This window comes from Sphingopyxis sp. SCN 67-31, assembly GCF_001725095.1.
Genome location: NZ_MEFH01000059.1, coordinates 1 through 54,866 on the forward strand (window position 1 = coordinate 1; position 54,866 = coordinate 54,866).

Annotated in this window: 58 protein-coding genes, 1 tRNA gene and 1 pseudogene (1 of these 60 running past the window's edge); 20 read left to right on the forward strand and 40 right to left on the reverse strand. The window is 67.3% G+C overall.

All coding sequences use genetic code 11. From position 1 onward, the window contains the following. Window positions 1-208: 208 nt before the first annotated feature. Window positions 209-1,282 (forward strand): serine hydrolase domain-containing protein, encoded by a 1,074-nt coding sequence (locus ABS88_RS11080; protein ID WP_286749768.1) that lies wholly within the window; start codon window positions 209-211, stop codon window positions 1,280-1,282. Between the two features lie 191 nt (window positions 1,283-1,473). Continuing rightward, window positions 1,474-1,647, forward strand: coding sequence for a DUF1328 domain-containing protein (locus tag ABS88_RS11085; RefSeq protein WP_076075692.1), 174 nt, complete (start codon window positions 1,474-1,476; stop codon window positions 1,645-1,647). 152 nt (window positions 1,648-1,799) lie between these two features. Here ABS88_RS11085 and ABS88_RS11090 read toward each other — a convergent pair whose 3' ends face one another. Then, window positions 1,800-3,776 (reverse strand): DUF885 domain-containing protein, encoded by a 1,977-nt coding sequence (locus ABS88_RS11090; RefSeq protein WP_353745069.1) that lies wholly within the window; start codon window positions 3,774-3,776, stop codon window positions 1,800-1,802. A gap of 70 nt (window positions 3,777-3,846) precedes the next feature. Here ABS88_RS11090 and ABS88_RS11095 point away from each other — a divergent pair, with 70 nt between their 5' ends. The 3 genes from ABS88_RS11095 (at window position 3,847) to ABS88_RS11105 (ending at window position 6,669) form a co-directional block, all read left to right on the forward strand. Continuing rightward, window positions 3,847-4,476: an EF-hand domain-containing protein gene (locus ABS88_RS11095; RefSeq protein WP_286749770.1), complete on the forward strand. Its 630-nt coding sequence runs from the start codon at window positions 3,847-3,849 to the stop codon at window positions 4,474-4,476. Between the two features lie 121 nt (window positions 4,477-4,597). After that, a complete protein-coding gene (locus ABS88_RS11100; RefSeq protein ID WP_212597284.1) occupies window positions 4,598-5,332 on the forward strand; it encodes a response regulator in 735 nt (244 codons plus the stop codon). Beyond that, window positions 5,329-6,669 carry an ATP-binding protein gene (locus ABS88_RS11105; protein ID WP_286749771.1) on the forward strand — a complete coding sequence of 447 codons (1,341 nt, stop codon included), beginning with the start codon at window positions 5,329-5,331 and terminating at the stop codon, window positions 6,667-6,669. The genes ABS88_RS11100 and ABS88_RS11105 overlap by 4 nt, the downstream gene beginning before the upstream one ends. A gap of 36 nt (window positions 6,670-6,705) precedes the next feature. On the opposite strand, the gene ABS88_RS11110 is transcribed toward ABS88_RS11105, so the two are convergent. The 7 genes from ABS88_RS11110 to ABS88_RS11140 all read right to left on the reverse strand — a co-directional run bounded on the left by ABS88_RS11110 (window position 6,706) and on the right by ABS88_RS11140 (window position 11,744). Beyond that, window positions 6,706-7,518, reverse strand: coding sequence for an acyl-CoA thioesterase (locus tag ABS88_RS11110; protein WP_234002625.1), 813 nt, complete (start codon window positions 7,516-7,518; stop codon window positions 6,706-6,708). 114 nt (window positions 7,519-7,632) lie between these two features. Then, on the reverse strand, window positions 7,633-8,802 hold the full coding sequence (locus tag ABS88_RS11115) for a saccharopine dehydrogenase family protein (protein WP_286749772.1): 1,170 nt from the start codon (window positions 8,800-8,802) through the stop codon (window positions 7,633-7,635). Between the two features lie 70 nt (window positions 8,803-8,872). Then, complete coding sequence (locus tag ABS88_RS11120; RefSeq protein ID WP_082737232.1) at window positions 8,873-9,361, reverse strand: DoxX family protein; 489 nt, start codon at window positions 9,359-9,361, stop codon at window positions 8,873-8,875. A gap of 72 nt (window positions 9,362-9,433) precedes the next feature. Next, entirely contained in the window at window positions 9,434-9,988 is a 555-nt protein-coding gene (gene dcd, locus ABS88_RS11125; protein ID WP_067109979.1) for a dCTP deaminase, read from the reverse strand. Window positions 9,989-10,027: 39 nt separating this feature from the next. After that, complete coding sequence (locus tag ABS88_RS11130; RefSeq protein ID WP_286749773.1) at window positions 10,028-10,495, reverse strand: cytidine deaminase; 468 nt, start codon at window positions 10,493-10,495, stop codon at window positions 10,028-10,030. Next, a complete protein-coding gene (locus ABS88_RS11135) occupies window positions 10,492-11,244 on the reverse strand; it encodes a glycoside hydrolase family 25 protein (protein WP_286749774.1) in 753 nt (250 codons plus the stop codon). The genes ABS88_RS11130 and ABS88_RS11135 overlap by 4 nt, the downstream gene beginning before the upstream one ends. A 2-nt stretch (window positions 11,245-11,246) precedes the next feature. Continuing rightward, window positions 11,247-11,744: a UPF0262 family protein gene (locus ABS88_RS11140; RefSeq protein ID WP_286749775.1), complete on the reverse strand. Its 498-nt coding sequence runs from the start codon at window positions 11,742-11,744 to the stop codon at window positions 11,247-11,249. Window positions 11,745-11,942: 198 nt separating this feature from the next. Between ABS88_RS11140 and ABS88_RS11145 the strand changes: the two genes are divergently transcribed. Continuing rightward, entirely contained in the window at window positions 11,943-13,454 is a 1,512-nt protein-coding gene (locus tag ABS88_RS11145) for a replicative DNA helicase (protein WP_286749776.1), read from the forward strand. Between the two features lie 120 nt (window positions 13,455-13,574). Here ABS88_RS11145 and ABS88_RS11150 read toward each other — a convergent pair whose 3' ends face one another. From ABS88_RS11150 to astD, 8 genes are all read right to left on the reverse strand, one after another. After that, complete coding sequence (locus tag ABS88_RS11150; RefSeq protein ID WP_286749835.1) at window positions 13,575-14,384, reverse strand: phosphoadenylyl-sulfate reductase; 810 nt, start codon at window positions 14,382-14,384, stop codon at window positions 13,575-13,577. A 61-nt stretch (window positions 14,385-14,445) separates the two neighbouring features. Beyond that, a complete protein-coding gene (locus tag ABS88_RS11155) occupies window positions 14,446-14,871 on the reverse strand; it encodes a DUF934 domain-containing protein (protein ID WP_067109996.1) in 426 nt (141 codons plus the stop codon). Then, window positions 14,864-16,498, reverse strand: a complete 1,635-nt coding sequence (locus tag ABS88_RS11160; RefSeq protein WP_286749779.1) for a nitrite/sulfite reductase — start codon at window positions 16,496-16,498, stop codon at window positions 14,864-14,866. The genes ABS88_RS11155 and ABS88_RS11160 overlap by 8 nt, the downstream gene beginning before the upstream one ends. A gap of 1 nt (window position 16,499) precedes the next feature. Further along, window positions 16,500-16,796, reverse strand: coding sequence for a DUF2849 domain-containing protein (locus tag ABS88_RS11165; RefSeq protein ID WP_067110003.1), 297 nt, complete (start codon window positions 16,794-16,796; stop codon window positions 16,500-16,502). After that, on the reverse strand, window positions 16,784-17,581 hold the full coding sequence (cobA, locus tag ABS88_RS11170) for a uroporphyrinogen-III C-methyltransferase (protein WP_286749782.1): 798 nt from the start codon (window positions 17,579-17,581) through the stop codon (window positions 16,784-16,786). The genes ABS88_RS11165 and cobA overlap by 13 nt, the downstream gene beginning before the upstream one ends. Window positions 17,582-17,662: 81 nt before the next feature. Further along, on the reverse strand, window positions 17,663-18,001 hold the full coding sequence (locus tag ABS88_RS11175; RefSeq protein WP_156483067.1) for a helix-turn-helix transcriptional regulator: 339 nt from the start codon (window positions 17,999-18,001) through the stop codon (window positions 17,663-17,665). A gap of 20 nt (window positions 18,002-18,021) precedes the next feature. Continuing rightward, the gene (locus ABS88_RS11180) at window positions 18,022-18,276 is read right to left on the reverse strand and encodes a type II toxin-antitoxin system RelE family toxin (RefSeq protein WP_234002626.1); all 255 of its coding nucleotides are present in this window, start codon (window positions 18,274-18,276) and stop codon (window positions 18,022-18,024) included. A gap of 48 nt (window positions 18,277-18,324) precedes the next feature. Further along, window positions 18,325-19,770 (reverse strand): succinylglutamate-semialdehyde dehydrogenase, encoded by a 1,446-nt coding sequence (astD, locus tag ABS88_RS11185; RefSeq protein ID WP_286749784.1) that lies wholly within the window; start codon window positions 19,768-19,770, stop codon window positions 18,325-18,327. 130 nt (window positions 19,771-19,900) lie between these two features. Here astD and ABS88_RS11190 point away from each other — a divergent pair, with 130 nt between their 5' ends. The 4 genes and pseudogenes from ABS88_RS11190 to ABS88_RS11205 all read left to right on the forward strand — a co-directional run bounded on the left by ABS88_RS11190 (window position 19,901) and on the right by ABS88_RS11205 (window position 23,834). Then, complete coding sequence (locus ABS88_RS11190; protein WP_286749786.1) at window positions 19,901-20,788, forward strand: alpha/beta fold hydrolase; 888 nt, start codon at window positions 19,901-19,903, stop codon at window positions 20,786-20,788. 44 nt (window positions 20,789-20,832) lie between these two features. Then, window positions 20,833-21,984: a glycosyltransferase gene (locus ABS88_RS11195; protein WP_286749836.1), complete on the forward strand. Its 1,152-nt coding sequence runs from the start codon at window positions 20,833-20,835 to the stop codon at window positions 21,982-21,984. A gap of 84 nt (window positions 21,985-22,068) precedes the next feature. Then, window positions 22,069-23,472: an NAD(P)H-dependent flavin oxidoreductase gene (locus ABS88_RS11200; RefSeq protein WP_286749788.1), complete on the forward strand. Its 1,404-nt coding sequence runs from the start codon at window positions 22,069-22,071 to the stop codon at window positions 23,470-23,472. A 60-nt stretch (window positions 23,473-23,532) separates the two neighbouring features. Then, window positions 23,533-23,834, forward strand: a pseudogene (locus tag ABS88_RS11205) (GIY-YIG nuclease family protein). A 112-nt stretch (window positions 23,835-23,946) separates the two neighbouring features. Here ABS88_RS11205 and ABS88_RS11210 read toward each other — a convergent pair. Then, complete coding sequence (locus ABS88_RS11210) at window positions 23,947-24,945, reverse strand: 2-hydroxyacid dehydrogenase (RefSeq protein ID WP_212597271.1); 999 nt, start codon at window positions 24,943-24,945, stop codon at window positions 23,947-23,949. A gap of 128 nt (window positions 24,946-25,073) precedes the next feature. Between ABS88_RS11210 and ABS88_RS11215 the strand changes: the two genes are divergently transcribed. Both ABS88_RS11215 and ABS88_RS11220 read left to right on the forward strand, forming a co-directional pair. Next, window positions 25,074-25,532 (forward strand): SH3 domain-containing protein, encoded by a 459-nt coding sequence (locus ABS88_RS11215; protein WP_067110053.1) that lies wholly within the window; start codon window positions 25,074-25,076, stop codon window positions 25,530-25,532. A gap of 72 nt (window positions 25,533-25,604) precedes the next feature. Further along, window positions 25,605-26,588, forward strand: coding sequence for a phosphatase PAP2 family protein (locus ABS88_RS11220; protein WP_286749792.1), 984 nt, complete (start codon window positions 25,605-25,607; stop codon window positions 26,586-26,588). A gap of 68 nt (window positions 26,589-26,656) precedes the next feature. Here ABS88_RS11220 and ABS88_RS11225 read toward each other — a convergent pair whose 3' ends face one another. Beyond that, window positions 26,657-27,079, reverse strand: coding sequence for an RcnB family protein (locus tag ABS88_RS11225; protein WP_067110026.1), 423 nt, complete (start codon window positions 27,077-27,079; stop codon window positions 26,657-26,659). Between the two features lie 385 nt (window positions 27,080-27,464). Further along, window positions 27,465-28,652, reverse strand: a complete 1,188-nt coding sequence (locus tag ABS88_RS11230) for an acetyl-CoA C-acyltransferase (protein WP_286749796.1) — start codon at window positions 28,650-28,652, stop codon at window positions 27,465-27,467. A 303-nt stretch (window positions 28,653-28,955) separates the two neighbouring features. On the opposite strand from ABS88_RS11230, the gene ABS88_RS11235 reads away from it, so the two are divergent. Together ABS88_RS11235 and ABS88_RS11240 are read left to right on the forward strand one after the other, a co-directional pair. Next, a complete protein-coding gene (locus ABS88_RS11235; protein ID WP_067110038.1) occupies window positions 28,956-30,410 on the forward strand; it encodes a coniferyl aldehyde dehydrogenase in 1,455 nt (484 codons plus the stop codon). 114 nt (window positions 30,411-30,524) lie between these two features. Next, a tRNA-Leu gene (locus ABS88_RS11240) sits at window positions 30,525-30,611 on the forward strand. Window positions 30,612-31,123: 512 nt separating this feature from the next. Here the strand turns inward: ABS88_RS11240 and hemN are convergent. From hemN to ccoN, 10 genes are read right to left on the reverse strand one after another with little or no spacing between them, the layout of a single operon-like run. Continuing rightward, the gene (gene hemN / locus ABS88_RS11245; RefSeq protein ID WP_286749799.1) at window positions 31,124-32,437 is read right to left on the reverse strand and encodes an oxygen-independent coproporphyrinogen III oxidase; all 1,314 of its coding nucleotides are present in this window, start codon (window positions 32,435-32,437) and stop codon (window positions 31,124-31,126) included. Between the two features lie 32 nt (window positions 32,438-32,469). Further along, window positions 32,470-32,694 carry a hypothetical protein gene (locus ABS88_RS11250; protein ID WP_067107790.1) on the reverse strand — a complete coding sequence of 75 codons (225 nt, stop codon included), beginning with the start codon at window positions 32,692-32,694 and terminating at the stop codon, window positions 32,470-32,472. After that, window positions 32,691-32,837, reverse strand: a complete 147-nt coding sequence (ccoS, locus tag ABS88_RS11255; protein WP_067107787.1) for a cbb3-type cytochrome oxidase assembly protein CcoS — start codon at window positions 32,835-32,837, stop codon at window positions 32,691-32,693. Before ccoS ends, ABS88_RS11250 begins: the two co-directional genes overlap by 4 nt. Continuing rightward, on the reverse strand, window positions 32,834-34,951 hold the full coding sequence (locus tag ABS88_RS11260) for a heavy metal translocating P-type ATPase (RefSeq protein WP_286749803.1): 2,118 nt from the start codon (window positions 34,949-34,951) through the stop codon (window positions 32,834-32,836). Before ABS88_RS11260 ends, ccoS begins: the two co-directional genes overlap by 4 nt. Beyond that, a complete protein-coding gene (locus ABS88_RS11265) occupies window positions 34,948-35,394 on the reverse strand; it encodes a FixH family protein (protein WP_212597264.1) in 447 nt (148 codons plus the stop codon). Before ABS88_RS11265 ends, ABS88_RS11260 begins: the two co-directional genes overlap by 4 nt. Then, entirely contained in the window at window positions 35,391-36,914 is a 1,524-nt protein-coding gene (gene ccoG, locus ABS88_RS11270) for a cytochrome c oxidase accessory protein CcoG (RefSeq protein ID WP_286749806.1), read from the reverse strand. The genes ABS88_RS11265 and ccoG overlap by 4 nt, the downstream gene beginning before the upstream one ends. Then, window positions 36,901-37,866, reverse strand: coding sequence for a cytochrome-c oxidase, cbb3-type subunit III (gene ccoP / locus ABS88_RS11275; protein ID WP_067107778.1), 966 nt, complete (start codon window positions 37,864-37,866; stop codon window positions 36,901-36,903). Before ccoP ends, ccoG begins: the two co-directional genes overlap by 14 nt. After that, on the reverse strand, window positions 37,856-38,029 hold the full coding sequence (locus ABS88_RS11280; protein ID WP_067107775.1) for a cbb3-type cytochrome c oxidase subunit 3: 174 nt from the start codon (window positions 38,027-38,029) through the stop codon (window positions 37,856-37,858). Before ABS88_RS11280 ends, ccoP begins: the two co-directional genes overlap by 11 nt. Next, window positions 38,026-38,775, reverse strand: coding sequence for a cytochrome-c oxidase, cbb3-type subunit II (ccoO, locus tag ABS88_RS11285; RefSeq protein ID WP_067107773.1), 750 nt, complete (start codon window positions 38,773-38,775; stop codon window positions 38,026-38,028). The genes ABS88_RS11280 and ccoO overlap by 4 nt, the downstream gene beginning before the upstream one ends. A gap of 11 nt (window positions 38,776-38,786) precedes the next feature. Further along, window positions 38,787-40,445, reverse strand: a complete 1,659-nt coding sequence (ccoN, locus tag ABS88_RS11290) for a cytochrome-c oxidase, cbb3-type subunit I (protein ID WP_067107770.1) — start codon at window positions 40,443-40,445, stop codon at window positions 38,787-38,789. 229 nt (window positions 40,446-40,674) lie between these two features. Here ccoN and ABS88_RS11295 point away from each other — a divergent pair, with 229 nt between their 5' ends. Continuing rightward, window positions 40,675-41,346 (forward strand): OmpW/AlkL family protein, encoded by a 672-nt coding sequence (locus ABS88_RS11295; protein WP_067107767.1) that lies wholly within the window; start codon window positions 40,675-40,677, stop codon window positions 41,344-41,346. Here the strand turns inward: ABS88_RS11295 and ABS88_RS11300 are convergent, their stop codons facing one another. From ABS88_RS11300 to ABS88_RS11315, 4 genes are all read right to left on the reverse strand, one after another. After that, window positions 41,347-42,042, reverse strand: a complete 696-nt coding sequence (locus ABS88_RS11300; RefSeq protein ID WP_067107764.1) for a Crp/Fnr family transcriptional regulator — start codon at window positions 42,040-42,042, stop codon at window positions 41,347-41,349. A 46-nt stretch (window positions 42,043-42,088) separates the two neighbouring features. Next, window positions 42,089-42,940: an N-carbamoylputrescine amidase gene (aguB, locus tag ABS88_RS11305; RefSeq protein ID WP_286749811.1), complete on the reverse strand. Its 852-nt coding sequence runs from the start codon at window positions 42,938-42,940 to the stop codon at window positions 42,089-42,091. Window positions 42,941-42,997: 57 nt separating this feature from the next. Next, window positions 42,998-43,981, reverse strand: a complete 984-nt coding sequence (locus ABS88_RS11310) for an agmatine deiminase family protein (RefSeq protein WP_286749812.1) — start codon at window positions 43,979-43,981, stop codon at window positions 42,998-43,000. A 139-nt stretch (window positions 43,982-44,120) separates the two neighbouring features. Then, complete coding sequence (locus ABS88_RS11315) at window positions 44,121-45,797, reverse strand: M28 family metallopeptidase (protein WP_286749813.1); 1,677 nt, start codon at window positions 45,795-45,797, stop codon at window positions 44,121-44,123. A gap of 220 nt (window positions 45,798-46,017) precedes the next feature. On the opposite strand from ABS88_RS11315, the gene ABS88_RS11320 reads away from it, so the two are divergent. Further along, complete coding sequence (locus ABS88_RS11320) at window positions 46,018-48,003, forward strand: S9 family peptidase (protein WP_286749814.1); 1,986 nt, start codon at window positions 46,018-46,020, stop codon at window positions 48,001-48,003. 57 nt (window positions 48,004-48,060) lie between these two features. On the opposite strand, the gene rpsD is transcribed toward ABS88_RS11320, so the two are convergent. Next, window positions 48,061-48,672, reverse strand: a complete 612-nt coding sequence (rpsD, locus tag ABS88_RS11325; RefSeq protein ID WP_067107752.1) for a 30S ribosomal protein S4 — start codon at window positions 48,670-48,672, stop codon at window positions 48,061-48,063. Window positions 48,673-48,872: 200 nt separating this feature from the next. Here rpsD and ABS88_RS11330 point away from each other — a divergent pair, with 200 nt between their 5' ends. After that, window positions 48,873-49,178 (forward strand): chorismate mutase, encoded by a 306-nt coding sequence (locus ABS88_RS11330; RefSeq protein WP_067107749.1) that lies wholly within the window; start codon window positions 48,873-48,875, stop codon window positions 49,176-49,178. Here the strand turns inward: ABS88_RS11330 and ABS88_RS11335 are convergent. Genes ABS88_RS11335 through rpiB form a run of 5 tightly spaced genes read right to left on the reverse strand, consistent with a single transcriptional unit; the run spans window position 49,175 to window position 52,362 of the window. Then, window positions 49,175-49,915 (reverse strand): RNA methyltransferase, encoded by a 741-nt coding sequence (locus ABS88_RS11335; protein WP_286749815.1) that lies wholly within the window; start codon window positions 49,913-49,915, stop codon window positions 49,175-49,177. The genes ABS88_RS11330 and ABS88_RS11335 overlap by 4 nt on opposite strands. Next, window positions 49,912-50,382, reverse strand: coding sequence for a transcriptional regulator NrdR (gene nrdR, locus ABS88_RS11340; RefSeq protein ID WP_067107743.1), 471 nt, complete (start codon window positions 50,380-50,382; stop codon window positions 49,912-49,914). The genes ABS88_RS11335 and nrdR overlap by 4 nt, the downstream gene beginning before the upstream one ends. A 3-nt stretch (window positions 50,383-50,385) precedes the next feature. After that, window positions 50,386-50,604 (reverse strand): hypothetical protein, encoded by a 219-nt coding sequence (locus ABS88_RS11345; RefSeq protein WP_076077890.1) that lies wholly within the window; start codon window positions 50,602-50,604, stop codon window positions 50,386-50,388. Between the two features lie 4 nt (window positions 50,605-50,608). Beyond that, on the reverse strand, window positions 50,609-51,916 hold the full coding sequence (gene glyA, locus ABS88_RS11350) for a serine hydroxymethyltransferase (RefSeq protein ID WP_286749816.1): 1,308 nt from the start codon (window positions 51,914-51,916) through the stop codon (window positions 50,609-50,611). Then, entirely contained in the window at window positions 51,913-52,362 is a 450-nt protein-coding gene (gene rpiB, locus ABS88_RS11355; RefSeq protein WP_067107737.1) for a ribose 5-phosphate isomerase B, read from the reverse strand. The genes glyA and rpiB overlap by 4 nt, the downstream gene beginning before the upstream one ends. 114 nt (window positions 52,363-52,476) lie before the next feature. On the opposite strand from rpiB, the gene ABS88_RS11360 reads away from it, so the two are divergent. Beyond that, entirely contained in the window at window positions 52,477-52,641 is a 165-nt protein-coding gene (locus tag ABS88_RS11360; RefSeq protein ID WP_169799658.1) for a hypothetical protein, read from the forward strand. A 23-nt stretch (window positions 52,642-52,664) separates the two neighbouring features. On the opposite strand, the gene ABS88_RS11365 is transcribed toward ABS88_RS11360, so the two are convergent. After that, window positions 52,665-53,321 carry an alpha/beta hydrolase gene (locus tag ABS88_RS11365; protein ID WP_067107735.1) on the reverse strand — a complete coding sequence of 219 codons (657 nt, stop codon included), beginning with the start codon at window positions 53,319-53,321 and terminating at the stop codon, window positions 52,665-52,667. Window positions 53,322-53,573: 252 nt separating this feature from the next. Between ABS88_RS11365 and ABS88_RS11370 the strand changes: the two genes are divergently transcribed. Further along, complete coding sequence (locus tag ABS88_RS11370) at window positions 53,574-54,659, forward strand: cysteine desulfurase family protein (protein ID WP_286749819.1); 1,086 nt, start codon at window positions 53,574-53,576, stop codon at window positions 54,657-54,659. Then, a protein-coding gene (locus ABS88_RS11375) for a 2Fe-2S iron-sulfur cluster-binding protein (RefSeq protein WP_286749820.1) crosses the window boundary here: on the forward strand, window positions 54,656-54,866 show its 5' portion. Its footprint extends 128 nt past the window's final position; the window shows 211 of its 339 coding nt (coding positions 1-211); it begins with the start codon at window positions 54,656-54,658; the stop codon falls past the right edge of the window. The genes ABS88_RS11370 and ABS88_RS11375 overlap by 4 nt, the downstream gene beginning before the upstream one ends.

Below are 54,866 nucleotides of genomic sequence, written 5' to 3' on the forward strand. Positions count from 1 at the left end.
CGAGATGGAACCGGCCGAAGATGGACCCCCGCCTTCGCGGGGGAACACGGCTTTATACAATATCGCGGCGATAGACTCTGAATCCCCACAGACCTTAGGCACGGCTTCGGCGGCCTCGCGATCGGGGCTGCCGCAAGCGATGCTCCGCGTTCCGCGCCGCAACCGCGCGGGGCGTTTTGCCCGTCCATCCATCGATCGAGGATAAGCCATGTTGTTAGCCAGCCAGGACCATCGCGATGCGGCCTTTCGCGCGGTCGAGGAACTTCCGGGCATCAAGGTCGCCACGATTCGCGCCGGAAACCGGATGCACCCGGTCCCGCAGGGGCGGATCATCGACCTGGGGTTCGATATCGGCGCGCATATGGCGAAACAGCGCAACGCCGGGTTGATCATCGTTCAGGATGGCGCGATCCGGTTCGAACGCTATGCGCTCGGCTATACCGCGACCGGCCGCTGGACGAGTTTTTCGGTCGCCAAGAGCATCACGTCCACGCTGGTCGGGGCGGCGCTGCAGGACGGATATATCGGAAGCCTCGACGACAGGGTGTCGACCTATCTTCCGGCGCTGCTGGGCTCGGCCCTCGAAGAGGTGACGGTGCGCCAGTTGCTCACCATGTCCTCCGGCGTGAAATGGAACGAGGATTATGAGGACCCCGCGTCCGACGTATCGCGGTTCAACAGCCAGAAACCGGTGCCGGGCGAGGATGTCTCCGTCAGCTACATGAAGGCGCTGCCACGCGAGGCGGCGCCCGGCACGACATGGGTGTACAAGACGGGCGAAACGAACCTGATCGGCGTCCTCGTTTCGGCGGCGACCGGCAAGCGGCTGTCCGATTATCTGTCCGAGAAGATCTGGAAGCCGTTCGGCATGGAGGACGATGCGGTGTGGATGCTCGGCGCGACCGGGCACGAGATCGCGGGCTGTTGCATTTCCGCGAGGTTACGGGATTTTGCGCGCTTCGGTCTGTTCATGATGGGCGGCGGCGTGGCGGGCGGACAGCAGGTCCTGCCCGATGACTGGATCGCGCAGGCGACGACGAAGGCGTATGATGTCGACATTCCCGGCCGCGGCTACGGCTATCAATGGTGGACGAACGACGACGGCAGCTATTCGGCGCAGGGCATATACGGGCAGGGCATATTCGTCGACGCCGCGCGGCGGCTGGTCATCGCGTCGAACGGCAACTGGCCGGTCGCCACCGATCCCGACGGCCTCGTCGCGGAGCGCGAGGCCTTCTACAAGCGCGTTCAGGCGGCGGTAGACCGGGAACAGGCGGCGTAACGCCGGACAAGGGGTCGCGCCTCCATCCCGTGCCGGCCACGCCCCGGAACTTTCGGCCGGTGCGGTCGTTTGATCAGGGCCCTTGCTATTCAGCAGATTGCGGCGCGGCCAAGGGCCGTCCGTCCTTGGAAAACTGCGTTGACGCGCGTTTCCCAAGGCCGATTTGCGCGCCGGCTTGGAGGAGGTATCGGATGTTCAAATGGGCCCTTATTTTCGCCGTGATCGCCCTGGTTGCCGCGGTGCTCGGCTTCGGCGGCATCGCTGGCGCGGCGGCCGGCATCGCGAAAATATTGTTCTTCATCGGGCTGGCGCTGGTGGTCCTGTTCCTGATCCTGGGCGCCGCAGCGGCCCGGAAGGTCACCTAACGAACATTTTTTCGCATCCATGGAACCTTCCCGCTTCGCCGGACGTTTCCATGGCCTACTTGATCGAAAGAAAGAGTAGAATTTGGTTCGCGTCTTCGGACGCAACCTAGGGAAGCCCCGCCGCAGAGATGCGACGGGGCTTACTTTTTGGTTCAGGCCGGAAAGGCGGCGCGCACCCGGTTCTCGAGCACCGCGAGCGGGATGCGGCCCGCACCGAGCACGACGTCGTGGAAGCGCTTGATGTCATAGCCCGGCCGCCCCGACACCTCGTCGCGCAGCCGGCTGATCGCGGTCTGGCCGATCTTGTACGAACAGGCCTGGCCCGGATAGACGATATAGCGGTCGATCTCGGTCCGCGCCGCGCTGGGGGCCTCCGACGAATTCTGCACCATGAAGTCGATCGCCTGTTCGCGGCTCCATCCCATCGCATGCAGCCCGGTGTCGACGACGAGGCGCGACGCGCGGAAGGCATAGGAGGCGAGATAGCCGATCTTGCCCAGCGGATCGTCGTCGTACATGCCGAGTTCGTCGGCGACCTGTTCGGCATACAGGCCCCAGCCTTCGCCGAACGCCGTCACCGACGCCGTCTGGCGATAGAGCGGCAGCGCCGCATCCTCATATTTGAGCGCGCCCTCGAACAGATGCCCCGGCGCGCCTTCGTGATAGGCGAGGGTGGGCAGGGTGTAGCGCGGCCATTCGCCGGTATCGCGCAGGTTGATGAAGAAGATGCCGGGGCGCGATCCGTCGGGCGTGCCAGCCTGCGCCGACCCGCCGGGGGCGCCGATCTCGATCTCCGGCGGCACGCGCCGGATCTCGTAGGGCGCCTTGGGCATGCGGCTGAACACCTGCGGCAGGCGCGCGCGCACCGCGGTCAGGCGTCCGTTCAGATAGGCGAGCATCTCGGCGCGGCCGGCGTCGTCGTTCGCGAACAACTGTCCCTCCGCCTTGCCCAGCGCGTCGAGCCGTTCGCGAAGGCTGCCGTTGGCGTAACCCTGCGCCTTGAGCAGTTCGTCCATGCGCGCGGTCAGGTCGGCAAGCTGCTCGCGGCCGATGCGATGGATTTCGGCGGCGCCCAGGCTGGTCGTCGTATGCTGCGCAAGCGTCGCGGCATAATAGGCCTCGCCATCGGGCAGGCGGCCGACGCCCGCCGCATCGCCCGCGCGCGGCAGCAGCGCGGTGAGCGCGTCGATCTGGCGGGAGAGGGCGGCGCGGATCGGCCCTTCGAAAACCGCCGCGGCGCGCTCGCCATAGCCGTCGAGACCGATCGCGGCGCTGCGCCGCGCGATCGAGGCGACGAGCGTCTTGCTCGCGACGTCGCCGTCGCGCAGCCGCGCGAGCTGCCGGAGCGCCTGTTCGAGGATGAAGCGCGGCGCCACGACGTTCATCGCCGCGTTGGCGGCGACGATGCCGGTATCGTCGTCGAGCAGCGCCGGGACCGCTTCGAGCCGCGCCATATAGGCATCGGCGTCGGCCTTGGTCGCGACCGGGTGCTGGCTGTCGAGAAAGGTGCTGACGCCGGTGTAGAAGCCGCCGAGCTGGGTCACGGCATAGGGACCGGCCCGGTGGCCGAAGCCGCCGCTGTGATAGGGGAAGCGCGCGAGCCGCTGGCGCGCGGTGAGGTCGAACTCGGCGCTGTCGTGCGCGGCGCGGGCGGTGTCGCCCAGCGTGTCGGGATCGATCGCGCGCACCGCGGCGAGGTCGCTGTCGATGCGGCGGTCGCGCGCGGCGCGCCCGGCGGGCGACCAGTCGGGAAAGCGCGCGCGCAGGTCGGCGAGCGCGCCGGTGTCGAGCCCGAGCGAGGTGGCGCGGTCGGGTCGTCGCGCAGCCCCGCCTCGAACTGCGCCGCGAGCAGCGCGTCGAGCCGCGCGTCGGCGCTGTCCGCCGCGAACGCCGGCCGGGCGATCGCGGTGGCCGCGACGCTCCCCATTCCGGCGAGCCCCAATCCCGCGAGCAACGTCCGTCGGTCGAGTGCGAAACCCCTCATGTCTTTTCTCCTTATCGATCGCGCGTGCTAAACTCCGCGCGGGCGGGCCGCAACCGGGCCGCCGGCTTGCGCCGTCATGAACGGACCGCCGGTTTTGCGACAATTTGCGACAATTTTTCGTCGAGCGGGCAATGGCTTGGGACAAATGACCCCTAGAAGGCCGTCATCGGGACCGGCTTCTCTCCCCTCGGTCCCAGAACAAGGAGTTAGGTGACGTGAAAAAGAAGATCGCTTTTCTGACACTGGGCGCCGCGCTGATCGCGGGTCCGGTGCTTGCCGCCCCCGCGGGCGGCCCCCGCGCCATGGGCGACGCCGATGGCAATGGCGTGCTGACCCGCGCCGAGGCGCAGGCGCACGCCGCGCAGATGTTCGCCAAGCTTGACGCCAATGGCGACGGCAAGCTCGATGCCGCCGACCGCGCCGCGGCGCGCGCCGCGATGCAGGCGAAGATGTTCGAACGGCTCGACGCGAACAAGGACGGCAGCATCAGCAAGGCCGAATGGGACCAGCGCGCCGCCGAGCGTCAGGCGAAGCGCGGCGAACGGAAGGAAAAGCGCGCCGCCGCTGCCGGCGAGGCCCGCGAAGGCCCGCGCGCGATGCGCGGCCATCACGGCAAGCGTGGCGGCCATGGCATGCGCGGCGGGATGATGATGAGGGCCGACACCAACGGCGACAAGGCGATCAGCCGCGCCGAGTTCGAAACGGCCGCCCTGGCGCGCTTCGATCGCCTCGATGCCAACAAAGACGGGCAGGTGACGGCCGAGGAACGCAAGGCGCAGCGCGAGGCGAAGCGCGCCGAGTGGCAGGCCAAGCGCAACGCCGCTCCGGCCCCCGCCACCAACTGATCGGCGCGCGGACGGCGGCCGGGTGGCCTCGCCATTGCCTTTGCCGCAGTCCGCTGCCAGCACGGTATCGCCCATCGGCCCCCGGCCGGTGGGCGAACCTCATGTTTCAGGCAGATCGACGATGACCGACAGCGATACCCCCCGCATCCTGCTGATCGACGACGAGCCGTCGATCCGCGAGCCGCTGTCCGAGTATCTGGAAGGACAGGGTTTTGCCGTCAGCGACGCCGCGAGCGCGGCCGAGGCGCGGTCGGTGCTGCGCGCCAAGAGCATCGACCTGGTGGTGAGCGACATCATGATGCCCGGCGAGGACGGGCTGTCGCTGACCCGCCACCTGCGCGAGACGAGCCATATTCCCGTCATCCTGCTGACCGCGCGGGCCGAGGATACCGAACGGATCATCGGGCTGGAGATCGGCGCCGACGACTATGTCGTCAAACCCTTCAACCCGCGCGAACTGGTCGCGCGCATCCGTACCGTGCTGCGCCGGACGCAGGCGAACGGCCGCGCGCTCGACGCCGGCGGGACGAGCTATGCCTTCGGCCCCTGGGTGCTGCGCGAGGTCGAGCGCGTGCTGGTCGATCGCGACGGGCGCGAGGTGGCGCTGTCGTCGGGTGAATATCACCTGCTCCACGCGCTGGTGCGTCACCCGCGGCAGGTGATGAGCCGCGACCGGCTGCTCGACCTCGTACGCGGGCGGGAGGCCGACATTTTCGACCGCGCGATCGACAATCTGGTCAGCCGCCTGCGCAAGAAGATCGAGGACGATCCGGCGCGGCCGCAGATCGTCAAGACCGTGTGGGGCGGCGGCTATACGCTGGCGTGCGAGGTCAAGCGGATGGACGCGGCGACATGACGCTGCGCCTGTGGCCCCGCAGCCTGATCGGGCAGCTTGTCTTTGCGGTTGCCGCGATGCTGTTCATCGCGCAGGCGGTCAATTTCGCGATGCTCGCGCGCGGGCAGCGGCAGCAAATATTGGCCCACGGCGGCGGCATGGCGGTCGCGCGGATCATCGACGCCGTCGAACGCGACCGGCGCGGCGTGACCGAAGCCGACGACAGCGATCACAATCGGCGCGAGCGCGTGCAGCGGCTCGTCATATCGAACGAACCGACCCGGCCGCCGCCGCAGGCCGAAGCGGCCCCCGCGCTCGCCGCCTATGTCGCCGGGCTGCTCGACGAGGCCGACGTCCGTGCCGAGCGGGTCGATGCCTGGGCCCTGCCGCCGCGGCCGCACGCGCAGCGCACGGGCTTCTCCTCGCGGACGGTCGTCGTGTCGGCAAAGGTGGGGGATCGCTATTATGCGGTGCGCAGCCGGATTCCGACCGACGGAAAGCGGCTGCAGGGTTTCCTGCTGTGGCAGACGCTCTCGCTCTATCTGCTGCTGCTGGTGCCGATCCTGTTCATCGCCTGGCGCGCCGCCGCGCCGCTGCGCGACCTGACGCGCGCCGCGCGCGGCAATCCGGCGCTGCGCGACACGACTCCGCTCGTCGAGGCGGGGCCGTCGGACGTGCGCGACCTGATCAGTGCCTTCAACGCCTATCGCGCGCGGATCGCGGCGATGCTCGCCGACAAGGACCGGATGCTCGGCGCGGTCGGGCACGACCTGCGGACCCCGCTCGCCAGCCTGCGCGTGCGCGTCGAGCAGGTCGAGGATGCGCGGCTGCGCGACAAGATGATCGCGTCGATCGAGGAGATGACGGCGATGCTCGCCGACATATTGGCGCTGGCCCGCGCCGGCTCGGGAACCGAAGCGCGCGAGGCGGTGGGGCTGGACGCGCTCGCCGGCGACGTGGCGGCCGATTATCGCGAGCAGGGCAAGGACGTCTCGCTCGCCGCCGTCGCCGCCGTGACGGTGCAGGCGCGGCCGATGCTGCTGCGCCGGGCGCTGCGCAACCTGATCGACAATGCGGTCGCCTATGGCCTGCGCGCACGCCTGTCGGTGAAGGTCGCGGACGGCGAGGCGCGCCTGATCGTGTCCGACGACGGTCCCGGCCTCGCCGAAACGCAGATCGAAGCGCTGATGGAGCCCTTCGCGCGCGGCGAGGAATCGCGCAACCGCGCGACCGGCGGCGCCGGGCTGGGACTGGCGATCGCGCGCGAGATCGCCGAAAGCGAGGGCGGCCGCCTGACGCTGGCCAACCGCGCGGGCGGCGGCCTCGACGCGGTGATCGCGCTGCCGGTTCCGGAGTGAAGCGACGTCCTGCTATCGGCGGTTAGATCGCGATCGTCATGCGTACACCGCAACCGCCTGGCTACCGCTCAGCACCGGCTCGCCGGCGCGGTTCCACAGCATCATGTCCTGCACCGACAGCCCGCGGCGCGCATAGCCTGTCCTGGCCGACAAAAGCCACCAGCCGTCGTCGGTCTCGGGCGTCGCGGTGAGCATGTTGACGGTCCAGTTCATCGAGCTGATCGGCCCGAATTCGCTGAACAGCGCCATCGCCGCGGGCGGCAACGCGTCGCCGAGCGCGAGCAGCGCGACGGTGGGGTGGCACCGCGGTTCCTCGACGAAGCGCACCCAGGTCAGATACTCGCCGACCTCCTGCTTCCAGCCGAAGCGCGGGCCGGTGGTCGGGCGCATGTCGAAATGCTTCGAGAAGGTCGGGCGCACCTTGTGCTGAGGAACCGGTTCCAGCGCCTCGGGCGGCGGGGCGTCGGGCATGGTCAGGCGATTGTGATCGACGTGGCTTTCCCGGTCGGGCGAGAAGGCGAACACCGCGGCGGTGCCGAAACCCGCCTCGCTCGACACGCCCGCATCGACGAACAGGCTCGATTTCGACCGGCGCAGCACCCGTGTCTCGACCGTGCAATCGCCGGCCACCGGGCCGACGAAACTGATCTGGGCATAGCGCAGCGGCGCATCGGTCGGGTGCAGCGCCATCGTGCCCGCGAGCGCCACCGCCGAACTGATCCCGCCATAGGCGGTGCGTCCCTGCATCCAGCCTTCGTCGATATGCGCGGTCGCGACATCGCCATCGGTCCGCAGCGTCGAGAGAAGGGTGTCGAGGGGAGAGAGAGAGGAGAGGGTCATATCCGTCATTTCGTCATGAATCCGTTCGCCCCGAGCCTGTCGAAGGGCCGCCCTTCCTTCGAGGGAAAGAAGAACGGTGCTTCCCCCGGCCTTGAGCCGGGGTCAGCACGAACGGAAGATGGGTCATTCCTCGATCTGGAAGCTCAACCCGGCCTCGGCGGTCAGCCGGTCGGTCAGTGCCTGCCCCAGCAGCGCGCCCGGCGTCCAGATGCCGCCTTCGCCCTCGGTCGCCAGCAGCGTCATGCCGGTTTCGGCGAGCATCTTCGACGTCGAGCCATAGCCGGGGTCGCGGTCGCCCCGCACCGAGGCGCGAATCGTCCGCCCGTCGGGATATTCGCCGATGAACAGGATGTCGTAGAAGCCGTTCTCGCGCTCCTCCCTGCTCGGCCCTTCGCCGGGCTTGAGCTTCGCGTCGCCGAACGGATTCGCCTTCGCCATCGCTTCGGCCATCGCCTTGCCGGCGTCGCCGATCGTCGTCATCACCATTTCGTCATAGACGAGGTCGGCGCCCCAGCGGTGCCCGAGCAGAAAATTGGTGCGATGGACGTTCTTGGTGTTGATCGGCGCCATCACGAAGGGCGCGGTCCAGGTGCCGGTCGCCGGATCATGTTCGGGAACCAGCCCGCTCGGCTGGTGCGGCCCTTCGAAACCGGGGGTGAGCGCGAAGCTCGACTTGAGCAGCAGCGCCAGCGACGGCTTCTTCGCGACGGCTTTCAGCGTCTCGGTCAGGCTGGCGATCGTGCCGCCCGACGCGCCGCCCTTCATCTGGCGCACCCGGCCCTTCACGCGCGGCGCGGGGGCGCTGTGGCGCTTCACCGCCTCGGCCTGCAGGAACAGCACGCCGAGGTCGAAGGGGATCGAATCGAAGCCGCACGAAAAGGTGATGCGCGCGCCCGACGCCCTGGCCGCGTCCTGGTGCGCGTCGATCATCTCGCGCATCCAGCCCGGCTCTCCGCACAGGTCGGCATAGGCGGTGCCCGCGCGCACGCAAGCGGCGACGAGGGCGCTGCCGTAGAGCTGATAGGGGCCGACCGTGGTCAACACCACGCGCGTGCGCGCGGCCATCGCGTCGAGGCTCGCGGGATCGTCGGCGTCGGCGACGATCAGCGGGGTTTCCTCGTCGGCGCCGATCAGGTCGCGCACCTCGGCCAGCTTGTCGAGACTGCGCCCGGCCATCGCCCAGCGCGGCGCGTCCGCGCGGCCCTTGTAATGATGCGCGAGATATTCGGCGACGAGCCGCCCGGTGAAACCCGTCGCGCCATAGACGATGATGTCGAGATCGCGGGATGCCATGAAACCCTCCCTTTACGTAAACGTCAAGCGAAGGCTAGCGCAGGCGGACCGCGATGCCAAGCGCGAAGCGTCAGAAGCGCCACCACGGCCGCTTGACGACGACCGGCGCGCCCACGGCTTCGGCCTGACCCTCGGCGCGCGCGGCGCGCAGTTCGGCCTCGTGCAATTCGATCTCGTCGCGGCGCCTGCGGCGCAGCGCATCATAGCTCCAGCGCGTGTGGCCATAGCCGAAGAGGCAGAGCAGGCCGCCCGCGATCGCCAGATTCTTCATCGCCGCCATCGCCTGCACGGGATCGGTGAAATCGCGGTGGAAGAAGAGGATGGTGAGCAGCACGAACGCCGCCAGCAGCAGCGAGAAGGCTCGCGCATAGATGCCGAGCGCGATGCAGACGCCCGCGATCAGTTCGAACAACCCGGTCGGAACGGCGAGCCAGCCGGGCAGGTCGGCGGCGGAGATCATCGCGCTGGTGTCGTTGACGTGGATCAGCTTGTTGATCCCCGAGACGACGAAGATCAGCGCGATGAACAGGCGGCCGATGAAGACGGCGATCATGGACATGGAACATCCTCCGACACGCGCCCCTTCCGCTTGGGGAGATGACGCGCGAGAGGGCGGGGCGGTTCCGCGGGATCAGAGCTTGGGCAGCGTCACGCCCTTCTGCCCCATATATTTGCCCGCGCGGTCGGCGTAGCTCGTCTCGCACGGCTCGTTGCCCTGCAGGAACAGGAACTGGCACGCGCCCTCGTTGGCATAGATTTTCGCGGGTAGGGGGGTGGTGTTCGAAAACTCCAGCGTCACATGACCCTCCCAGCCGGGTTCGAGCGGGGTGACGTTGACGATGATTCCGCAGCGCGCATAGGTCGATTTGCCGAGGCAGATGACGAGCACGTCCCTGGGGATGCGGAAATATTCGACCGTGCGCGCGAGCGCGAAGCTGTTCGGCGGGATGATGCAGACGTCGGTCTTGCGGTCGACGAAGCTGTTCGACGCGAAATCCTTGGGATCGACGACCGCGCTGTCGACATTGGTGAAAATCTTGAACTCGTCGGCAACGCGCGCGTCATAGCCGTAGGACGACAGGCCATAGCTGATGCAGCCGTCGCGCCGCTGCGCCTCCACGAACGGCTCGATCATCTGCTGCGTGCGGGCGGCGTCGCGAATCCATTTGTCGGAAAGAATGGCCATGCCGCCGTCTTGTCGGCGCGCGCGCCTTTGCGCAAGCGGTCAGTCGCGGACGAGGCCCATATCCTTCGGCCCGAAGGCGGCGGGGAGCAGATCGCTCAGCCGATAGCTTTCCACCGCCGTGCCGTCGCCCGATGCGCAATGGACCCAGATGTCGGTCTTCGACTGCTCGGCCGCCTCGTTCAATATCTGGCGGCAGCGGCCGCACGGATGCACCGCCTCGGCACCGGCCAGCGGCGCGCCTTCGGGGCGGCCGCCGACGATCGCGACCGCGGCGAGTTCGCCGATCCAGCCCTCGTTGGCGATCTTCGCGATCGCCGCGGTTTCGGCGCACAGCGTCAGGCCATAGCTCGCATTCTCGACATTGGCGCCGGTGACCACGTCGCCGTTCTTGAGCAATAGCGCCGCACCGACGTGAAAGCCCGAATAGGGGGCATAGGCGCGCGCGGCGGCCTCGCGCGCCGCGTCGATCAGCGCGTCGCGGTCGGCGTCGGTCGGATCGTCGGTCATGGCGTGGTTCCTTCGGGGCGCACGACGTTCCAGCCGACCGTGCCGTCGGCGCCGGCGATGCGCAGATAATGGTTGGCCTGCCACATCACCCAGGGATGGGCGCCATAGTCGGGCTCGAAGAAATCGCGGCGCAGCCAGGTGGTGCGCGCGATGCCGCTCGTTACCTTGTAATCGGCCTCGAACGCGGCGCCGGGCGCGATCAGGCTGCGCTTGCCCATATGCGCCTCGATCTGCGCCAGAAAGGTCGCGAGTTCGCTCAGCAGCAGCGCGCGCGTCGGCCGGTCGGGGCAGCGGTCGTCGTAATCGAGCCAGACCACCGGAGGCAGCGCGTCGGTGCGCCGCGGGACGTGGCGGATGAAATTGGCCGCCTGGTCGGTGGCGAGGCGGCACAGGCTGTAATGGTGGATCGGACCGGTGCGCACCCCGGCGTCGCGCGCCGCGGCCATGTTGCGCGCGTAGAGCGGATCGACGCCGCTGTCGCCGTCGGTCGCCGCCAGATAGGCGAAATCGGCCCCCGCCGCCTTGACCGAACCCCAGTGGACCTGGCCGTTCGAGGCATCGAGCGTCACCCCCTGCAACGGATATTGCGCGCGCGGCGGCGTCCAGCGCGCCGCCCACCACAATCCGACCCCGATGGCGAGCACGGCCAGCAGCAGCACCCCGCCGACGCGCCGCAACCCGCGCGCCGCCGCCTCGCGCCAGCCGGGCGTCGCCCGCTTGTTCCCGCGCTGGATCGCCCCCTTCGCCATGCTCACCCCTTGATGTGCAGCACGCAGATCAGCGTGAACAGACGGCGCGCGGTGTCGAAATCGACCGCGATCTTGCCGTCCAGCCGGTCCATCAGCATCTCCGCCGCTTCGTTGTGAAGCGCGCGGCGCGCCATGTCGACGGTTTCGATCTGCTGCGCGGTCGCCGACCGGATCGCCTGATAATAGGAATCGCAGATCGCGAAATAGTCGCGGATCGGCCGGCGGAAGCGCCCGAGGCCGAGGATGACCGCTTCGAGCGGCGACCCGTCATCGCGGCTGATCTCGAAGATCAGCCGGCCGTCCTCGACCCGCAGCATCAGGCGGTAGGGCCCGGCATAGCCGTCGGGATGGCCGCGCTGCGGCACGAACTTGTTGTCCTCGATCAGGTCGAAGATGGCGACGCGCCGTTCCTGCTCGACATCGGGATTGCGCCAAACGATCGTGCCCTCGTCGAGTTCGACCGAGATGATGCGCTGCTTCGATGGGTCGGCGTCGGTCATGATGAAGGTGCTTCTACCCGCCGCACGGCGAAGGGCAAGGGGGCGGCTAGGTCCCCCCTCCCGCAGGCGGGAGGGGTTGGGGGTGGGCCTGCGGGAGGGGGAGGCCGCAAAACTATCCCCAGAACGCTCCACGGCAGGCGTGGCCGCGACGATCAACGCCGTTGCATATGGTTTCGGGGGGTTCCATTATGCGTCGCCATGCCCGAGCTAGCCCTGTTCCCCACTCCGGTTCTCACCGGGGACGACCGCCAATTGCCCCGCAATATCGAGGCCGAGGCCGCGTTCCTGGGCGCGATCCTGATCGACAACCGAGTCGTCGAGGATCTGCCCGTGCAGCTTTCGCCCGCGCATTTCTTCGAACCGCTGCACGGGCGCATCTTCGCGCAGGCGATGGCGCTGGTCGAACGCAACAGCATCGCGACCCCGGTGACGCTCAAGCCCTTTTTCGAGGGCGACGAGGCGATGAAGGCGGTCGGCGGCGTCGGCTACCTCGCGCAGCTCACCGGCAGCGGCGCCGGGCTGATCGGCGTGCGCGATTTCGCGCGGCAGATCTACGACCTCGCCCTGCTGCGCGAGCTCGTGGGGGTCGGCCGCACGCTCGTCGACAATGCGCTCGACACCAGCGAGAGCGTCGATCCGCAGGCGCAGATCGAGGAGGCCGAGACCTCGCTCTACAAGGTCGCGGGCGGCGATGCCGAACTGGGGTCGGTCAAGAGCTTCAGCGCCGCGAGCCTCACCGCGCTCCAGGCGGCCGAACGCGCGCTCAATTCGGGCGGTCACCTGTCGGGCACGACGACCGGCATCGCGAGCGTCAACGCCAAGATCGGCGGCATGCACAATTCGGACCTGATGATCCTCGCCGGCCGTCCGGGCATGGGCAAGACCTCGCTGGCGACCAACATCGCCTATAACGCCGCCGAGCGCTGGCGCCGCGACGAAGAGGACGGCATTCCGCCCGAAAAGAACATGGGCGCGAAGGTCGCCTTCTTCAGCCTCGAAATGTCGGCCGACCAGCTCGCGACGCGCGTCCTGGCCGAACAGTCGGGCGTGTCGGGCGAAGCGCTGCGCATGGGGAAGATCAGCAAGGAGCAGTTCCAGCAACTATCGCGCGCCGCGCAGCAGCTCCAGACGCTGCCGCTGTTCATCGACGATACGCCGGGCCTGACGATCGCCGGTCTGCGCACGCGGGCGCGGCGGCTGCAGCGGCGGCACGGAATCGGGTTCATCGTCGTCGACTATCTCCAGCTTCTGCAGGGCTCGTCGCGCAGCGGCGATAACCGGGTGCAGGAGATTTCAGAGATTTCGCGTGGTCTCAAGACGTTGGCGAAGGAACTTAATGTGCCGGTGATGGCGCTGTCGCAGCTCAGCCGTCAGGTCGAAAGCCGCGAGGACAAGCGCCCGCAGCTTTCGGACCTGCGCGAATCGGGCTCGATCGAACAGGACGCCGACATGGTGCTCTTCGTGTTCCGCGAGGATTATTATGTCGCGGCACGCGAGCCGAAGCGCCCGGTGGAAGGCGACGACATCAAGATCCACGCCGCGCACGAGGAATGGGCGGCGGAGATGGAGCGCGTCTTCGGCCTTGCCGAACTGATCGTCGCCAAATCGCGCCACGGCTCGACCGGCAAGGTGCGCCTGCACTTCGAGGCCAAGACGACCAAGTTCAGCGACCTCGCCGACGACAGCATGGCCTATGCGGATTACGAGTAGGCCGATCGCTCAATAGCGTCGTCATTGCGAGCGAAGCGAAGCAATCTCCAGCTATTGGTCTCGCACAGGTCGATAGCTGGAGATTGCCGCGTCGCCTTCGGCTCCTCGCAATGACGAGCCTCAAAACGCCGGGTCGTTCGCCGGATCGTCGCCGATCGGGGTCACCGCTTCGTGGATGCCGCACTCGGTCTTGTCCCAGCCGCGCCAGCGGCCCGCGCGCGGGTCTTCGCCCGGCTTTACCTTCGAGGTGCAGGGCGAGCAGCCGATCGACGGATAGCCTTCCGCCTCCAGCGGGTGGCGCGGCAGGTCGTGCGCCTCGAACCAGGCGTCGAGCGCCTCGCGCGTCCAGTTGGCGAGCGGGTTGAACTTGAGGCGGCCCGAGCTGCCGTCGAGTTCGAAGCGCGGCAGGCCGGTGCGCGTCGCGGACTGGAAGCCCTTGCGGCCGGTGATCGAGGCGTCGAAGTCGGCGAGCGCCTTTTCGAGCGGCCTGACCTTGCGGATCTCGCAGCAGCCGTCGGGGTCGTAGGACCAGCGCAGGCCCGTCTCGTCCTTCTTCGCCAGTTCCTCCGGATCGGGCGTCAGCGTGACGAGGTTGAGCCCGAGCCGCGCCGCGAGCGTGTCGCGATAGGCGAGCGTTTCGGGAAAATGCTTGCCGGTGTCCAAAAAGAGCACCGGAATATCGGGCGCCGCGCGCGTCACCAGATGGAGCAGCACCGCGCTTTCGGCGCCGAAGCTCGAAACGATCGCGGTGTCGCCGAGCAATCCCGCGCCGAGCACGCTCGCGACCACCTCCGCGGCGTCCTGTCCGCGGAACAGATTGTTCAGGCGGACGACGTCGGCCTGCGTGAAGCGCGGCGCGACGTCGATCCGGTCGCGCCTCCTGTCATCCCCCGCATCGCCGCTCACGTCGCGCGCGGTCGGGACACCCATCGGCCGCGCATGGCCCTGGGGGGTCTCGACTTCGTTCGATGCGAACGGGAGTTTCGAGGTGTCAGCCATGCCTCAGTTTCCAGATCGGCACCGCGCCGTCCGCCGCATGCTGATAGACATGATCGTACCGGCGCAGCGACGCATCGACGTCGGCGCGGTTGAGCGGACTGTGCGGGGCGAAGCTGTCGATGCCGCAGCGCCGCATGAAGGCGACGAGGTCGACGAGCACGTCGCCTTCGGCGCGAATCTCGCCCTCATAGCCCGCCTCGCGCAGGATGCGGGCCGCGGTGAAGCAGCGGCCGTCGCGAAAGCGGGGAATGCCGAGTTCGACCAGCTTCACCCGCCCGAGTTCGGGGATCAGCCGCCGCGGGTCCTCGCCCGCTTCGAGCCGCACCGCGCTGGCGTCGGGCTGTTCGAGGAAGGCGTCGAGCGTGACCGCGGGTTCCTCGACCGGCTCGTCATTCCGAAAACGCAGGGCATCAGCCATAAATGGCCTCCTTGAAGGCGTCGAGGCCGACGCGGCGATAGGTGTCGAGGAAGCGTTCGTCCCCGGTGCGCAGTTCGCGGTAGCGCTCGATCGCGCGCTCGACCGCATCGACGACGCCGTCCTCGTCGAAGCCGGGGCCGGTGATCTTCGCCTGCGTCGTGTCCTCCGCGCCCGATCCGCCCAGCAGCAGCTGGTAGTTCTCGGTCCCCTTGCGGTCGACGCCGAGGATGCCGATGTGCCCCGCATGGTGGTGCCCGCAGGCGTTGATGCACCCCGAAATCTTGATCTTGAGCTCGCCTAGATCGCGCTGGCGATCCATGTCGGCGAAGCGCTGCTGGATCTTCTGCGCGACCGGGATCGACCGCGCGTTGGCGAGCGTGCAATAATCGAGGCCGGGGCAGGCGATGACATCGGTGACGAGGTCGAGGTTGGCGTCGGCGAGCCCCGCCGCCTTCAACGCCTGCCACACCGCATGCAGATCCTGTTTGCGGACATGCGGCAGCACGACATTCTGGGCGTGGGTCACCCGCAGATCGTCGAAGCTGTAGCGTTCGGCGAGGTCGGCGAGCGCCTCCATCTGCTCGGCGGTGACGTCGCCGCCGATGCCGCCGATCGGCTTGAGACTGACGTTGACGATCGCATAGCCGGGCGCCTTGTGCGCCACGGTCTGGTGATCGACCCACAGCGCGAAATCGGGGTCCGACCGGTCGATGGCCTCCGACAGGCCCGCCTCGAACGGCGGCGGCGCGAAATAAGCGGCGATGCGGTCATATTCGGCCTGCGGGAAGTCGGTGCCGAGCGTCAGGAAATGCTGGAACGCTTCCTCGACCTGGCGGCGGAACTCCTCTTCGCCCAGATCGTGGACGAGAATCTTCATCCGCTGCTTGTGGATGTTGTCGCGCCGCGCGTGGAGGTTCCACACGCGCAATATCGCCTGGAGGTAGGAGAATATCTGCGACGCCGGGCAGAAATCGCGGATTTTGTAGGCGATGAAGGGGGTACGCCCCATGCCGCCGCCGGCATAGACCTCGAAGCCTTCCTCGCCCGCTTCATTGCGGACAATGCGCAGCGCGCAATCGTGCCAGCGCAGCGCCGCGCGGTCGGCCGGCGACGAGATCACGCAGATCTTGAACTTGCGCGGCAGATAGCTGAATTCGGGGTGAAAGGTCGTCGCCTGCCGCAGCAGTTCGGCCCAGGGGCGCGGATCGCATATCTCGTCGGCGGCGGCGCCCGCATATTGATCGGCGGAGATGTTGCGGATGCTCTCGCCGCTGGTCTGGATCGCGTGCATCTCGACCGTCGCCAGCTCGGCGAGGATGTCGGGCGCATCTTCCAGTTTGATCCAATGATACTGGAGGTTCTGGCGCGTCGTGAAATGGCCGTAGCCGCGGTCATACTTGCGCGCGATCTCGGCAAGCTTGCGAAGCTGTGTCGAATTGAGCGTGCCATAGGGAATGGCGACGCGCAGCATATAGGCGTGAAGCTGGAGGTAGAGGCCGTTCTTGAGCCGCAGCGGCTTGAACTGGTCGTCGTTCATGTCGCCCGCGATGCGGCGGCGGGTCTGGTCGCGGAATTCCTCGACGCGCGCATCGACCATCGCGCGGTCATATTGGTCGTATTTGTACATGTCAGATCACCCAGTCGCCGGCCACCGGATCGGCGGGCTTCAATGTCAGGTCGGGGCGCACGGTCGGGCCGCGCGCGCGGATGCGGTCCTTGATATGCGCGGGGCGCGGTCCCTTGGCGGTGTCCACCGCGTCGATCAGATAGCCGCCGTTGACGCGGCGCGCGCCATCCTCGGCCGACAGGATCGCCTCGCCGTGTTCGCCGACATCGGCGGCGTCCTCGACATGGATCGACCAGCCGCGGCCGGTCCACCAGATCACGGCGCCCGTCTTCAGATCGTTTCCGGTCAAGAGTCGCATGCCATATCCTTCAATGAAGCAATCAGTCCCGGTGTGCCGAGGCAGTCGAGCGCGTCGGCGCGCGCCGCGACCTTGCCGACGATAATCAGCGCGGGGCTGGCGACCCGTTCGCGCGCGACGAGATCGCCGAGGTCGGTGAGCAGGGTGCGCAGCACGCGCGCATCGGCGGTGGTGCCGCGCTCGATCACCGCGACCGGCAGGCCGGGCGAGACCCCGTCTGCGATCAGCTTGTCGGCGATCGCCGAGGCGGTCGCGAGCCCCATATAGATGACGAGGGTGCGGCCGTGACCCGCGAGACCCGACCAGTCCTGATCGGTCAGATTCTTGCACTGACCGGCGACGAAGCTGACCGCGCTGGCATCCTCGCGGTGGGTGAGGGGGAGGCCGGCCTGAGCGGCGCAGCCCGCCGCGGCGGTAATGCCGGGAACGACCTCGCAGGCGATGCCCGCGTCGCGTGCCGCGTCGAGTTCCTCGCCGCCGCGCCCGAAGATGAAGGGGTCGCCGCCCTTCAGCCGCACGACCCGCCGCCCCGCGCGCGTCTCGCGGATCAGCAGCGCGTTGATCGCCTCCTGCTTCATCGTGTGGCGGCTGCGTTGCTTGGCGACCGAGATGCGCTCGACGTGCGGCGGGATCAGCGCGAGCACGCCCGCACCGACCAGCCCGTCGTGAACGATCAGGTCGGCGCTTTCGAGAAGGCGCGCCGCGCGCAGCGTCAGCAGGTCCGGATCGCCCGGACCGGCGCCGACAAGCCACAGCTTGCCCTGGGGGAGAGGATGCTTGTCCATGCCGCCGGTGTGGCCGTCGGCCCGAAAGATGGCAAAGCAGGCTTTTTTTGCTGGGGTGAAGCAAAATTTGCGTATTGAAATTCAGCCTCGCACCAGATCCTCCATTTCGACGCGCAGCGCGCGTGCCAGCCGCGCTATGGTTTCCACCGATCCCCGCTTTCGGCCCGATTCGATATCGGCGATCTGGACCCGGTTGACGCCCGACGCCTGTGCCAGGCCCTGCTGGGTCCATCCGCGCAGATCGCGCCAGACGCGAAGCGGATTTTCGCCGTCAAGGATGCGATCGGCATATTCGGCGGGAACCAGCTCGTCTTCGCCTGCATCAAGACGCGCCTTCGCCCGATCATAGGCGCGAAGGTCGACTAGCTCCTCCGCCGCTTCGCGAAGGCGGTCATATTCGTCTTGCGGGATCGTCACCATCTTGTTCACGCCATCGTCCTTCACTCATAGATGCTGCCGCGCGAGCCGATTTCCAGAACCGCGACAACGACCCCGTCTTCCATGATCACACGCCAGTCGCCGACGCGAAGGCGGACCGCGTCGCGCCCCTTCAAAGCTTTGACATTGTTCGCCAGCGATGCGGGATCGCTTGCATATTGTTCGATCTTCGACCGGATCAATCGCGCCGTATTCGCCGGCATACGGCCCAGCGTCCTGATGGCGGACCGGGTGTAGGCGATGGGCTTCACGCGCACGATGTAGCCCGTGGCTTCATTTCTGTCAATCGCGGGATCGGCCCGCGCTCAGAGAAAACCCTTGCGGATCAGCTTCGACCCTTCGGGATCGCGCAGGCCGATGCCGATCGAGGCGCGCATCGCGTCGCTTTCGGACGACGCCACCGGATAGGCGCAATAGTCCGCGGCGTAGAAGGCGCTCGGCCGGTGATTCCCCGACAGCCCGATGCCGCCGAAGGGCGCGGCGGACGAGGCGCCGTTGGTCGGCCGGTTCCAGTTGATGACGCCGGCGCGGGCATTGGCCCAGAACTGGTCGTAAAGTTGCGGGTTGCCGCCGATCAGCGCCGCCGACAGGCCGAAGTGGGTGTTGTTCGCCTCGGCGATGGCCGCCTCGAAGCTGTCGACGCGAATGACCTGGAGCAGCGGGCCGAACAGTTCGACATCGGGGCGCTCGCGCATGTCGGTCACGTCGATGATGCCGGGGGTCAGGAAGGGGCGACCCTCGACCGGCCGCGTCATGTGGCGGACGACCTGACCGCCGTTGGACATCAGGATCAGGAAGCTCTCGGTCAGGCCGTCGGCCGCCTCATTGTCGATCACCGGCCCCATATAGGGGGCGGGGTCGGCGTGCGGATGATCGACGATCAGCCGGTTTGCGAGCGCCTTGACCTCCTCGATCAGCGCGTCGGCCATGCTGTCCCGGACGATCAGCCGCCGCGCGTTGCTGCACCGCTGCCCGGCGCTGAGGAAGGCCGACTGGACGATCAGGATGGCGGCGGTACGGATGTCCGCGGTGTCCCATGCGACGATCGGGTTGTTGCCGCCCATTTCGAGCGCCAGTATCTTGCCCGGCTGACCGGCGAACTGGCGGCTCAGCGCGACGCCGGTCCGTGCCGATCCGGTGAACAGCAGCCCGTCGATGCCCTCGTGCCCCGCCAGCGCCTTGCCCTGATCGGGGCCGCCGACGATCAGCCGCAGCACCTCTTGCGGTACCCCCGCTTCGTGGAACAGTTCGACCAGCTTCGCGCCGACCGCCGGGGTCTTTTCCGACGGCTTGAACAGCACCGAATTGCCCGCAAGCAGCGCCGGGACGATGTGGCCGTTCGGCAGATGCGCCGGGAAATTATAGGGGCCGAGAACCGCGAGCGTCCCGTGCGGCTTGTGCCGCACCGCGTTGCGCAGGCCCATCGCGCCCTCGATGCGGCGGTTGGGGGTGCGTTCGGCATAGGCCTTGATCGAGATGTCGACCTTGTTCGCGACCGATTCGACTTCGGTGCGCGCTTCCCACAATGGCTTGCCGGTCTCGCGCGCGATCAGGTCGGTGAGCGTCTCTCCCTCCGCCTTCACCCGGTCGGCGAAGCGGCGCAGCGTTTCGGAGCGGAAGGTGAGCGGTTTTGCCGCCCATTCGGGCCAGCCGCGGCGGGCGATCGCGACCTCGGCGTCGACATCGCTGATCGCGCCGCGCCAAAGCTCCGTGCCGGTGGCGGGTTCGAAGGAAAGCAGGGCTTCGCTCATGGTCGCTCGCCTCTTATCGGTGAAAGCCGCCCGCGGCAACCGGCGGCGGCGCGGGATGGCTTGCGCGGCGCGCCGGGTTGGCGATAGACGCAGCAGGGCGTCCGTGCGGACAGGAAGGGGACCCGCCATTTTGGCAAGACAGGATCATCGCCGCGAGTGGGACGACCATTATTGGTGGTCGGCCGACGGCGTCCGGCTGCACGCGCGCCTCTATCCCGGCCCGGAGGAGGCGGCCGCGCTGCCACCGATCCTGTGCATGCCGGGGCTCGCGCGCAACGCCCGCGACTTCGAGGCGGTGGCGCCGCACATGGCGGCGCGGCGGCGCGTGATCGTCGCCGAATTCCGCGGGCGCGGCGAAAGCGCCTATGCGAAGGACCCGATGACCTATGTCCCGCTGACCTATGTTCAGGACATGGTGGCGCTGCTCGACGAACTGGGGATCGGGCGCTTTGCGACCGTCGGGACCTCGCTCGGCGGGCTGGTGTCGATGCTGATGGCGGCGAGCCTGCCGGGGCGGCTGGCCGGCGCGTTGCTCAACGATGTCGGGCCCGAACTCGAAAGCGCCGGGCTCGACCGCATCCGCGACTATATCGGCGTGGGGGGCAGCCAGCCGACGTGGATGCACGCCGCGCGCGCGTTCCGCGACCTGAACCACGCGGTCTTTCCGCACTATGGCATCCACGACTGGCTGCGGCTGACCAAGCGCACCCATCGGCTGACCCCGGAGGGGCGGATCGTCGCCGATTACGACAAGCAGATCGCCGCGCCGCTGCGCCTGCCCGCCGGCGACGGGGTCGACCTGTGGCCCGCCTATCGCGCCTTCGGCGACGCGCCGGTGCTGATCCTGCGCGGGGCGCTGTCGGACATATTGGCGGGAAGCGCGACCGCGAAGATGGCGGCGGCCCTGCCGGGCGCGCGGCTGGTCGAGGTGCCCGGCGTCGGCCATGCCCCGACGATGGACGAACCCGAAGCGCGCGCGGCGATCGACGCGTGGATCGCGGACCTGCCCGCGGCGTGAAGGACCGGCCCGCAATCGCGCGCGAGCGTCCGGTTCGCCCCGCGATCGCGCGCGATCGTCCGGTTCGCATCGTCCACCTCCACTCCAGCTTTTCGCTGGGCGGCAAGGAGGCGCGGGCGGTGCGGCTGATGAACCTGATGGAGGATCGCGCGCGGCACGTCGTGCTGTCGGCGGTGCCCGGCGCGCTCGGCGCGCGCGACGCGATCGCGCCGGGCATCGACGTGCGTTTCCCCGCCGACGCGCCGTCGCTCGCCGGGCGGCCGTCGCTGGCGCGCTACCGCGAGATCGCGCGCTACTTGCAGGATTTCGATCTCGCGCTCAGCTACAATTGGGGCGCCATGGACGGGGTGATGGCGCATCGGCTCCATCGGCGTCGCCTGCCGGGCCTGATCCATCACGAGGACGGGTTCAACGAGGACGAAAGCACGCGGCGCAACCGGAAGCGCAATCTGTTCCGTCGCCTTGCGCTGCGTTCGGCGGAGGCGCTGGTCGTGCCATCGACGCTGCTCCAGCGGATCGCCGCCGCCGAATGGGGCGTTGCCGACCGCACCCGGCTGATCCGCAACGGCATCGACGTCGCCGCCTATGGCCGCGCGCCGGACGTGCCGATCCCCGGCCTCGTCCGGCGTGAGGGCGAGGTGGTGATCGGCACCGTTGCCGGGCTGCGCAAGGTAAAGGACCTGCCCCGCCTCGTGCGCGCGGTGGCGGCGCTGCCGCCGCACGTACGGCTCGCGATCGTCGGCGAGGGGCCGGATCGCGACGCGATCGCCGCGGAGGGGGCGGCGTGCGGCATCGCCGACCGTCTCGTCATGCCCGGTTTCATGGCGCAGCCGGCGCGCTGGATCGGCCATTTCGACCTGCTCGCGTTGTCGTCGCTCAGCGAACAGGCGCCGATCGCAGTGATCGAGGCGATGGCGGCGGGGCTTCCCGTCGTCAGCCCCGATGTCGGCGACGTCGCGGCGATGGTGTCGGACGCGAACCGGCCGTTCGTCGCCGGCGACGAAAGCGCGTTTCGTGCCGCACTGGCGCGGATGGCGGGCGACGGCGCATTGCGGGCGGCCGTCGGCGCGGCGAATCGGCGCGCGGCGGCCGAACGCTTCGACGAATCAACGATGGTCGCGGCCTATGAAAAGCTTTATGCTCGACCGCTGGGTGGATATGGCCTGTTCGGCGGCGAACGGGTCGCGATCGATTGACAAAGGGGGCCGTCTTCCGCTTACGGAAACGGAAAATGGGGGCCGGGGCCGAGCAGGCGGTTGGCCGAGAGAAAGAGGTATAGAGTGTTCAAAGGTTTGAAGCCCATCCTTTACGGCGGCCGTGAAGTCTGGCCGCTGGTCGAGGGGGGCAAGGGCGTGTCGGCGACCAACCACGCCTCCAGCGGCGCCTGGGCTGCAGCGGGCGGGATCGGCACGGTTTCGGCGGTCAACGCCGACAGCTATGATGCGGAGGGCAAGATCGTCCCGCAAGTCTATCGCGCGCTGACGCGGCGCGAGCGGCACGACGAGCTGGTGCAATATGCGATCGACGGCGCGGTCGAGCAGGTGACGCGCGCCCACGACATCGCCGGCGGCCAGGGCGCGATCAACATCAACGTCCTGTGGGAAATGGGCGGGGCGCAGCGCGTGCTCGAAGGCGTGCTCGAACGGACAAAGGGGCTCGTCACCGGCGTCACCTGCGGCGCGGGCATGCCCTACAAGCTCAGCGAGATCGCGGCGCGGCACAATGTCCATTATCTGCCGATCATCTCGTCGGCGCGCGCCTTCCGCGCCTTGTGGAAGCGCGCCTACAACAAGGTCGCCGACCTGATGGCGGCGGTGGTGTACGAGGACCCGTGGCTCGCCGGCGGCCACAACGGCCTGTCGAATGCCGAGGACCCGCTGAAGCCCGAGGATCCCTATCCGCGCGTCAAGGCGCTGCGCGACACGATGCGCGCAGAGGGGATCGCCGACAGCGTGCCGATCGTGATGGCGGGCGGCGTCTGGTATCTGCGCGACTGGGAGGACTGGATCGACAATCCCGAACTCGGCCAGATCGTCTTCCAGTACGGCACGCGGCCGCTGCTGACGCAGGAAAGCCCGATCCCGCAGGCGTGGAAGGATCGCCTGCGCACCCTCGAAGAGGGCGACGTGCTGCTCCACCGCTTTTCGCCCACCGGCTTTTATTCGAGCGCGGTGCGCAACCTCTTCCTGCGCGACCTCGAGGCGCGCTCGGAACGTCAGATTCCGTACTCGAAGCAGCAGGCGGGCGACCATGTCGTCCAGCTCGACGCCGGGGTGAAGGGCAAGAATTTCTGGGTCACCCCGCACGACCGCGACCGCGCGCGGGGCTGGGTCGCCGAAGGCTATACCACCGCGCTCAAGACGCCCGACAACACGGTGGTCTTCGTCACCGAGACCGACAAGGCCACGATCCGCAAGGACCAGGCCGACTGCATGGGCTGCCTGTCGCATTGCGGCTTCTCGTCGTGGAAAGACCATGACGATTATTCGACCGGCTATCTCGCCGACCCACGCAGCTTCTGTATCCAGAAGACGCTGCAGGACATCGCGCACGGCGGCGACGTCGAACAGAATCTGATGTTCGCGGGCCACGCCGCGTTCAATTTCAAGACCGACCCCTTCTACTCGAACAACTTCACCCCGACGGTGAAGGAACTGGTGGACCGCATCCTGACGGGGGATTGAATATGTCCCCGTCATTGCTTCGCTGCGTTTGCAATGATGAGGTTCTATTGGGATAAGACCATGCGCGAACGTCAGCCGGCGGTCTATATCATGGCGAGCCGGCGCAACGGGACGCTGTATACTGGCGTAACCTCGAACTTGGCGCAGCGCGTGTGGCGGCATCGCGAAGGATTGGGCGGCTTTTCCGGTCGTTATGATTGCGGGATGCTTATGTGGTTTGAAATTCATGCAACCATGAATTTGCCATTGCGCGGGAAAAGCAACTTAAAGCTGGCAGCCGCGCGAAGAAACTGGCGCTGATCGAGGCGGAAAATCCGCTCTGGCGCGATTTGTGGCCTGACATTCTCGACGGCAGCGAGTGACACTCTGGATTGCTTCGCTTCGCTCGCAATGACGGTGCGTTACGAAACTCCGTCATTGCGAGGAGCGAAGCGACGAAGCAATCCAGAGCGGCTCAACGCGCCCGTTGGGAAACTACACCCACCCCTCCAGCACCTGGTCCGGCGGCCGGTGGCCGTCGGCCCAGGCGCGGATATTGGCGATGACCTTTTCGCCCGACGCTTCGCGCCCCTCGATCGTGGCCGAGGCGAGGTGCGGCAGCAGTACCGCATTGTCGAGCGTCAGCAGCTCGGGATCGACCACCGGTTCCTGCGCATAGACGTCGAGCCCGGCGCCCGCGATGCGGCGGCTCTTCAGCGCCGCGATCAGCGCCTTTTCGTCGATGATTTCGCCGCGCGCGGTGTTGATGAGATAGGCTGTCGGCTTCATCGCCGCGATCCGCGCCGCGTTCACCATCTCGTGCGTCTCGCTGGTGTGCGGGCAGTGGATCGTCACCACGTCGCTGATCCGCAGCAGCGTGTCGACGCTCGCATGATAGCTCGCGCCCAGTTCGTCCTCGATCGCTTCGGGCAGACGCCTGCGGTTGTGATAGTGGATCGACAGGCCGAAGGCGCGGGCGCGGCGCGCGACCGCCAGCCCGATGCGCCCCATGCCGATGATGCCGAGCAGCTTGCCCCCGACGCGGCGGCCGAGCATCGTGCTGGGCGCCCAGCCTTCCCAGCGGCCCGACCGCATCAGCTTCTCGCCCTCGGCCAGCCGGCGCGGAACCGACAGGATCAGCGCCATCGTCATGTCGGCGGTGTCCTCGGTGAACACGCCGGGGGTGTTCGCGACCATGATGCCCTTCGCGCGCGCCGCGGCCAGGTCGATATGGTCGACGCCGGCACCGAAATTGGCGATCAGCTTCAGCCGCTCGCCCGCCGCCGCGATGATCTCCGCGTCGATGCGGTCGGTCACCGTCGGAACGAGCACGTCGCAATTCTGCACCGCGGCGCGCAGTTCGTCGGTCGTGAAGGCGCGGTCGCGCGCCGAAAGGGTGACGTCGAACAGCTCGGCCATGCGCCCTTCGACGTGCGGCATGAGCTGGCGGGTGACGATGACGCGCGGGCGCCGGGGACGGGAGGAATCGGACATGACCGTCGATAGAGCGTGCCGCGGCGAAGGGGTCAAGAGGGGCGGGCGCGACGAAGCCTGCGGACGAACCGTGCCGCGCATGCCGCGAGCGGTTGAAAAAGCGGGCGGAGTTTGACAAGGCATCGGCCATGAAAAGCCGCCAGATTCTCGCTGTGCTGGCGCTGGTGGCCGTCGTCGGCCCCGCCGCCGCCCAGTCCGACCCGCAACTGCCCTATTGGGCCTCGATCAGCGTCGACGAGGCGCGGATGCGCAAGGGGCCGTCGCCCGACGTGCCGGTGATCTGGGAATATCGCCGCAGGGACTTGCCGGTGAAGGTGATCGCGCGGCACGAACTGTGGCGCAAGGTCGAGGACCCCGACGGCACCCGCGGCTGGATGGCGGCGCGGCTGCTCAGCCGGACGCGCACCGCGATCGTCACCGGCGGAACCCGCCCGATGCGCGAATCGCCGAACGAATCCGCGCCCGTCGCCTATCGTGCCGAAGCCGGCGTCGTCGGCCGGATCAGCGATTGCCGCGACGGCTGGTGCCGCTTCGACGTCAAGGGTCGTCGCGGCTGGATCGAAACCGCCCATATCTGGGGCGATTGATTTTCGCGCACGTGCGGTCGATCGGGGCCGCCATTAATCGAATTTTATGCGCGTGCCGCTAACAGGCGGACCATGAGCGCATCCCTCCATCGTGAACCCGAATCACAGGGTTTCGACGACGCGTCCTGGCTGCTCATCGGGCTCTGCCTGCTGTTCCTGATCGCTTTCCAACTTGCTGCGCCTTTCGCTTTCGCGGCGAACGGCTTCGGCGGATCGGCCGCGATGATCGGCCTGCTGTGGACCACCGACCGCTTCTATACCCGCTATCGCGTCCGCCCGGCCTTTGCCGCGCTGGTCACGTCGGTCATGCTGATCATCCTCTTCTCGATCGTCGGCGGCATCCTCAGCTATCTGGTCGCCGCGCAGGGCGGGGCGCTCTGGGATGCGCGGCTTCAGCGCTGGGACCTGGCGCTCGGCTTCGACTGGCTCGGCTATGCGCGCTGGGTCAACGACCATCCGACGCTCGCCACCCTCTATCGCTGGGCCTATGTCAGCATGATCCCGCAGCTTCTGGTAATGGTGCTCGCGCTGACCGCCACGAACCGGCTGCGCGAGATGCGGATCGCGATATGCGCCGCGATCCTCGCGGGGCTGGCGGCGGTGCTGCTTTCGGGCCTGACGCCGGCGGTCGGCAATTATATCCACCTGAACCTCGGTCCCGGCGATCTGCCGAACCTCCGGCCCGCGGCCGCCGTCGTCCACTACGCCGACTTGACGGGGCTGCGCGACGGCAGCCTGCGGCTGATCGACGTGACGCGGATCGAGGGGATCATCACCTTTCCCAGCTATCATTCCGCGCTCGGCGCGATCTTCATCTGGGGATTTGCGCAGCTGGGCCGTGCCGGATGGGCGGGGATGCTGTGGGCGGGCCTGATGCTGCTGGCGACGCCGATCGACGGCGCGCATTATCTGGTCGACGTTCTCGCGGGGATCGCGCTTGCCGCGGCGGCGCTGATCGCGGCCGGTCGGCTGGTGCGCCGCCCGTGGCTCCGGCCGGTTGCCAAAGCCGTCGGCGGCAAGGCCCCGCTGCCGGCGCCCTCGACCCTTCCGGCCTGACCTTCTCGGTCAGGACAAGGAAAAAGGGCCGGGCGCGAACGCCCGACCCTTCGCCCGCCCGCCGGTGATCAGCGCCAGCGGAAGTGGTTGCGGTAAACCTTCATCACCTTGCCGCTGCGCACATTGACCAGCAACAGGTCGTTGTAGTGGCGGACATAGGCGAGGTTGCGGCCCGCACGCGGCACGCCCCAGCGGCTGTCGTAATTCAGGCGATAGGCCGGCGCGTAATAGTTGGAACGCAGCGTCGAACCGGCGCGGAACTGCTGATATTTGAACGGGGCGCGCCAGTTCTGATAGCGATTGTCGCGGCGCCAGTCGCGGACGTCCTGGCGATATTCGCGCTTCGCATCGCGCACGTCGCGCTGGTTGCCGTGCGTCTGCGCATAGCGGATGTCCTGCCGGTCGCGGCGCAGTTCGTGGGTCTGGGCCTGCGCCATCGCGGGAACCATCATCGCGGCAATCAGGCCGGCGGTGAGAATTTTATTCTTCATGGTGCCATTCCTTTGATCGGTCACGGGGGAGGGGATCTGCCCGATGACAGGGAAAGGATTAGGCGAGTCGGTTTGAACGAACCCGGAATGCCGCGTTTATCTTCGGCTCATCAGTGTCGCAGTTTGTCGCGGTCGAATGGCGGGAGGAGCGAAGCGCCGCGGCAATCCAGAGCGGGCGGCCGCCCCTCTGAATTGCTTCCCCCCGGATCAGCCCCGCAATTATCCCTTTTCGACCGGCAACCGGTCCCCGGCGAAAGCCGGGGTCCATGCGGGGCGGTGCCATGCCATCTGGACCCCGGCTTTCGCCGGGGAACAGGCCCCTACTTGCCTTAAGGATATATATGTCGATCAGGTCGGGGGTCGCAAAGACGAAGTCTATGCCCTGTCAGACCAGTTCGACCGCCACCGCCGTGGCCTCGCCGCCGCCGATGCACAGGCTCGCGATGCCGCGCGTCTTGCCGTGACGCTGGAGCGCCGCGATCAGCGTCGTGATGATCCGCGTGCCGCTCGCGCCGATCGGGTGGCCGAGCGCGGTCGCGCCGCCATGGACGTTGATCTTGTCGTGCGGAATGCCCAGGTCGTGCATCGCGAACATCGCGACGCAGGCGAAGGCCTCGTTGACCTCGAACAGGTCGACATCGGCGATCGACCAGCCCGCTTTTTCGAGCACCTTGTTGATCGCGCCGACCGGGGCGACGGTGAAATCCTTGGGCTCCTGCGCGTGTGCGGCGTGGGCGACCAGCTTCGCGACCGGCTTCGCGCCCTTCGCATCGGCGACCGACTGGCGCGTCAGAACGACTGCGGCGGCGCCGTCGGAAATCGACGAGCTGGTCGCGGCGGTGATCGTGCCGTCCTTGGCGAAAGCGGGGCGCAGCGTCGGAATCTTGTCGGGGTTGCCCTTGCCGGGCTGTTCGTCGGTGTCGACGACGACTTCGCCCTTGCGCGTGTTCAGCGTCACCGGGGTAATCTCCGTGGCGAAGGCGCCGCCCGCGATCGCCGCCTGCGCGCGCTTCAGCGATTCGATCGCATAATCGTCCTGCGCCTGCCGGCTGAGCTGATAGGCGTCGGCGGTGTCCTGTGCGAAGGTGCCCATCGCGCGGCCCGCCTCATAGGCATCCTCGAGGCCGTCGAGGAACATATGGTCATAGGCGGTATCGTGGCCGATCCGCGCGCCCGAGCGATGCTTCTTGAGCAGATAGGGCGCGTTGGTCATCGATTCCATGCCGCCCGCGACGACCAGGTCGATGCTGCCTGCCGCCAGCGCCTCGGCGCCCATGATCACGGTCTGCATGCCCGAACCGCACACCTTGTTGACGGTGGTCGCCTGCACCGACTTGGGCAGGCCCGCCTTGATCGCCGCCTGCCGCGCCGGCGCCTGGCCCAGCCCGGCGGGGAGGACGCAGCCCATGTAGATACGCTCGACATCGTCGCCCTTCACCCCGGCGCGCTCGACCGCCGCCTTGACCGCGGTCGCGCCCAGATCGGTCGCGCTGGCGTCCGACAGCACGCCCTGCATGCCGCCCATCGGGGTGCGGGCATAGGAAAGAAAGACGACGGGATCGGTTGCGGTCATGATGCGAGACTCCGGTGGAAAAGGTCGGAAGCCGGTCTAGCGGAAATGCTGCACTTGCGAAAGAGGGGCTCGGCGAAGTCCGAGATCGGTCTTCAATCATCATCTTCATGCCGCGCTTGCGGGACTTTGTGGCTTTAAGCCGCTTACTGGCGCTGGAGCAAAGCGCCCGTAACCTGAATTTCAGCGTAAAGTTCGCGGTTTTCCGACCTTACGTTCGGTCGGGCGCGCGTCAGGCGGGTTTCATCTTGCAACCCGCCGCGCGGCATGGTCAATTGCCGCCCGCAAGTCATAGGGGAGACGGTCATGGCCACCGCCATCAAGCAGGATATCGCCGGCGAAGCCGCCCGCATGCAGCAGGTCCTCGCCGCGCAGAAGGCGAGCTTCACCGCCGCCATGCCCGAAAGCCTCGCGGTGCGCCGCGACCGCATCGATCGCGCCATCGCGCTGCTCGTCGATCATGCGGAGGATTTCGCCAAGGCGGTCAGCGAGGATTTCGGCCATCGCAGCCGCGAGCAGACGCTGATGACCGACATCATGCCCTCGGTCAGCGCGCTCAAGCATGCGAAGAAGCATCTCGCGAACTGGGCGAGGGGGGAGAAGCGCAAGCCGACCTTCCCGCTCGGCCTGCTCGGCGCGAAGGCCGAGGTCATGTACCAGCCCAAGGGCGTCGTCGGCGTCGTGAGCCCGTGGAACTTCCCGATCGGCATGGTGTTCGTGCCGATGGCCGGCATCCTCGCCGCGGGCAATCGCGCGATGATCAAGCCGAGCGAGTTCACCGAGAATGTCTCGACGCTGATGGCGCGGCTCGTTCCCGACTATTTCGACGAAAGCGAGATGGCGGTGTTCACCGGCGATGCGGAGGTCGGCATCGCCTTCTCGAAGCTCGCCTTCGACCATCTGATCTTCACCGGCGCGACGAGCGTCGGACGGCACATCATGCGCGCCGCCGCCGAAAATCTGGTGCCGGTGACGCTCGAACTCGGGGGCAAGTCGCCGACCTTCATCGGGCGCAGCGCGAACAAGGACCTGGCGGGACAGCGCGTCGCGATGGGCAAGCTGATGAACGCCGGACAGATCTGCCTCGCGCCCGACTATCTGCTCGTTCCCGACGATCAGGAGGCGGCGGTGATCGACGGCGTCGCCAAGGGGGCGGCCGCGCTCTATCCGACCCTGCTCGCCAACGACGACTACACCTCGGTCGTCAACACGCGCAATTACGACCGGCTGCAATCCTACCTTGCCGATGCGCGCGACAAGGGCGCCGAGGTGATCGAGGTCAACCCGGGGAACGAGGATTTCGCCAGTTCGAACGGCCACAAGATGCCGCTCCACATCGTCCGCGGCGCGACCGACGAGATGAAGGTGATGCAGGAAGAGATTTTCGGCCCGATCCTGCCGGTGCGCACCTATCGGACGATCGACGATGCCATCGACTATGTGAATGCGCACGACCGTCCGCTCGGCCTCTATTATTTCGGCCAGGACCGGAGCGAGGAGGAGCGCGTGCTCACCCGCACCATCTCGGGCGGCGTCACCGTCAACGACGTGCTGTTCCACAACGCGATGGAGGATCTGCCCTTCGGCGGGGTCGGACCGTCGGGGATGGGCAATTACCACGGGGTCGATGGCTTCCGCACCTTCAGCCACGCGCGTGCCGTCTATCGTCAGCCCAAGTTCGATGTCGCGGGGCTGGCGGGCTTCAAGCCGCCCTATGGCAAGGCGACCGAAAAGACGCTGGCGCGCGAACTTAAGAAATAGGGACATACGGCGCGCCGGCCGAGGCGTCGCGGGGCCAACGATAGGCTATGGCCATCCCCCGCGCGCATCCTTATAGGGGCGAATCTGTCGATCGGCCCGCCGGGCGGTCGCCGTGCGGGTGTGGCGGAATTGGTAGACGCAGCGGATTCAAAATCCGCCTCTGGCAACAGAATGCCGGTTCGAGTCCGGCCACCCGTACCAGCTTTTTCGTGATTGTCAGAGCATCGAGCCTTAAATCTGACCCATCGTCCAGTTCGTGTCGAGCGCAGTCGAGACACCCATCAGCGTGGCGCAAGGCCGATGGGTGTCTCGACTGCGCTCGATACGAACGGATATAGGGGCGTTGCGGGTTTATGGCACGCTGCTCTAAATCTGAACCGTTGCCCTGAGCTTGTCGAAGCCTGTCCTGAGCGTATGCAAGGCAGTCGAAGGGGGCGGTCCTTTTTTTGGCGCCGCAACAAAAGGGACGGTGCTTCCCCAGGATCAGGTCGGCAATCATCTCCTTCCGACAGGTGAGCGTTCCCCGGCGAAAGCCGGGGTCAATGCGAGGCAGGCGCACGTAGCTGGACCCCGGCTTTCGCCGGGGATCACCGGCGTTCTTGTCTCAAGGGTATAAACGCCGACGTGATCCGGAGTCAGCACGAACGGCAGAAAATGGATGCTGAAACGAGTTCAGCATGACGAACGGATGAGGTAGCGCGTCGAAACCCGACTTAGACCGCCGAGCTGAACCGGCGTGGCGAATGCTGGCGATAGGGGTCGAAGGCCGCCGCGATGCTTCGGGCGTAGGGCAGACCCTCGGGCGGAATCGCGACCGCGCCATGGTCGAACGTGCACAGCCCGGCCTCGACATAGGGTGCCAGCCGTTCCCACGCCTCGTCGACCAGCGGCTTGTCGGCCCGGGCCCGCCCGTGGCAGAGCAATTCGCTGATGACAGCGCCGCGCCGGCGATCCTCGATGTCGCGCGCCTTGCCGAGCGCGATGGGCAGGATGTCGTGCGACAACAGCATGCGATAACGCCCCGAATTCTTTTCATTCTGCGCGAGCAGCGAGGGAAAGCTGCTGATCGCCGACGCGCCGAGACCGATCAGCGCCGGCGCGCCGTCGTCGGTGAAGCCCTGGAAATTGCGCCGCAGCCGCCCGGCGCGCGCCGCCTGCGCGATCGGATCGTCGGGCAGGGCGAAATGATCGAAACCGATCGGGACATAACCCGCCTCGACCAGCGTCCGATGGCCGAGCGCCGCCATGCGGAACCGCTCGGCTTGCCCTGGCAGCGCGCTGTCGTCGATGCGCCGCTGGCGCGGGATCAGGTGCGGGACGTGGGCATAGCCGAACAGCGCGATGCGGTCGGCACCGAAGCGCACCGTGCGGTCGAGCGTATCGGCCAGATCGTCCTGCGTCTGCCCCGGCAGTCCGTACATCAGGTCGAAGTTGAGCGATCGGATGCCGCCGCCGCGCAATGTCTCGACGCTCGCCTCGATCGTCTCGACCGGCTGGATGCGGCCTATCGCGGCCTGCAGATGCGGGGCGAAGGTCTGGACGCCGAGGCTGGCCTGCGTCGCGCCGACCCCCGCGACGACATCGCCCCAAGTCGGCGACATCGCACGCGGATCGAGTTCGATCGAGATGGTCGGATCGTCGAGCGGGAAATGGATGACCAACGCTTCCATCAGGTGGATGAAATCGGTCGGCGCGATCGCATTCGGACTGCCGCCGCCAAAGGCGATGCGGCGCACCCGCGTGCTCGCGGGCAGCAATCCGGCGACCAGTGCGATCTCGCGGTGCAGCGCGGTCAGATAGCTGGTCAGCCGCTGCGCCTTGTTGGCGGCGCCCGTGTTGCAGCCGCAATACCAGCAGATATGCTCGCAATAGGGGATATGGAGATAGAGCGAGACGTCGCCGGTCGCGGTGGCGACCGCTTCGGCGAACCGGTCGGGACCGACGTCGGGGGTGAACTCCGCCGCCGTCGGAAAGCTGGTGTAGCGCGGGACCGGCGTTGCGAGCAGATCGGGATGATAGGGCCACATGCAGGCGCTTGTCGCCGAAGACGGGCGGGCTGTCATTGCGCCCGGTCAATTTGCTTGCGCGAACGGCTGTTGTGGCACCCCTTCGCGCAGCAGGGCGCGGGCGTGTCGCCCGACGGCGCCTGGCCGCCGAGCGGCACCGACGTCGCGCCGCCGCCGCAAAGCATGACCGCCAGCATTCGCTGCGACGTGCCCGGCAACGGCCCGGTCATCGCCGGGATCAGCGCCGACAGCGCGAAGAGCAGCGGGCTGGGCGTCATATGTCTTCCTCGTCGATCAGGATGCGCGCCGCAGAGCCGTCGGGATCGTCGAACTGGCCGTTCCGAAGCGCCCAGAAGAAGGCGCCGAGGCCGAGCAGGCCGAGCGCGAGCGCCGCGGGAATCAGGATAGCAAGGCCGGTCATCGCGCGACCCTCGCCAGACGCAGCGAATTGCCGACGACGATCAGCGAACTGATCGACATCGCCAGCGCGGCGATCAGCGGCGTCACCAGCCCCGCGATGGCGAGCGGCACCGCGAAGACGTTGTAGAGGATCGCCAGCGCGAAATTCTGCCGCACGATGCGCATCGTCGCGCGCGATGCGCGCACGGCGCGGGGCAGGGCGATCAAAGAATCCTGCACGAAGACGAGGTCGGACGCCTGCAATCCGACATCGCTGGCCGTGCCCGGCGCGATCGAGGCGTCGGCGGCGGCGAGCGCCGGGCCGTCGTTGAGCCCGTCGCCGACCATCAGCACATGGTGTCCGGAGGCGCGCAGCCGGGCGATCGCCGCCTGCTTGTCGGCGGGCGTCGCGCTCGCCTGCGCCGTCAGGCCGGTCTCGCGCGCAACCTCGGCGACCGCGGCGATGTTGTCGCCCGACAGGATCGAGCATTCGACGCCGAGCGCGCGCAGTCCGGCGAGTGCTTCCGCCGCATCGGGACGCAGCCGGTCGCTGCAGACGATCAGCCGGGCGGGGGCGCCGTCTATGTCGAGCACCACGGCGGTGCCGGTCGCCTGTTCGGGGCGGCGCAAGGCCACCGCGCCATCGTCATGATGCGCGAACACGCCTTCGCCGGGTCGCTCCTCGACGCCCCACAGGCTAGCGGCGCGGACGCCGCGGGCCGCAAGCGCACCGGCCAGCGCGCGCGACAGCGGGTGGCGGCTGTGCGACGCCAGCGCGAGCGCGATTCCGGCCTCGGTCGGCGGCAGCGCATCGAGCGCGGCCGGATCGGGCGTCAGGCGCCCCAGCGTCAGCGTTCCCGTCTTGTCGAGCAGCGCGCGGTCGATGGTCGCAAGCCGTTCGAGCGCCGAGCCGTCCTTGACCATCAGCCCCGCCCGCATCAGCGCGCCGCTCGCCACGACCTGCGCCACCGGCACCGCAAGGCCGAGCGCGCAGGGACAGGTGATGATCAGCACCGCGACGCCGATGACCAGCGCCTCGTACAGGCTCGCCCCCCCGATCAGCCAGCCGATCACCGAGACGGCGGCGAGCGTGTGGACCGCGGGCGCATAGAGGCGCGATGCCCGGTCGGCGATGCGGACGTAGCGCGACCGGCTCTGCGTCGAGGCTTCCATCAGCCGCGCGATCTCGGCGAGCGTCGTGTCCTGCCCGGCATGGCTGACGCGCACGTCGACCGGCGCGTCGAGGTTGAGCGTGCCCGCGAGCGCGGCATCGCCGCGATGCAGCGCGATCGGCGCACTTTCGCCGGTCAGCAGCGACTGGTCGAAGCGGCTCTGACCCGCGACGATCTCTCCGTCGGCGGCGAGCCGTTCGCCCGCCGCGACGCGCATCACCATGCCGGCGGCGAGCTCGTCGGCCTTGCGCCATGCCAGCGTGCCGTCTGCGGCGACCACCGTCGCGCCCTGCGCCGCCTGGCGGATCAGCGCATCGACACCGGCGCGCGCCTTGTCGCGCATCATCGCGTCGAGCACCCGCCCCGCGAGCAGGAAGGTCAGTAGCATCAGCACGCCGTCGAACCACGCATGCTCGCCGCCGACGGCGGTCTCGTAGAAGCTGAGGCCGGTAGCGATCAGGACGCCGATCGAGATCGGCACGTCCATGTTGGTGCGCCCGTGCCGCAGCACGCGCCATGCCGAGGCGAAGAAGGGGCGTCCGGCGTAGGCGACCGCGGGGATCGCGATCGCCGCCGAAATCCAGTGGAACAGCGATCGCGTCGCGCCGTCGGCGCCCGACCAGATGCTGACCGACAGCAGCATGACGTTCATCGCGGCGAAGCCCGCGACCGCGAACGGGGCGAGCAGCGGCTTCACCGCCGACAGATTGGGTGCGAGTTCGTCGCGGCGCGGCTGCGCCTCGAACCCCAGCACTGCAAGTGCATCGACCAGATCGCGTTCCTCGACGCGGTCGCCGTGCGCGACGGTCACCGTGCGCGCCGACAGGTTGACGCGTGCGCCCGAAACGCCGGGCAGAGTGCTCAGCCCGCGTTCGACCTTGCTCATGCAACCGGCGCAATGCATCCCCGGCACCGCGAGCACGGTGCGCAGCGGCGCGACGTCGGGGCGCGGCTGTGCGCTCATTGCAGTGCTTCTTCGCGGCGCCAGCGTTGTGCGCCGTCGGCGACCGCGAGGCGCAGCGTCCACCGGCCCTCCGGAACGGTTTCGTGCGACAGATAGCGGCCCTCGCCGATCGCCTCGAAGCGGAGCGCCCGGTCGGGCAGGCGGCCGAGCGGATGACGCGCGACGCCGGCCACGCTGGCCTCCGCACCCGGTCCTTTCAGTGTCACGAGCAGCCGGCCGTCGGGGCGCCACGCGGTCACCGCGTCCCAGCCGAGCGCGCGCTCCGCCTCCGCATCGTCGAGCCACTTGTTGAAATGCTGGCTCGCGACATAGCTGTTCTCGACCACGATGCCGCCGAAGGTCGAGGCGGCATAGCGCGCCATGACGACGTTGACCGCGATGATCGTGCCGAAGAAGCCGACGAGGACGAGCGCCATGTGGCGGCCGGTGAAGGGGCGGTTCATGGATTGACCTCCGGCGCTTCGAAGCGCGTTTCGCTGCTGTCCCGCTCGCCGCGCTCGTCGAGCGAACGGACGGCGAAGGTGATCGCCTGCGCCGGCGTGTCGCGCGGTGCGACGACATAGAGGCGCAGCGGCTGGGTCGCGTCGGCGGGGACGGTCAGGGTCAGCGACTGCGCCGCGTCGGCGCGGTCCATCTCGTCGGTCCACATCATGGCGCCCCGGACGCCGTCGATCGTGATCGCCATGTCGCGCGGACGGCTTTCCATGTTGCGCAGCTTGATCGTGTAGGCGTTGCGGACGCTGCCGTCGCTGAGCAGCATGAAGGGCGGGTTGCGGTCGGGCGCGACCGAAATGTCGGTGCGCGTCCGCGCGCCGAGCAGGAACAGCAGCCCGAGGCCGATCCCGCACCAGGCGAGGAAATAGACGATGGTGCGCGGACGCAGCAGCGTCTTCCACGCCGGACGCGGCGTTTCGCCGGCTGCCTCACGCTTGCAGTCGTCGAGCGTCGCATAGTCGATCAGTCCGCGCGGCCGCCCGATCTCGCCCATCACCCGGTCGCACGCGTCGATGCACAATGCGCAGGTGATGCAGCCGATCTGCGGCCCCTCGCGAATGTCGATTCCGGTCGGGCAGACCGCGACGCACTGGTTGCAATCGATGCAGTCGCCGAACGCCCCCGGGTCCTTCGCCGCCTTCTTGACGCTGCCGCGCGGCTCCCCGCGCCAGTCCTTGTAGGTGACGATCAGCGATTTCTCGTCGAGCATCGCGGTCTGGATGCGCGGCCACGGGCACATGTATATGCACACCTGCTCGCGCATGAAACCGCCGAGGGTGAAGGTCGTCGCGGTCAGGATGGCGACGGTCGCGTAGGCGACGGGCGCGGCGTCGCCGGCCCAGAAGTCGCGCGTCAGCGTCGGTGCATCGGCGAAATACATGATCCATGCGCCGCCGGTCCAGAAGCTGATGACCAGATAGATCGTCCATTTGATCGCGCGCTTCGCGATCTTCTCGGCGGTCCACGGCCCGTTGGCCAGCCGGATCTGCGCGTTGCGGTCGCCGTCGATCAGGCGGTCGACATGCTGGAACAGGTCGGTCCAGACGGTCTGCGGGCAGCTATAGCCGCACCAGGCGCGCCCGACGGCACTGGTGACGAGGAACAGGCCGATGCCGGCCATGATCAGCATGCCGGCGACGAAATAGAATTCGTGCGGCCATATCTCGATCCCGAACATGTAGAAGCGGCGATGCGCGAGATCGACGAGCACCGCCTGATCGGGCGCATAGGGGCCGCGGTCCCAGCGGATCCATGGTGTGATGTAGTAAATGCCCAGGGTGACGAACATCACCAGCCATTTGAAGCGGCGGAACGGGCCTTGCACCTTCTGCGGGTAGACGCCCCGGCGCTTTTCGTAGAGCTGCGGCTCGTTCTCGGGCGGCGGTGGCGGCGTGCGTTGCTTGCGGGACGATGCACGCAGCGCCGCGGCGTCCGCCGCGAGTACGGACAGGGGGTCAGGGCCGGACATCGCCCGCCTCTTGCGGCACCGCGCCGGCCTGCGCCGCGGCGGTTTCGCCGGGCGCCGCAGCGGTGGCCGCAAAGGCTTCGCCGCCTCCCAGCGAATGGACATAGGCCGCCAGCATCTTGATCGTCACCGGATCGAGCCGTCCGCCCCACGCGGGCATCACGCCGAGCCGCGCGTTGCTGATCTGCTGCACGACCTGCGCCTTCGATCCGCCATAAAGCCATATGGCGTCGGCCAGGTTGGGGGCGCCGAACTGGCGATCGCCCTTGCCGTCGGCGCCGTGGCACGCCGCGCAATTGTCGGCGAAGATCTGTGCGCCGGTCGCATTCGGTTTTGCCCGGCCCGACAGGCTCAGCACATGGTCGGCGACCGCCGAAATCTGTCCGTCGGTCAGCATCTGGTCGCGGCCGAAGGCAGGCATCAGGCTGGTGTGCGTATCCTTGCCGCCCGGCTGGCGCGTGCCATGGATGATCGTATATTCGATCTCCTTCAGGTTGCCGCCCCACAGCCAGTCGTCGTCGTTGAGGTTCGGATAGCCGATCGAACCCGCCGCGCCGGCACCGTGGCACTGGACGCAATTGACCTTGAAGGCGGCGCGTCCGCCCGCAACGGCGGCGCGCATCAGCGCCGGATCGTCGGGCAGTTTCTCGATCGGCATGTCGGCGAGCGCCGCGACGGTCGCGGCGCGCGCCTTGTCCTGTTCCGCGATCTCGGTCGCGAGTTGTCCGCGGCTCGACCAGCCGAGCACGCCCTCGGTCGCGCGATCGATCATCGGCCAGGCGGGATAGGCGATCACATAGGCGATGCCCCAGACGATCGTGGCGTAAAAGGCCCAGAGCCACCAGCGCGGCATCGGCGTGTCGAGTTCCTCGATGCCGTCCCATTCGTGGCCGACGGTCTGCGTGCCCGTCGCTTCGTCCAGGCGGCTACCGGATGCGAGCTTGTCATTCGCCATCTTTGTCGTCCTTGAAAATCGCCTCGGCGGCTTCCTGATTGCGCGACCGGGCGCCGGGCCGGAAGGGCCATGCGCACAGGATCACGAACACGACCAGCATCGCGAGCAGCCCCCAGCTGTCGGCGAGGTGGCGCAGCGTTTCATAGGTCGAATGATCGTTCATCGGCCCTTCTCCGACGCCAGCTCTTCCTGCGCCGCCGCGCTGTTCACGTCGACCAGCGTGCCGAGCATCTGGAGATAAGCGACCAGCGCATCCATCTCGGTGACGCGGCCGGGGTTGCCGTCGAAATCGCGAATCTGCGCCTTGGGATAGCGCTTCGCGAGGTCGCCGGCGTCGGCATCGGGGTCGGCCTGCGCGCGCAGGTCGGCTTCGGCCTGCTCGATGTCGGCCTTCGTATAGGGCACGCCGACCTTGCGCAGCGCTTCCAGCCGCGCGGCGGGGTCGCCGACCTTCAGTTCCTTCTCGGCGAGGAAGGCGTAGGGCGGCATGATGCTTTCGGGCACGACAGACCGCGGGTCCTTGAGGTGCTGGACGTGCCATTCGTCCGAATAGCGGCCGCCGACGCGCGCAAGGTCGGGCCCGGTGCGCTTCGACCCCCACTGGAACGGGTGGTCGTACATGCTTTCCGCGGCGAGGCTGTAGTGGCCATAGCGCTCGACCTCGTCGCGGAACGGACGGATCATCTGGCTGTGGCAGGTATAGCAGCCCTCGCGGACATAGATGTCGCGCCCCGCCTGTTCGAGCGGCGTATAGGGACGCATCCCCTTCACCTTCTCGATCGTGTTGTCGATCCAGAACAGCGGTGCGATCTCGACGATGCCGCCGATCGCCACCGCGATGAAGGCGAAGACGCCGAGCAGGGTGACGTTGCGTTCCAGCTTCTTGTGATGTTGGGTGACACTGGCCATGGCGACTATCCTTATTCGGCCGGGGCGGGCGCGATCGGGCGATCGGCGGCCGCGTCATAGGGAGCGGAGGACATCGGGGCCTCCTCGCGCTGGCGACCCTGGATCGTGCGCCAGACGTTGACGACCATCAGCACGCCGCCCGCGAGGTAGAGCACGCCGCCGAACGCGCGGAGCAGATACATCGGGTGCAGCGCGGCGACCGTGTCGACGAAGCTGTTCACCAGATAGCCGTCGGCGCCATATTCGCGCCACATCAGCCCCTGGGTCACGCCGGCAACCCACATGGCCGAGGCATAGAAGACGATCCCCAGCGTCGCGAGCCAGAAGTGCCAGTTGACCATGCGCAGGCTATAGAGCCGCTCGCGGTTCCACAGCCGCGGAACGAGGTAGTAGACCGCGGCGAAGGTGATCATCCCGTTCCAGCCGAGTGCGCCGGCGTGGACATGGCCGATCGTCCAGTCGGTATAGTGCGACAGCGAGTTGACGACCTTGACGCTCAGCATCGGGCCCTCGAACGTCGCCATGCCATAGAAGGCGAGGGCGACGACCATCATGCGGATGATCGGGTCGGTGCGTACCTTGTCCCACGCGCCGTTCAGCGTCATCAGCCCGTTGATCATGCCGCCCCAGCTCGGCATCCACAGGATGACGGAGAAGACCATGCCCAGCGTCTGCGCCCAGTCGGGCAGCGCGGTATAGTGCAGGTGGTGCGGGCCCGCCCAGATGTAGAGGAAGATCAGCGACCAGAAGTGCAGGATCGACAGGCGATAGCTGTAGATCGGCCGCTGCGCCTGCTTGGGCACGAAATAATACATCATCGCGAGGAAGGGCACGGTCAGGAAGAAGGCGACCGCATTGTGCCCGTACCACCACTGGACCAGCGCATCCTGCACGCCGGAGAAGGCCGAGTAGGACAGCGATCCCGTCCACGACACCGGCACCGCCAGATTGTTGAGGATGTGCAGCATCGCGATGGTGATGATGAACGACAGGTAGAACCAGTTCGCCACATAGATATGCGGCTCCTTGCGCTTCAGCAGCGTGCCGACGAACACCGCGCCATAGAGGACCCAGACGATCGTCAGCCACAGGTCGACATACCATTCGGGCTCGGCATATTCGCGCGACTGCGTGATGCCGAGGACATAGCCGCTCGCCGCGAGCACCAGGAACATCTGATAGCCCCAGAAGACGAAGCGGGCGATCCCGGGGAAGGCCAGCCGCGCACGGCAGGTGCGTTGCACGACGTAGAAGCTCGTTGCGATCAGCGCGTTGCCGCCGAAGGCGAAGACGACCGCAGAGGTATGCAGCGGCCGCAGCCGCCCGAAGGTCGTGTATTCAAGGCCGAGGTTCAGCGCCGGAAAGGCAAGCTGCAGGGCGATGTAGAGGCCGACCAGGAAACCGACGATGCCCCAGAAGACGGTCGCGAGCACGCCCCAGCGCACCGGATCGTCGTCATAGGTTGTCTCGCCCGACGGCATCCGCAGGACGCCGCGCGCGATCGTGCTGTAATCCGCCTTGGAGACGCCGATCGCCATGATGACCAGTGCCGTGAAGGCGACGATCGTCATGTGGATCGAGAAGCCGGCGTCCTTCGCGGTGGCCGCGGCCACCAGGGCCACCAGCATCACGGCGATCCAGATGCCGCCGCGCGCTACGACTTTGTCCATGAATCTTACCCCTACTGAACGGGGCCGCCCTGCGCCCCGCCTGTCGGTGAAACATTGATCCGGATCAATTATCAAGCCGGGAACGACCAATATTTCGCGCCGCTTCGGCGGGGCGGAACCCTTTTTGCGCAGGATCAATGTCGCGGGTCGTGAAGCGGCGCAGCAGGCCGCCGCGCCATAATCACCCTGGGCCGCGAAGGGCGGCCGCTATGGCGCACGGAGACTATCCATGCGTAAGCTTCCCCTCCTGCTGGCAACCGCTGCCTTCGCCGCGGCCGTCCAGCCCGCCCATGCTCAGGAAGGGCAGGGCCGGTTGCAGGTCAAGCTGCTGGCGACGGGCGTGCTGCCCGACGGCAAGATCGACAAGGTGCGCACCGACCTGATCGGCCTCCCCGCGGGCACGCAGACCAGCGCGAACGACAATGTCGTCCCGACGCTGGCGATCGAATATTTCGTCTCGCCCGCCGTGTCGGTCGAAACCATCTGCTGCATGACGCAGCATGACGTCGACGGAACCGCGGGGCTTCCTGGCGCCGAACTGGTGTCCAACGCAAAGCTGGTGCCCGCGACCGTCACGGTCAAATATCATTTCAATCCCGGCGGCGTGTCGCCCTATGTCGGGGCGGGGCCGGCCTATTTCCTGTTCTTCAAGGAAAAGCCCGGCGCCGCGACGCGCACGCTCGGCGCGACGCGCTTCGACATGTCGAACGAACTCGGCTTCGCTCTGCAGGCGGGCGTCGATATTCCGGTGAATGACACCGGGCTTGCGGTCAGCCTCGATGCCAAGCGCTATTTCATCGACACCAATGCGCGCTGGTTCGCCGGCACCACGAAGGTGCTGGAAACGCGCCACCAGCTCGACCCGTGGGTGATCAGCGCCGGGGTCGCCCTGCGCTTTTGATCAGCCGGCGAGCGCCTTCAGCTCCGCGCGGTCGCGAATGACGACCGCGCGGCGCGATGGCAGGTCGACGATTCCGTCGCGCTTCAGCTTGGTGAACTGACGGCTGACGGTCTCGATCGTCAGCCCCAATATATCGCCCACCTGCTGGCGCGAGAAGGGCAGGTCGAACCGGTCGAGCGGCTGGTCGGGCGTGTCGCAGCCCGGATCGACGAGCCGTTCCGACATGTCGAGCAGGAAGGTCGCGACCCGTTCCTCGGCATTCTTGCGTCCGAGCAGCAGCATCCAGCGCCGCGTCCGGTCGAGTTCGGTCAGCGTGCGCTGGAGCAGCTTGTGTTCAAGCGCGGGGTGGCGGCTCGCGAAGCCATCGAAATCGGTGCGCGAAAAGACGCAGACCTTCGCTTCGGTCATCGCCGTCACCGAATGCGGCGTCGTGGCGCCGAACGGCCGGCCGATGAAGTCCGAAGGATAGACGACGCCGACGATCTGCTCGCGCCCGTCCTCGGTACCGGTGGACAATTTGAGCACGCCTTCGACGACGTTGGCGACGAGGACGGACTCGCTGTCCTCCCAGATCAACGACTCTCCCGGCTCCAGCGTGCGGCGACGACCGATCGCGTTGAGCGCCTCGACCTCGACGGAGTCGAGCGCAGCGCATATCGACCGGTTGCGGACGACGCAGGCATCGCAAGAATTCATGATTTAAAGGTACCATCGGTCCGTCGCGGACGCAATGGAGCGAGGGTCAGACGTCCTCGACCAGCCGGCCATAGAGCTGCGGGCGGCGATCGCGGAAGAAACCCATTCCTGCCCGATGCTTAGCGGCGCGGTCGAGGTCGATCGACTCGATCAGCACACCCGTTTCAGCCGCTCCGAACGCCTTGGACAAATTGCCCCACTCGTCGCTGATGAAGCTGTGGCCATAGAAATCGGATTCGCCCTCGGTGCCGATGCGGTTGGCGGCGATCACCGGCATGCAGTTCGAAACCGCATGCCCCTGCATCGCGCGGCGCCACATCTGGCTCGTGTCGAGGTCGGGGTCATAGGGCTCCGTTCCGATCGCGGTCGGATAGAAAAGCAGTTCGGCGCCCATCAGCGCCATCGCGCGCGCGCATTCGGGATACCATTGGTCCCAGCAGACGCCGACGCCGATCCGCGTGCCGAACAGGTCCCAGACCTTGAACCCCGTGTTGCCGGGGCGGAAATAATATTTCTCTTCATAGCCGGGGCCGTCGGGAATGTGGCTCTTGCGGTACGTTCCCATGATGGCGCCATCGGGGCCGATCATCGCGAGCGTGTTGTAGTAATGCGGTCCGTCCTTCTCGAAGAAGCTGGTCGGGATAGCGACGCCGAGTCGCGCGGCGAGCGCCTGCATCGCGACGACGCTCGGGTGCTCGGCGGTCGGCCGCGCGTCGGCGAACAATTCCTCTTCCTCGACCTGGCAGAAATAGGGGCCTTCGAACAGTTCGGGCGGCAGGATGACCTGCGCGCCCTGCGCCGCAGCCTCTTCGACCAGTGTCGACACGGCCGCGATATTGGGTTCGACGGGGCCGGGCAGGGGAAGCTGCAGCGCGGCGACGGTGAGGGTGCGGGGCATGGCGGATCCGTGATGGGCTCGAAACGAGCCGGAATATAGGGGGCTTTGCGCCCGATGCTAGGCCGGAAGCTGCTGGCTCGAGCAATGGAAGCTGCCGCCGCCGACGATGATCCCGCGCGCATCGATCCCGACCGTGCGGCGATCGGGGAACAGCGCGCCGATCGTGTCGACCGCCACCCGGTCGTTCGCCGCGCCATAGGTCGGGACGACTACCACGCTGTTGCCGATATAGAAATTCATATAACTCGCCGCCGCAAGGTCGCCGTCGATTTCGACGCGGCCGGGCGAGGGCAGGTCGACAATCTCGATCCCACCGAACGCCGCGGCGCGCGCGCGCGCGTCGGCAAACACCGCGGCATTGGGGTCATCGTTATCCGCCGCCGCCGGAATCGCCAGCCGCCCCTCGCCGACGAAGCGCGCCAGATTGTCGACATGCCCGTCGGTATGGTCGCCGATCAGTCCATTGCCCAGCCATAGCAGCCGCTCGATGCCGAGCGACTGGTGAAGCCGCACCGCGATATCCTCGCGCGTCAGCGTCGGGTTGCGGTTCGTGTTGAGCAGGCATTCCTCGGTCGTGACGCAAAGGCCGGTGCCGTCGACGTCGATGCCGCCGCCTTCGAGCACCCAGTCCTGATCGTCGACCGGCAGTCCGCCTGCACGCGCGAGCGCGGCGCCGACCTCCTGATCGCCGGGCATGACGAATTTCTCGCCCCACCAGTTGAATTCGAAGTTTCGCGCTCGCCGCGCCGCGCCGGTTCCGGCGACGATCGGGCCGGTATCGCGCAGCCAGATGTCGCCGAGCGGCTGGACGAGGATGCGCACCGCCGGATCGACGAGCGCCGCCGCGACCTCGGCCTGGCGCTCGTCGTTGACGACCAGCCGCACCTCTTCGCCCCGGCCGCCGTCGTGGACCGCATTGGCGAACGCCGCGACATCGCGGCGCGCGGCGTCGATCCGGCCCGCCCACTCTGCGTCGAGGTGCGGAAAGCCGATCCACACCGCTTCGTGCGGCGCCCATTCGGCGGCCATGCGCAACGTCATGTCTGCTCTCGATCCCTTGTTTCCCGCTCCGCCATGGCGAGCAGGGCGAAGCAATCTCCAGCCGGCGCCCCTTTCGGGACGGCAGCCGGAGATTACCGTGCCGCGTCGCCCCTCGCCATGACGAGGAGCGGACTCCGGCCTACTTCGCCGGGCGCGACTTGTCGCGCGCGGCGCGGAACTCGTCGCCCTTCACCCAGTTCGGCCAGGCGTCGGTCGATGCGAGCATGCGGCCGGCGGCATAGAAGAGCTTGAGATCGGCGAGCATGCCGTCCCAGTTCTTGATCGCCGCATATTCGTCGGCGGGGGCGTGATAGCGGTTCTTCTCATAATCCTCCGATGCCTTCTTGCCGGCGTCGGTGCCGCCCTCGACCAGATCCTGGCCGGCGCCGAAGTTGAAGAAGGGCACGCCGCGCTTGGCGAAGCTGAAATGGTCGGACCGGTAATAGAAGCCCTTTTCCGGCGTCGGTTCGTCGACGATCGTGACGTTCGCCGCCTTGGCGATCTTTTCGAGATAGGTATCGAGTTCCGACTTGCCGCGCCCGACGACGACGATGTCCTTGGCGGGGCCGTTGGGATTCAGCGCATCCATGTTCACCCCGCCGACCGTCTGGGCGAGCGGGAAGATCGGATTGGCGGCATAATATTCGGATCCGAGCAGCCCCGATTCCTCGGCCGTGACGGCGACGAAGACGACGCTGCGGTCGGGTGCCCCGGCCTTCTGATAGGCCTGCGCGAGCGTGATCAGCGCCGCGGTGCCGGTCGCATTGTCGACCGCGCCGTTACAGATGCCGTCGCCGTTCACTGGCGTGCAGCGGCCGAGATGATCCCAATGCGCGGTATAGAGCACATATTCGTCGGGCCGCTTGGCGCCCGGCAGGATGCCGACCACATTGTGCGACAATTTCTTGGTGATGGCGTTGTCGAAGCCCAGCGAGGCCTTGACCCCGGTCAGCGGAACCGCCTTGAAGCCCTTCTTGCCCGCGGCTTCGCGCAGCTTGTCGAAATCCTGCCCGGCGCTCGCGAACAATTCCTTCGCCTTGCCGAGTTGGATCCAGCCGTTGGCGGCGGTCTGGTCGGCGCCGCCGTTCTGGCTGTCGGCCAGATACTGGGTGCCGGTGTTGCTCGATTCGACGACGTTCCAGCCATAAGCGGCGGGTTCGGTATCGTGGACGATCAGCGCCGCGGCCGCGCCCTGCCGCGCCGCTTCCTCATATTTATAGGTCCAGCGGCCGTAATAGGTCATCGCACGGCCGTTGAATTCGCCCTTGGCTTCCTTCGTCTGCCAGTCGGGATCGTTGACGAGGATGACGACCGTCTTTCCCTTGACGTCGAGCCCGGCATAGTCGTTCCACCCCTTTTCGGGGGCGTTGATGCCATAGCCGACGAAGACGACATCGCTGTCCTTGACCTCGGTCTTCGGCTGGACGCGATAGCTGAACGCGACATAATCCTTCGCATATTGCAGCGTTACCGGCATCTTTCCGCCGGTGAAGGTCAGCGGCGTCGCATTCTTCGCGGTGATCTCGACCAGCGGCACGTCCTGCGTCCACTTGCCGTCGTTTCCGGGCTTCAGCCCCGCCGCCTCGAACTGCTTGATCAGATAGGTGAGCGTCTTCTCCTCGCCCGCGGTGCCCGGCGCGCGTCCTTCATAGGCGTCCGACGACAATTCCTTCGTCGCATCCTGAAGCGTCTGGAGCGACAGTTCGGGAAACTGCACGTCGGGCAGGGCGGAAGAAGCCGCCTTGTCGGGAGCGCTGCACCCGGCAACGGCGAGCAGCGCCGTGACCGAAAGCGCGACCAGAGAGGTGCGGGGCATGGAAATTCCTTCTCGAAAATCGACGAAGGGCGTCTTTTGGCAGCCCGGTCGGACCGATGCAAGGGCGTGGAGCCCGCACATGAACAGGGTGGCTTGACGATGCCCGGCAGCAGGACCCATGAAGGGAGTCTGCCATGCCGCTCTCGTTTTCGCCCCCTTTTGGAGGGCGGGCGGAGCATGGGGGCGCGCATTTGGCGGGGGCAAAAAATGGGGGCAAAAGATGACAGGTCTGAAGCGTAGGCGGGTGCTGGCGTGCGGTGTTGCGGTCGCGGCGATGGCACCATTTTGCGGATTGGCGTCAGCACAGGAGGACGATGCGGCGCGGCGCTTCGGAACGCTTCCCGGCGTCATGCAGGCCAGCCTGTCGCCCGATGGACAGCGGCTGGCGTTTATCGCACCCAACAAGGGGCAGGCGAATGACCTCTATGTCGTCGACATCGCCGATAACAGTGCGCCTCGGCGTATATTGCGGTCGAGCGGTGATCCCGAATGGTTATATTGGTGTCGCTGGGCCAACGACCGGCGGCTCATCTGCCAGGTCGGCGGTGTGCAGAAATATGGCGACGAGTTGCTGGGGTTCAGCAACATCGTCGGAGTCGATGCCGACGGTCGCAATCCGAAATCGCTGAGCGTTCGCCGCGGACGCAACGCACTGGGCTATGATCTGCGGGGCGGAGGCGTCATCGACTGGCTGCCCGATCAGGAGGATTCGATCCTGATGACGCGCAGCCATGTTCCGGAGGTCAACCGCTATACATCCTCGTTGATTACAAAGGATGCGGAGGGGCTGGGAGTCGACCGAGTCGACGTGCAGTCGGGCAGCGTGCGCGTGGTTGAAAAGCCGCACCCCGATGCCGTCGAATTCATCACCGACGGCAAGGGGCGTCTGCGTATCATGGGGACGCATCCGATTAAGGGGCGGACCGATAATCTGAGCCGCACGCTTACCTATCTTTTCCAACCTGCCGCCGGCGGCAACTGGCAGCCGCTGTCGACGGTCGACGTGCTGACGTCGGACGGGTTCGATCCCTATACCGTCGATGCTGCGACCGATCGTGCCATCGGTTTCGACAAGGTCGACGGGCGCCGCGCGGCGGTCGCCAGGCGACTCGATGGATCGGGGACCACCGAAACCCTCTTCGCGCATCCGCATGTTGATGTTGACGGGCTGGTTCGCGTGGGCCGCGATCAGCGCGTTGTCGGCGTGACTTTCGCCACCGAAAAGCGCCAGATGGTCGTGACCGATCCCAAGGTGGAGGCGATGGCCCAGGCGCTGGCGCGCGCGCTCGGCGACAAGCAGGTCAATTTTATTGATGCGTCGGCCGACGAAAAGCATTGGTTGCTGTGGGTGGGGTCGGACACCGACGCCGGACGCTATTATCGCTATACGCCTGCCGCCAAGGAACTGCGTCCGTTGCTCGATGAGCGACCGCTGCTGGCGGATGTCACTCTCTCTCCCGTTCGTCCGATCCGCTATGCTTCGGCCGACGGCACGTCGATCCCCGGCTATCTGACGCTCCCGCCGGGGCGCAGCGACGCGAAAGGGCTTCCCGCCATCGTCATGCCGCATGGCGGCCCATCTGCGCGCGATGAATGGGGCTTCGACTGGCTCGCGCAATATCTCGCGCACAAGGGTTTCGCCGTCGTGCAGCCCAATTTTCGCGGTTCGGCCGGCTATGGCGACGAATGGTTCGTGATCAATGGTTTCCAGTCGTGGCGGACCGCGATCGGCGACATCGACGATGCGGGCCGCTGGCTGCTGTCGCAGGGCGCCGATCCCGCCCGCCTGTCGATCGTCGGCTGGTCCTATGGTGGATATGCGGCGCTGCAATCGGGCGTCGTCGATCCCGGCCTATTCAAGGCCATCATCGCGATCGCGCCCGTTACCGATCTCGAAATGCTGAAGAACGACAGCAAGAAATACACTTCGGAGCGCATCGTGCGCGACTACATCGGGTCCGGGCCGCACGTCCGCGAAGGGTCGCCGCTGCGAAACGCCGCTGCGATCCGGGTGCCCGTGCTGATGGTGCATGGCACGTTCGACCAGAATGTCGACATCGAACAATCGCGGGCGATGAAGCGCGCGCTCACGGCCGCGGGCGGCCGGGTGGAACTCATCGAATATCCGGGGCTGGCGCACAGTTTGTCTGACAGCAAGAACCGGACCGAGATGCTCACGCGCATTGCAGCCTTCCTGCCGCATTGAAACGAAAAGAGGCGGCCCGTTGCCGGACCGCCTCTTTGATTTCGTGATCCGGACCGATCAGCGCGAATAGAATTCGACGACCAGGTTCGGTTCCATCTTCACCGGATAGGGCACTTCGTCGAGCGCGGGGACGCGGACGAAGGTTGCCTTCGTGCCGTCGACCGCGACATATTCGGGCAGGTCGCGCTCGGGCAGGCTCTGCGCTTCGGCGACCAGCGCCATTTCCTGCGCCTTCTTGCCCAGCGTGACTTCGTCGCCCGGCTTCACGAGGCGGCTCGCGATGTTGCACTTCACGCCGTTCACATAGACGTGGCCGTGGCTGACGAGCTGGCGGGCCGAGAAGATCGTCGGCGCGAACTTGGCGCGGTAGACGATCGCGTCGAGGCGGCGTTCGAGCAGGCCGATCAGATTCTGGCTCGTATCGCCCTTCATTCGCGCGGCTTCGATATAGTTCTTCTTGAACTGCTTTTCGGTGATGTCGCCGTAGTAACCCTTCAGCTTCTGCTTGGCGCGAAGCTGGATGCCATAGTCGGACATCTTGCCCTTGCGGCGCTGGCCATGCTGGCCGGGGCCGTATTCGCGGCGGTTGACCGGGCTCTTCGGGCGGCCCCAGATATTCTCGCCCATGCGGCGGTCGAGTTTGTACTTGGCGCTATGGCGCTTCGACATCGGTCGTCTCCAATCTGCTGTGTGCCGAGGAATTTCGGCTTGTGTCCCGGATCGCACCACAGGAAAGCCTTCCTGCGCGACCGCCGCTTCACCGGGGTGCGGGGTCCATTGCGAAGGCGCGCCGTTAGACGGAGCGTGTGTCCGAGTCAAGTGTGGCGACCCGCTCGACAGCGCCGAAAAAGCCGCTAAAGGCGACGCACATGACAGCCAAACCGCCCGAACAATGCCAGACGATGATTGAGGTGCGCGAAGGGGTCGACCAGGTCGACCGCGAACTGGTCGCGCTGCTGGCGCGCCGTTTCGGCTATATGGACGCGGCGGCGCGGATCAAGGCCGAGCGCGGCGCGGTCCGCGACGAGCCGCGCAAGGCGCAGGTGCTCGACAATGTCGGACGCGCGGCCGAAGCGGCGGGGCTCGACGCGGCGCGCATCCGGGCGGTGTGGAACGAACTGGTCGAACAGTCGATCGCGCACGAGTTCGACCGCTGGGACGATCTGCGCGCCTAATTATCGCCGCCGCGAGCCGATTTCCGCGCTTTCCCCAGCGTCGTAACGATGCCGTGCATCATCCTGATATCGTTGTGCGACCATCCCGCCTTGGTCAGCGCGGTGCGAAGCGTGCGCAGCGTCGCGGTGGTGCGTTCGGGCGGAAAGAAATAGCCTGCCGCATCGAGATCGCGGACGAGGTGATCGATCAGATCCTCCAGTTCCCGATGCGGAGCAGGAGGATCGAGCGGCGCCTCGGGCGGGCTCGCGAGCGCTTCGCCCTTCGACCATTCATAGGCGATCAGGATCACCGCCTGCGCCAGATTCAGCGATCCGAAAGCAGGATTGATCGGCACCGTGACGATGTTGTGCGCGAGCGCGACATCGTCGCTGTCGAGCCCCGACCGTTCGGGGCCGAAGACATAGGCTGAGCGATCGGACGTGGCATGAACCCGCGTCGCGGCGGCTTCGGGCGTCAGCACCGGCTTGGTGACGCCGCGCTTGCGCACGGTCGTGGCGTAGACGTGAGTGCAGTCGGCGACCGCATCGGCGAGTGTGTCGAAGACCCGGGCGTTGGCAAGCACGACGTCGGCGCCCGACGCCGCGGGGCCGGCGGCCGGATTGGGCCAGCCGTCGCGCGGGGCGACGAGGCGGAGTTCGGTCAGCCCGAAGTTGAGCATCGCGCGCGCCACGGTGCCGATATTCTCACCGAGCTGCGGACGGACGAGGACGATAACCGGGACGGGCGCCTTGGTCACGAGCCGCCCTTGTGCGCTGCTTCGTTGATCGTCGAGGCGAATTCTTCGAAATCCTTCGCTTCGGTGAAATCGCGATAGACGCTGGCGAAGCGGATATAGGCGACGCTGTCGAAGCCTTTCAGCGCCTCCATCACCATCGCGCCGATCTGCGAGGCCTTCACCTCATTCTCGCCCGATGTTTCGAGCTGGCGCTGGATGCCCGATACCAGCCGCTCGATGCGCGCGCCGTCGATCGGGCGCTTGCGGCACGCGATCTGGACGCTGCGCATCAGCTTCTCGCGGTCGAAGGGTTCGCGGCTGCCGCCTGCCTTGAGCACCGCAACCTCGCGAAGCTGGATGCGCTCGAAGGTGGTGAAGCGCGCGCCGCAGTCCTCGCACTGGCGGCGGCGGCGGATCGCGGCGCCGTCCTCGGTCGGACGGCTGTCCTTCACCTGGCTGTCTTCATGGCCGCAATAGGGACAGCGCATCGCTCAGCGTTTCACCCGGCCATAGAGCGCGATCGCCGCCCCCGCGAGCAGGCCGACCGGCCAGCTCACGACGGGCAGCAGCGCCCCGGCGACCGCGCCGATCGCCCCGCCGGTCAGCACCGGGCGCGTCGAGGGATGGTCCATCCCCTGCCGGCCCATCGCCTTGACCTCTTCGATCGTCAGTTCGACCAGCGTCGGCTCCTCGGGGTGCTGGCGCGCCATCATCCTATCCCTGATAGATGGGGAAGCGTTCGCACAGGGCGCGGACGCGCGCGCGGACGTCGGCCTCGACATCGGCGTCGCCCTGCTCGCCCTTGTCGCGCAGCGCTTCGAGCACGTCGGCGACCATGTCGCCGATCGCCTCGAACTCGGCGATGCCGAAGCCGCGCGTCGTGCCGGCGGGCGATCCGACGCGGATGCCGCTGGTCTTGACCGGCGGCAGCGGGTCGAAGGGGACGCCATTCTTGTTGCAGGTGATCGCGCTGCGCTCGAGCGCTTCGTCGGCGTCGCGGCCGGTGATGCCGAGCGGACGCAGGTCGATCAGCGCGAGGTGCGTGTCGGTGCCGCCCGCGACGATATCGGCGCCCCGCGCCTTCAGCCGGTTCGCCAACGCCTGCGCGTTGGCGATCGTCGCCCTGGCGTAGGTCTTGAACTCAGGGCGCAGCGCTTCGCCGAAGGCGACCGCCTTCGCGGCGATGACATGCACCAGCGGGCCGCCCTGCAGGCCCGGGAAGACCGCCGAGTTGATCCGCTTCGCGATCGCTTCGTCATTGGTCAGCACCATGCCGCCGCGCGGGCCGCGCAGCGTCTTGTGCGTCGTCGTGGTGACGACATGCGCATGTTCCATCGGCGACGGGTGCGCGCCGCCCGCGACGAGGCCCGCGAAATGCGCCATGTCGACCATCAGCAGCGCGCCGACATCGTCGGCGACGGCGCGGAAGCGCGCGAAGTCGAGCGTGCGCGGATAGGCCGAACCGCCCGCGATGATCAGCGCCGGCCGATGCTCCTTGGCAAGGCGTTCGACCTGGTCGAAATCGACGAGATGATCGTCGGCGCGCACGCCATATTGGATGGCGTTGAACCATTTGCCCGACAGCGCCGGCGCGGCGCCGTGCGTCAGGTGGCCGCCGGCGTCGAGGCTCATGCCGAGGATCGTCGCGCCCGGCTTGGTCAGCGCCAGCATCACCGCACCGTTCGCTTGCGCGCCCGAATGCGGCTGGACGTTGGCGAAATTGCAGTCGAAAAGCTGCTTCGCGCGGTCGATCGCCAGCGTCTCGACCTCGTCCGACGGACCGCAGCCCTGATAATAGCGGCGGCCCGGATAGCCTTCGGCATATTTGTTGGTGAAGACCGATCCCTGCGCCTCGAGCACCGCCTTGGAAACGATGTTCTCGGACGCGATCAGTTCGATCTGATAGCGTTCGCGTTCCAGCTCGTGCTGCATCGCCGCCGCGACCGCGGGATCGGTCGTGCCGACGCTGTCGGTGAAATAACCGGCCGATTTGATGGGCTTGTCGAGCGTGTCTGTGGTCATCGGCTGGTCTCCAGTTGCGGGTTGGAAAGCTTGTCGACGCGGCGCGCGTGGCGGTCGCCGGCGAAATCGGTGGACAGGAAGGCGGTCAGGCACGCCTTCGCCATGTCGATGCCGGTCAGCCGCGCGCCCATCGCGATGACGTTCGCGTCATTATGCTCGCGTGCGAGCCTGGCCGACAGCGGTTCGGAAACGAGCGCACAGCGGCACGCCGGGTTGCGATTGACCGAGATCGAGATGCCGATGCCCGACCCGCACAGCGCGACACCGCGCTCCGCGCCGCCGGTCGCGACCGCATCGGCGAGAGCGTAGCCATAATCGGGATAATCGACCGATTCCGGCCCGTTGGTGCCGAGGTCGGCAACCTCGTGCCCCTCGCCGCGCAGCCATTCCGCCAGCAGGGCCTTCAGCTCATATGCGGCATGGTCGGATGCAATGGCGATGCGCATGGCGCGTCTCCCGCTGGGTTTCGAGGGAATCGGATGAGCGCGCTTTAGGCGAAGCCGCCCCGCTTTGCCATAAGCGAGGTGGTAAATTTGTGACGCGGGCGATAAGGCGGCGCGATGTCCGACACGATCATGTCCGTTCTGGTGTTCACCGGGGTCGCGCTGACCGGCGGCGGCGCCTATCTCTTTCGCAAGGGCGACCGGCGCCGCGCGCTGCTGATGTTCGTCGCGGCGCTGGTGATGTTCGCCAATGTCGCGATCTGGCTGATCCCGACGACCTGATCCGTCGCCCCCGCGACGGGGTGTTACCGGATCGGTGAATCGGGCGCGAGCCGCATGTCCAGATAATTGTCGAGGCTCTTCATCAACTGGTCGAGCTCATGCTCGAAAAAGTGGTTCGCGCGCGGAATCTCGTCATGATGGATGGTGATGCCCTTTTGCGTGCGCAGCTTGTCGACCAGCTTCTGCACCGCGGTGGGCGGCACGATCTCGTCCGCGCCGCCCGCGACGATGATCCCCGACGAAGGGCAGGGCGCGAGGAAACTGAAATCATACATGTTCGCGGGCGGCGCCACCGACAGGAAGCCGCGGATCTCGGGACGGCGCATCAGAAGCTGCATGCCGATCCAGGCGCCGAAGCTGAAGCCGGCGACCCAGGTCGTCTGCGCCTCGGGATGGATCGACTGCACCCAGTCGAGCGCCGACGCGGCATCGGAGAGTTCGCCGATGCCGTTGTCGAACGTCCCCTGGCTGCGCCCGACGCCGCGGAAGTTGAAGCGCAGCGTCGCAAAGCCGCGCGCGACGAAGCTCTTGTACATCGCCTGCGTGATGCGGTCGTTCATCGTGCCGCCGCCCTGCGGATGCGGATGCAGGATCAGCGCGACGGGCGCGCGCGGGCGCGGCGGGGGAGAGAAGCGGCCTTCGATGCGGCCCTCGGGGCCGGGGAAAATGACGTCGGGCATGGAGCACCTTTATCTGTGTCGGGCTGGCCACCGATTCGCGTGGGGTACGGGGTGGCGGAGCGGAATTGGCGTCTATATAGAAAATCGGTGGCAAGTTGCAACTTTTGCGAATCGCTCGCAATAAGATGGTGATTACCCTTCATTCGTCACCCCGGACTTGATCCGGGGCCCCGCTTTCCCACGTCGCTGAGCGGGACCCCGGATCAAGTCCGGGGTGACGAGGATGGAGAGGGAAGAATAGAGGCTCGTGGAATGATCTACCTCGACTACCAAGCCACCACGCCGCTCGCTCCCGAAGCGCGCGAGGCGATGCTGCGCTGGCTGGGGGGTGAAGGCGACAGCTTTGCCAATCCGTCGAGCACCCACAAGGCCGGCCGCGCCGCCGCCGCCGCGGTCGAGGTGGCGCGCGACCAGGTCGCGGCGCTGCTGCCGAAGGGAGGGCGCGTCTTCTTCACCTCGGGCGCGACCGAGGCGCTCAACTGGGCGCTGTTGCGCGGAGCGGAGGCGAAGCCGGGCGGCGTCGCGGGGCTCGCCATCGAACATGCCGCGTCTCTGCAATGCCTCGAACGCCTGAATGCGGCGGTCCTGCCGGTCGATGGCGAGGGGCTGGCGCTCCCCCCCGATGCGGCGCTGATTCCGGAGGGCGGCATCGTCGCGGCGATGCTCGTCAACAATGAGGTCGGGACGATCCAGCCGGTCGCCGATTTCGTCGCCGCCGCGCATGCGAGGCAAAGCCTGCTGCTGTGCGATGCGGTGCAGGGTTACGGCCGCGTCGCGATTCCCGATGGGCCGGACCTGATCGCGCTGTCGGCGCACAAGATCCACGGGCCGAAGGGGATCGGCGCGCTGTGGGTGAAGGACGGCGTCGACCTGCCGCCGCTGCTGCTCGGCGGCGCGCAGGAACAGGGGATGCGGTCGGGCACCGTGTCGCCCGCGCTGTGCGCCGGTTTCGGCGCGGCGGCGGCGCTGATGGCGGAGCGCGCGGACGCTGATGCCCAGCATGTCGAGCGCCTCTGGTCGCTTGCGCTCGACTGCCTGCCCGGATGGACGGTGAACGGCTCGGCCGAGCGGCGCTACCACGGCAATCTCAACATCCGCCGCGAGGGGGTGAACGGACTGCGCCTGATGTCCGATGCGCGGAACGTCGCCTTCTCGCTCGGCAGCGCGTGCGGCAGCGGCTCCGGAAAGGTCAGCCATGTGCTGCGCGCGATGGGGGTGAGCGAGGCCGACGCGCGCGCCTCGATCCGTCTCGGCTGGGGGCGCTATACCAGCGAGGCGGAATTGCGCGACGGCCTGACTGCGATCAGGGACGCGGCGCGGCTGCAGGGAGTCGATTGATGCGCGTCACTTTCATCCACGCCGATGGCAAGGGCCGCACCGAGGCCGAGGCCGCCCCCGGCGACATCCTGCTCGACGTCGCGCAGGCGCATCTGATGCCGCTCGAGGGCACATGCGAAGGCCAGATGGCCTGCTCGACCTGCCACGTCATCGTCGCGCGCGGGGATTTCGACCGCCTGCCGCCCGCGAGCGAAGAGGAAGAGGATA

Coding starts and splice junctions, on each gene's coding strand:
- ABS88_RS11080 (WP_286749768.1), top strand. CDS start 209: ATGTTGTTAGCCAGCCAGGACCATCGCGATGCGGCCTTTCGCGCGGTC.
- ABS88_RS11085 (WP_076075692.1), top strand. CDS start 1,474: ATGTTCAAATGGGCCCTTATTTTCGCCGTGATCGCCCTGGTTGCCGCG.
- ABS88_RS11100 (WP_212597284.1), top strand. CDS start 4,598: ATGACCGACAGCGATACCCCCCGCATCCTGCTGATCGACGACGAGCCG.
- ABS88_RS11105 (WP_286749771.1), top strand. CDS start 5,329: ATGACGCTGCGCCTGTGGCCCCGCAGCCTGATCGGGCAGCTTGTCTTT.
- ABS88_RS11110 (WP_234002625.1), bottom strand. CDS start 7,518: ATGACGGATATGACCCTCTCCTCTCTCTCTCCCCTCGACACCCTTCTC.
- ABS88_RS11115 (WP_286749772.1), bottom strand. CDS start 8,802: ATGGCATCCCGCGATCTCGACATCATCGTCTATGGCGCGACGGGTTTC.
- ABS88_RS11120 (WP_082737232.1), bottom strand. CDS start 9,361: ATGTCCATGATCGCCGTCTTCATCGGCCGCCTGTTCATCGCGCTGATC.
- dcd (WP_067109979.1), bottom strand. CDS start 9,988: ATGGCCATTCTTTCCGACAAATGGATTCGCGACGCCGCCCGCACGCAG.
- ABS88_RS11130 (WP_286749773.1), bottom strand. CDS start 10,495: ATGACCGACGATCCGACCGACGCCGACCGCGACGCGCTGATCGACGCG.
- ABS88_RS11135 (WP_286749774.1), bottom strand. CDS start 11,244: ATGGCGAAGGGGGCGATCCAGCGCGGGAACAAGCGGGCGACGCCCGGC.
- ABS88_RS11140 (WP_286749775.1), bottom strand. CDS start 11,744: ATGACCGACGCCGACCCATCGAAGCAGCGCATCATCTCGGTCGAACTC.
- ABS88_RS11145 (WP_286749776.1), top strand. CDS start 11,943: ATGCCCGAGCTAGCCCTGTTCCCCACTCCGGTTCTCACCGGGGACGAC.
- ABS88_RS11150 (WP_286749835.1), bottom strand. CDS start 14,384: ATGGGTGTCCCGACCGCGCGCGACGTGAGCGGCGATGCGGGGGATGAC.
- ABS88_RS11155 (WP_067109996.1), bottom strand. CDS start 14,871: ATGGCTGATGCCCTGCGTTTTCGGAATGACGAGCCGGTCGAGGAACCC.
- ABS88_RS11160 (WP_286749779.1), bottom strand. CDS start 16,498: ATGTACAAATACGACCAATATGACCGCGCGATGGTCGATGCGCGCGTC.
- ABS88_RS11165 (WP_067110003.1), bottom strand. CDS start 16,796: ATGCGACTCTTGACCGGAAACGATCTGAAGACGGGCGCCGTGATCTGG.
- cobA (WP_286749782.1), bottom strand. CDS start 17,581: ATGGACAAGCATCCTCTCCCCCAGGGCAAGCTGTGGCTTGTCGGCGCC.
- ABS88_RS11175 (WP_156483067.1), bottom strand. CDS start 18,001: ATGGTGACGATCCCGCAAGACGAATATGACCGCCTTCGCGAAGCGGCG.
- astD (WP_286749784.1), bottom strand. CDS start 19,770: ATGAGCGAAGCCCTGCTTTCCTTCGAACCCGCCACCGGCACGGAGCTT.
- ABS88_RS11210 (WP_212597271.1), bottom strand. CDS start 24,945: ATGTCCGATTCCTCCCGTCCCCGGCGCCCGCGCGTCATCGTCACCCGC.
- ABS88_RS11215 (WP_067110053.1), top strand. CDS start 25,074: ATGAAAAGCCGCCAGATTCTCGCTGTGCTGGCGCTGGTGGCCGTCGTC.
- ABS88_RS11220 (WP_286749792.1), top strand. CDS start 25,605: ATGAGCGCATCCCTCCATCGTGAACCCGAATCACAGGGTTTCGACGAC.
- ABS88_RS11225 (WP_067110026.1), bottom strand. CDS start 27,079: ATGAAGAATAAAATTCTCACCGCCGGCCTGATTGCCGCGATGATGGTT.
- ABS88_RS11230 (WP_286749796.1), bottom strand. CDS start 28,652: ATGACCGCAACCGATCCCGTCGTCTTTCTTTCCTATGCCCGCACCCCG.
- ABS88_RS11235 (WP_067110038.1), top strand. CDS start 28,956: ATGGCCACCGCCATCAAGCAGGATATCGCCGGCGAAGCCGCCCGCATG.
- hemN (WP_286749799.1), bottom strand. CDS start 32,437: ATGTGGCCCTATCATCCCGATCTGCTCGCAACGCCGGTCCCGCGCTAC.
- ABS88_RS11250 (WP_067107790.1), bottom strand. CDS start 32,694: ATGACGCCCAGCCCGCTGCTCTTCGCGCTGTCGGCGCTGATCCCGGCG.
- ccoS (WP_067107787.1), bottom strand. CDS start 32,837: ATGACCGGCCTTGCTATCCTGATTCCCGCGGCGCTCGCGCTCGGCCTG.
- ABS88_RS11260 (WP_286749803.1), bottom strand. CDS start 34,951: ATGAGCGCACAGCCGCGCCCCGACGTCGCGCCGCTGCGCACCGTGCTC.
- ABS88_RS11265 (WP_212597264.1), bottom strand. CDS start 35,394: ATGAACCGCCCCTTCACCGGCCGCCACATGGCGCTCGTCCTCGTCGGC.
- ccoG (WP_286749806.1), bottom strand. CDS start 36,914: ATGTCCGGCCCTGACCCCCTGTCCGTACTCGCGGCGGACGCCGCGGCG.
- ccoP (WP_067107778.1), bottom strand. CDS start 37,866: ATGGCGAATGACAAGCTCGCATCCGGTAGCCGCCTGGACGAAGCGACG.
- ABS88_RS11280 (WP_067107775.1), bottom strand. CDS start 38,029: ATGAACGATCATTCGACCTATGAAACGCTGCGCCACCTCGCCGACAGC.
- ccoO (WP_067107773.1), bottom strand. CDS start 38,775: ATGGCCAGTGTCACCCAACATCACAAGAAGCTGGAACGCAACGTCACC.
- ccoN (WP_067107770.1), bottom strand. CDS start 40,445: ATGGACAAAGTCGTAGCGCGCGGCGGCATCTGGATCGCCGTGATGCTG.
- ABS88_RS11295 (WP_067107767.1), top strand. CDS start 40,675: ATGCGTAAGCTTCCCCTCCTGCTGGCAACCGCTGCCTTCGCCGCGGCC.
- ABS88_RS11300 (WP_067107764.1), bottom strand. CDS start 42,042: ATGAATTCTTGCGATGCCTGCGTCGTCCGCAACCGGTCGATATGCGCT.
- aguB (WP_286749811.1), bottom strand. CDS start 42,940: ATGCCCCGCACCCTCACCGTCGCCGCGCTGCAGCTTCCCCTGCCCGGC.
- ABS88_RS11310 (WP_286749812.1), bottom strand. CDS start 43,981: ATGACGTTGCGCATGGCCGCCGAATGGGCGCCGCACGAAGCGGTGTGG.
- ABS88_RS11315 (WP_286749813.1), bottom strand. CDS start 45,797: ATGCCCCGCACCTCTCTGGTCGCGCTTTCGGTCACGGCGCTGCTCGCC.
- ABS88_RS11320 (WP_286749814.1), top strand. CDS start 46,018: ATGACAGGTCTGAAGCGTAGGCGGGTGCTGGCGTGCGGTGTTGCGGTC.
- rpsD (WP_067107752.1), bottom strand. CDS start 48,672: ATGTCGAAGCGCCATAGCGCCAAGTACAAACTCGACCGCCGCATGGGC.
- ABS88_RS11330 (WP_067107749.1), top strand. CDS start 48,873: ATGACAGCCAAACCGCCCGAACAATGCCAGACGATGATTGAGGTGCGC.
- nrdR (WP_067107743.1), bottom strand. CDS start 50,382: ATGCGCTGTCCCTATTGCGGCCATGAAGACAGCCAGGTGAAGGACAGC.
- ABS88_RS11345 (WP_076077890.1), bottom strand. CDS start 50,604: ATGGCGCGCCAGCACCCCGAGGAGCCGACGCTGGTCGAACTGACGATC.
- glyA (WP_286749816.1), bottom strand. CDS start 51,916: ATGACCACAGACACGCTCGACAAGCCCATCAAATCGGCCGGTTATTTC.
- rpiB (WP_067107737.1), bottom strand. CDS start 52,362: ATGCGCATCGCCATTGCATCCGACCATGCCGCATATGAGCTGAAGGCC.
- ABS88_RS11360 (WP_169799658.1), top strand. CDS start 52,477: ATGTCCGACACGATCATGTCCGTTCTGGTGTTCACCGGGGTCGCGCTG.
- ABS88_RS11365 (WP_067107735.1), bottom strand. CDS start 53,321: ATGCCCGACGTCATTTTCCCCGGCCCCGAGGGCCGCATCGAAGGCCGC.
- ABS88_RS11370 (WP_286749819.1), top strand. CDS start 53,574: ATGATCTACCTCGACTACCAAGCCACCACGCCGCTCGCTCCCGAAGCG.